We start from the raw sequence: 57,671 nt of genomic DNA on the forward strand, positions 1-57,671 counted from the left end.
CGCCAGCAACGGGCTGCTGTCGCTGTTGCTGCGGTCCAGGGTGGTGGTCCAGTAGTCGAGCTGGCGCTTGAGTTCCGCGCCTTGCAGGTGTTCGCGCTGCCACAGGGCGAAGTCGGCGTATTGCACCGGCAACGCCGGCAGCTCGGCGGCCTTGCCATTGCAGCGGGCTTCGTAGCCCAGGGCCAGTTCGCGCAGGGCGATGGTCGCCGACCAGGCGTCGGACACCAGGTGATGCAGGGCGATGCCCAGCACGTGCTCGTCCGGTGCCAGGCGCAGCAGGCGGGCACGCAGCAGCGGCGGATGGCTCAGGTCGAAGGGTTGCTCGAAGGTCTCTTGCAAGGCGTTGAATTGCGCGCCTTCGCGGGCGGTGGTCGCCAGAGCGGACAGATCGTCGAACGGCAACTCGATGTTCAGTGCCGCGCTGATGTGCTGGCACGGCACGCCATCGGCGCTGCGGATGCCGGTACGGAGGATTTCATGGCGCGCCAGCAGGTCGTTGAGGCTGGCGTGCAGGGCTTCGACGTTCAGCTCGCCCTTGAGTTGCAGGGCGAACGGAATGTTGAACAGCGTGGTGCCCGGCGTCAGTTGTTCGATGAACCACAGGCGCTGCTGCGAGAACGACAGCGGCAGCACGGCCGGGCGTGGCTGGGCTTTCGGGCCCTGGCTGGTGGCCGATTGCGGCGTGGTGGCCTGGGCCTGGCGCGCGGCGATCGCCAGCGCCAGCAGGGCCACGGTCGGCTGTTCGAACAGCACCCGCAGCGGCAGCTCCAGTTTGAAGTGTGCCCGCAGTCGCGCAACGATCTGCGTGGCCAGCAGCGAGTGACCGCCGAGGGTGAAGAAGTTGTCTTCCACGCCCACGCTGTCGCGACCCAGCACTTCGGCCCAGACCTTGGCCACGGCCGCTTCCAGTTCGTTGCGCGGGGCGATGCTTTCTTCGGTCTCGGCCTGCCAGTTCAGCTCCTGGGCGGCCAGAGCCTTGCGGTCGACCTTGCCGTTGGCATTGAGCGGCAGGCGCTCCAGGCAGACGAACGCCGCTGGCACCATGTATGGCGGCAGTTGCCCGCGCAGGTGTTCGCTCAGGCCGTCGCTGCCGAGAGCCTCATCGTGGGCCGACCAGTAGGCAACCAGCCAGGCCTCACCAACGCTGTTCTCGCGCAGCAGCACCGCGGCCTCGCGCACGTTGGAGTGCTGGGCCAGACGGTGTTCGATCTCTGTCAGTTCGATTCGATGACCGCGCAGCTTGACCTGCTGGTCGCGACGGCCCAGGTATTCGATCACGCCATCGGCGCGCCAGCGACCCAGGTCACCGGTGCGGTAGATGCGCCCGTCCAGCGTCGGATGATCGATGAAGGCATTGGCTGTGCGTTGCGGATCGTGCAGGTAGCCACGGCCGACGCCGACACCACCCACGCAGATTTCCCCGGCCACACCCACCGGCACCGGGCGCAGGGCCTCGTCCAGCACGTACAGGCGGTTGTTGGCGGTTGGCTGGCCGATGGGCATGTGGCTGACATCGGCATCCGGCGCTTCGAAGATCGGCTGGAAGGCCACGTCGTCGGCGCATTCGGCCGGGCCGTAGGCGTTCATCAGGGCGATGCCTGGGAAACGCGCAAACCAGTCCCGGGCCACGGTCGGCGGCAGGGCTTCACCGGTGGGCAGCACCCAGCGCAGGTCCGGCAGTTGCAAGTCGCACGGGCACAGCGCAAGCAGGGTGCGCATCAGGCTCGGGACGATTTCCAGCACACTCAGGCGTTCGCTGGCCAGCACTTGCAGCAGGCGTTGCGGATCGTGGGCCACTTCGTCCGGGAGGATCTGCACCGTGGCGCCCAGCACCGGCGCGGCGAGGAACTGCCACACGGAAATGTCGAAGGCCACCGAGGCGGTCTGCGGGATGCGGTCGTCGGCGCTCAGGCCCAGGGCCGGCACCTTGCCGAAGATGTTATTGAGCATGCCCCGTTGTTCGATCATCACGCCCTTGGGCGTCCCGGTCGAACCGGAGGTGAACAGCACGTAGGCCAGGCTGTCCGGGCCGCCGAGCAGCGGCAGCGGAGCATCGTTGCCGGCCTGCCAGCAGGCTTCGGCGAACAACGCGTTCGGTGCCTGATCAAGGCCGCTGAGCAGTTGGTCGAGCAAGCCGCTGCAACCTTCGCTGGCCACCAGCAATGGTGCCTGGGACAGCTTGAGGATTTCCCGCAGGCGCTCCGGCGGATGATTGACTTCCAGCGGCAACATCGCCGCGCCAGCCTTGAACACCGCGATCATCATGGTCAGCAACGGCAGGCCGCGAGGGGCCACCAGCGCCACCAATTGATCCTCGCCGGCACCGGCTTCGCGCAGGGCGTGGGCCAGACGGTTGGCGCGGCGATCTAGTTCGGCGTAGGTCAGGGACTCGCCGTCGCAGATCGCGGCCACCTGATCGCCGCGCTGGGCGACCTGATCGGCGAACAGCTGCGCGTAGCTTTTACCCAGCGGGAATTCGTGGGGGTTGACCGCCCATTCGCCGAGCAACTGCTGGCGCTCGTCGCTGGCCAGCAGTTCAAAGCTACCGAGTGTGGCATTCGGCGCGGCGAGCATGCCGCGCACCAGACTGGCCAGATGCCCGAGCACGCGCTCTACGGTGGCGGCGTCGAAACGCTCGCGGTCGTAGGACACGCGAATGCCCAGCTCGGTTTCCGGCAGGATCACCACGGTCAGGCCGTAGTGGGTGTGCACGCTGTGGTCCATGCCGTCGAGGCTGAACTGGAAACCGCCTTCCAGAATCTGCTCGTCGATCGGCGCGTTCTCGAACACCAGGATGCTGTCGAACAGGGTTTCGCCACGCGGGAAATCACTCCAGCCCTGAATGTCGGTCAGCGGGGTGTGCTCGTAGTCGCGCATGTCGACGTTGAGCCCCTGCAATGCGCTCAGCCATAGGCCGAGGTTCGCGTCCGGGTCCACCGACACCCGCAACGGCAGGGTGTTGATGAACAGGCCGATCATCTCGGCTACGCCGGTCAGCTCCGCCGGACGGCCGGCCACGGTGACGCCGAACAGTACGTCGCGCTGGCCGCTGTAGCGGGACAACAGCAGCGACCAGGCGCCCTGGAAAAAAGTGTTCGGGGTGATGCGGTTGCTCCGGCAGAACGTCGCCAGGGCCTGGGTTTCCTGCTCGCTCAGGCGCACCAGTTGATCGTCCACCAGCACCGCATCGGTGTAGCGGTCGCGGGTCGCGCCGTTGTCCACGGTCAGCGGCGTCGGGGCGTTGAGCCCCTGCAACTGGCCGCGCCAGAACTGCTCGGCCTTGCTCGCGTCCTGGCGTTGCAGCCACTGGATGTAGTCGCGGAACGGACGCGGTGCCTTGAGCTGCGGCTCGCGGTCATTGCACAGCGCTTCGTAGACCTTGAGGAAGTCCACCGTCACCAGAGAGATGCACCAGGCATCCATCAGGATGTGGTGGAAGCTGCGGATGAATTCGTAGGACTCATCGCCCAGGCGCACTAGACGAAAACGAATCAGTGGCGGCTTGGACAGGTTGAAGCCGACCTTCTGCTCGTCCGCAAGCAAGGTGCGGATTCGCGCTTCCTGCTCGTCCGCAGTAAGGCCACGCAGGTCAATGGTGTCCAGCGGCACCTTGACCTCGCGGTGGATCACCTGCACCGGCTGCTTCTGGGTTTTCCATTGGAAGCTGGCGCGCAGGGAAGGGTGCAGCGCCACCACTTGACGCCAGGACTCGAGAAACGCCGCTTCGTCGATGGCCCCGCCGATGCGGTAGCGGTCCTGCATCAGGTATACGCCGGAATCTTCGTGCAGCAGGGAGTGGAACAGCATGCCTTGCTGCAACGGCGACAGCGGGTAAATGTCTTCGATCGGGTTGCTGTTGTTCTTTTCGGTGGTCATCAAAAACGTCCTGCTAAAAGGGGCGACGGCGCGGCAAAGGCAGCGGCGGGTCAGAATTCGTTTTCGTCGAGCTCGGCCATCAACGCCTGCATCTCGTCATCGGACAGGCCCGAGGCGCTGAACGCGGTGCTTGCGTCCTGCGGCTTCGCGTTCTCGGCGGTCACCACTTGGGCAACTTCGGCCATGGCGGCGATGGTCTGGCCTTCGAACACGTGCTTGGCGGACAGGGCGATGCCTTGCTCATGGGCCTGGGCCACCACTTGCAGGCTGAGGATCGAGTCGCCGCCGATGGCGAAGAAGTTCTCGGTGACGCTCACGGTTTCAAGCTTCAGGACCTTGGCAACGATGGCCTGCAGGGTGCTTTCCATGGCGTTGCGCGGGGCTACGAAGGCGCTTTCGTCGAACTGGTCCGGGTCCGGCAGCTGGCGCAGGTCGAGCTTGCCGTTGGGCGTGCGCGGGAAGCTCGGCAGGGTCAGCACGCGGGCCGGGACCATGTACGACGGCAGGCGCTCGCCGAGGAAACCCTTGATCGCGTCCGAGTCCGGCGCATAGCCGTGGGCCGCCAGCACGTAGGCCAGCAGGCGCTTGCCGGCGGCGTGTTCCTGAACGATCACCGCCGCTTCGCGCACATCGCTGTGGCTGCACAGCTGGCGCTCGATTTCACCGAGCTCGATGCGGTAGCCGCGCAGCTTGACCTGATGGTCCTTGCGTCCGAGGAACGCCAGGCGCCCGTCCGCCAGCCAGCAGGCCAGGTCGCCGGTGCGGTAGGCGCGGGTGCCGTCGGCCAGGGTCACGAAGGCCTTGGCGGTTTCTTCCGGTTTGTTGCGATAACCCCGGGCCAGGGTCGGGCCGGCGAGGACGATTTCCCCCGGCTCACCGACGCCGCAGGCCGCTTCGTGTTCGTTCAGCACCCGCAGGTCCATGCCGGCAATCGGTCGCCCGATGCTCAGCGGGCGGCTAGGGTCGAGCACTTCGAAGCTGGCCCAGACCGTGGCTTCAGTGGGACCGTATTCGTTGACCAGCTTCGCGTTGGGCAGGGCCTGGCTGTGTTGGGCGATCAAGGCAGGCGGGCAGGCTTCGCCAGCTACGATCCAGCATTCAAGGCTTGTGCTGTCGGCGTTGCGTTGCAGCTGGTCGAGCAGGGCCTGATACAGCGACGGCAGCGACAGGCCGTGGCTGACCCGGTGCTGCGCGATCAGTTGCGCCAGGCGTGGCATTTCCAGTTCCTCGCCGGTGGCTGGCAGCACCAGACGGCCACCTTGGGCCAGGATCCAGAAAATCCCCGCCACGGAGCTATCGAAGGCGAACGACGACAGCAGCAGGTAGGCGCGCACCGGCGTTTCGTAGGCGGCCATGCGCACCTGGGTCGAATAGCTCAGGGCGCCGTGACTGATTTCCACGGCTTTCGGCGCGCCGGTGGAACCGGAGGTGTAGATCAGATAGGCCAGATCGTCCGCTTGTGGCAAAGGCAGCGGCGACAGGGCGCTGTTATCAGGCACGCTCAGATCGTCGAGCACGAAGCGTCGCAGGCTGGCCGGCACGCTGTCGGCCAGTTCGGCGCTGACCACGATATGGGCGATGGCGCTGTCGGCGAGCATGTAGGCGCGGCGGTCCGCCGGGTAGGTCGGGTCGACCGGCACGTAGGCGCCACCGGCTTTCAGCACCGCGAGCATCGCGACGATGGCGGCGTTGCCACGGGCAAACAGGATGCCCACCGGTACACCGGCATCGATGCCGGCCTCGCGCAATTGATGGGCCAGGCGCGTGGCGCAGGCGTCGAGGGCGGCGTAGCTGAGGTCGCCGTCCTTGTCGCTCAGGGCGATGGCGTTCGGTTGCTGCTGCACTTGGCGGGCAATCAGTTCCACCAGCGTGACCGGTTCAATCGCAGGCGAAGTCGGCGCGTTGTCGATGGTCCGCACTTGCAGCGGGCCGCTCAGCGGCAGTTGCGCCCAGCGCAGTTGCGGCTCGGCCAGCGCGCCTTGCAGCAGTTGCAGCCATTGCTCGCCCAGGCACGCGGCGGCGTTGGCGCTCAGGGCATTACGGTCGTAAATCAGGTGAGCCCGAATGCCGTCCGTGCTCTGCTGCACGTTCAGGCAGGCTTTGACCGGGTTCAGCACGGCGCTGGCGTGGCGCTCGCGGACATCGGCCTGACGCCAGGCGAAGCCATAACTGCCATTGAGGTCGTGGGTGTAGTAGTCCTGCCAGCCGGCGCCGAGTTCGACGCTGGCGGCGATGCTCTTGCTCTGTTCCAGCAGGCTGGTTTGCGGGTCCAGATCGAAGCGCACCGGCAGGCACTGTTCGAACAGGCCCAGGGCGTTCTCCAGTTCCGGGCCGCGGCTTTCGTGGACGACGGTCAGCGCGACCTGCTGTTGCCCGGCGAGTCGGCTGAGCAGGGCGGCCCATGCGGTGAGCATCAGGTTCGAAGTCAGGGCCGGATTGGCGGCGAGGATGGGTGGCAACGTCAGGTCAACGCGCTGCGGCGCAAAACCATCAGCCGACGGGGATTCCAGCGACAGTTGCAGGGCCGGCTGTTCGCTCTCGGCCAGCGGTTTCCAGAAACTCACCCCCGGATGATCCGGCTCGTCTTCGGTCAGGCTCCAGCGCCACTCGGCGTAGTCGGCGTATTGCAGGGCTTCGGTGAGTGCCGGATTGCCGTCTTGCAGCAGCGCGATCGCCAGCAGTTTCAGGCTACCCAGGTCGAAGTGGCTGCTGGCGCCGGCCAGGTCGAGCACCGCTTGCGTGTCCGACAGTTGTACCAAGGTCACCGCCAGCGGCAGCGTCCAGTCCCGCGCTTGAGTGGCCAGTTGGTTGAGGGCTGCGTTTTGCTGGTTCTGATCCAGGCCACGCAAATCCTGCACCGCGACCGGCAGCTCGACGCTGTCGTGAATCACCTGCACCGGAAAGCGCAGGCCCGGCACGGGTGTCAGGCGAGTGCGCAGGATTTCACTGTCGGCGACCAGGGCGCGCAGGCGTTGATTGAGCACGTCGACGGTGACGGGCGAAGCGACCGACCACTGCAAGCGGCAGCTCAATGGGTGTTCGGCGACGCCGTTGGTGTGCTGATAAACCGACGCCTGCTGTGGCGAGATACGAAAACCTTGGAGTCCGCTCATGTTCAACTCGACTGAAAAAGGGGCTTGAACCAGGGTGCGGACAGCGCCACGCCAACCCACTGGCTGACGCCGGCAGAAAGTTGTGTGATCAACTGAAAGGCACCCGTTGAAAAATCAGACCGCCACGTCACTCGACAGCAGGGCTTCCGCCATGCCGGTCATGATCGCGCGCTTGCCGGTGAAGGGTTCGCGGCCATGGACCGCGAGCATGTTGTCGATAAACAGCACATCGCCCTGTTGCCAGCTGAACCGCACCAGTGAATCGAGGTAGGCGGCCCGCAGGGATTCCAGGACGTGTGGCTCGATGGCCTCGCCGTCGCCGTAAAAGGTGTTGGTGGGCAGGTCGATATCGCCGAAGTTGCTTTGCAGTGAATCGCGAATGCTCGGCGGCAGGGTGCTGATGTGGAAGAACGTGGCGTGGTTGAACCAGACTTCTTCGCCGGTCCTCGGGTGACGGACCACGGCGGGCCCACGCTGGCGGGTGCGCAGGCGGTTATTGTCTTTCCACTCCACTTCGATGCCGACGCTGGCGCAGTAGGCCTCCACCTCGGCGCGGTCCTCGGACTGGAACACGCTCTGCCACGGCAAGCCAAAACCGTCACCGTAGTTGCGCACGTACATCACGCCTTTTTCCCGGAAACGCGCTTCGATCTCCGGGCTGATGCCGGCCTTCACCGCGCGGGTCGAGCCGATCGGGGTTTCGCCGCCGGTCTCGGACGGCAGGTGGCAGTAGAAGAACAGACGCAACGGAAAACGCGGGGAATAGGAGTGTTCGTTGTGCGGAAAAATCATCTGGTCGGCCGGGTAATCGGTCGAGGTGTAGATGTTGCCGCCGACCCGGGTGCGCGGCGAGGCGCGGAACATGTATTCCAGGGCGCCGGGGGAGAGCGCGGCGATCACCTGATCGAACTGCTCCACCGACTGCACGGAAAAGCCGCGAAACAGCAGGGCGCCGTATTGCAGCAGTTTCTTCTCCAGGTTTTCCCGTTCGCTGGCCGCCCAGGCAACCAGATCCACGCCCGCCACCGCAGGCTCGATCACCAGCGGCAGGGCGTGATCCGGGTTCAACAGGCGCTCGCTGACCAGTTGCCGTTCCGAGACGTTCATGGCTTTGCGTCGCACGCCGCCGAGGGCGCGAGACGGTGGGGGCACGATAGACATAAAGGCATCCAACTCGGTTAGAGGGGCATTGAGCGACGTTTGGTTTGCAGCATCTGGGCGCGGCCGGCCGAGGCCTGGGACTGCTGGCGTTCACGCTGGAACGCCTGATCCCAGGCTTCGAGGCGTTCGGCCAGTGCCGGCAACGGCAAGTCCAGCAGATCACGGGCTTCGCCCAGCAGCAGCGTCCACAGGTGTTGCAGGCGCAGGGCGCGGTCCTGATCGAAAAACTCGCCGCGGAATTTAAGGTTCGCCTCGATGCCCGCGCTGCCGTGGGTCAGGTCCAGCACCAGATGGAAATCCCCCGGATCCTGGGCCGATACCAGCGAAGACATGTGCGCGCCGGCGATGGCGGTCGGGTTCACCCGTGATGGCTGGTAGTTGAGCTTGACCTGGAACAGCGGCGAGTGACCGGCGCGACGTTGCGGCGCCAGGGCCGAGACCACCAGATCGAACGGCAGGCCCTGGTGGGCATAAGCCAGTCGAGCCTCGTCACGCACTTGAGCGAAGAAACCGGCCAGGGTCGGTTCGCCGCTCAGGTCGCAACGCAGGGTCAGCTGGTTGACGAAGAAACCGATGACGTCGTTGTGCGCCGCCAGTGGCCGGCCGCTGACGTCGGTGCCCAGCAGGAACTGCTGCTGGCCGCCGATGTGCCGGATCACCAGTTGATAGCTGGCCAGCAACAGCATGAACAGGGTCATGCCTTGCTCGCGGGCCAGTGCGGTCAGCGGCTCGCAAGCGGCCTGGGGCAGGGTGAAGTTGAGGTGGTGCTCGCCCGGATTTTTTCCGCTGCCACCCAGGGCCAGGGTTTGCGGCACGTTCGCCAGATGCTCGTGCCAGAACTGTTGTTCGGCGGCGATGCGTTCGGCGCTCCAGTGAGCGGCTTCCCAGCGGGCGAAATCCAGATACTGCTGCGGACGTTCTGCCGTGTTGGCGCCCGCCAGTTCAGCCAGCAACAGTTGCGTCGAACGACCGTCGAAGGCGATGTGGTGCAGGGTCAGCAAAAGGTCGTGTTGCTGGTCGTCGCGGCTGAGCAAGACGGCGCGCAGCAACGGGCCGTTTTGCAGATCGACAGGGGTGGCGTGTTCTTCGGCCAGACGCTCGGCGAGGGCTTTTTGCTGGATGTCGGACGGCTGATCGCGCAAATCGTGCAGGGTTAGCGGCACCGCTGTTGCCGGTAGGATTCGCTGTTGCGGTCCGGCGACGTCGTCCTGATACACGGTGCGCAGCACGCTGTGACGGTCGATCAGGGCGTTGAGTCTTGAGGCCAGTGCTTCGGTGTCCAGCGTGCCTTCCAGACGCAGATGCAGCACCAGGTTATGGCGGGTGTCGGTGGGATCGAGTTGACGCAGGAACCACAGACGGCTCTGGGCGAAGGACTGGCGGCCGTGATCCTTGTCGACGCCGGAGTCTTCGGTCGAGGCCGTGGCTTGCGGCGCGGTTTCGGTGAGGAAATCCAGCAATGCCTGAGCCCAATCGGCCAGCGTCTGTTCACCGAACAGACGCTGAGTGTCGAGGTTCAACCCAAGATCCCGGTGCAGACGGGCAGCAAAGTCGGCCACGGCAATCGAGTCCAGGCCGAGGCTGATCAGGCTGTGGTCGAAGTCCACCGCCAGGTATGGATTGACCTCGCGCAGGGTCTGCTTGAGCCACTGGCGGCAGGCGGGCAGGGCGCTTTCATCGCCCAGGGCAACACGTTCCAGCAGTTGTACGCGCTCGATCTGTTCGGCGTCGTCGACCGTCGCGCCACCGTACTGGGCAATGATGCTCAAGGTGCCCGCGGCCAATTGCTTGCGCGAACCCTGGCGGGCGATCTTGCCGCTGGTGGTCATCGGGATGGTCCCGGCTTCCACCAGCACGATCTGGTCGATGCCGCAGTCGGCGGCTTCACGCACGGCGCTCTGCATCGATGCGAACAGTGCCGGATGCTGCGCCGGCTTGACGTATTTGCGATGCGGCTCGGCGACGATCACCAGCTTCTCGCGGCCCAGCACCGGGTCCATTTCCGAGAACGCGGCGATGCGCCCGGTGCGGATGCCCGGCTCGGCGTCGGTGATGGCGAATTCGATGTCGTGGGGATACAGGTTGCGGCCGTTGAGGATCAGCAGATCCTTGACCCGCCCGCAGATCACCACCTGGCCTTCGTGCATGAAACCCAGGTCGCCGGAGCGCAGGTAGTGGCCCTCTTCGCCGACGATGCAGGCCTCGAAGGCCTCGCGGCTGGCTTCGGGATTCTTCCAGTAGGACTCGGCGTTGCTCGGGCCTTGCAGCCAGACTTCGCCGACCTGATCGGCGGCGCAGCGTTCGTGATTGTGCGGATTGACGATGGCGATGCTGTGCAGGGCTTGCGGATAACCGCAGGCAACGAACTCCACGGCCGGGGCATCGTCCGCCGCCAGGGCCACGCGGCCGCTTTCCAGCACGGCTTTGTCCAGGCGCAACACCACCGGCAGGGCATCGGCCGGGGTGGCGCTGACGCACAGGGTCGCTTCGGCCTGGCCGTAACCGGGGCTGATCGCCAGCGGGTTGAGGCCGCAGGCGGCAAAGCGCTGGGCGAAGGTGTCGAGGGTGCCGGGGTGAATCGGCTCGGCGCCATTGATTGCGTGCTGCCAGGCGCTCAGGTCGAGCTGGGCGATCAGGCTGTCGCTGACCACGCGGTTGCACAGGGCGTAGGCGAAATTAGGCGCGAAGCTGGCGGTGGCGCGATAACGGCTCAGGGCCTGGAGCCAGGTGGACGGCGCGTTGACGAACGTCTGCGAGGCGATCAGGTAGCACGGCATGCCGCTATAGAGCGGCGCGAGCATGCCGCCGATCAGGCCCATGTCATGGTACAGCGGCAACCAGTTGATCATGGCGCCGTGTTCATCGAAGCCGTAGGCCTGACGCATCAGCTCGACGTTGGCGATCAGGTTGCGCTGGCGCACTTCGACGCCCTTGGGCGTGCCGGTGGAGCCGGAGGTGTATTGCAGAAAGGATACGGTCGCGCCGTCGATATCCGGGCGTTTCCACTGGCTGGCAGGCGGCACGCCGAGGTCCTCGACCGTCGACACATCGACCCGGCCTTCGACCAGTTCGCGCAGGTTGTCGCAATGATCGGCCGGGGCCAGGATCAGCGCCGGCTCTGCGTCCACCACCACATTGCGCACGCGATCCAGATGACGCGGTTTGCGCGACGGTGGCGGAAACAGCGGCACGGCAATCATCCCGGCGTACTGGCAGGCGCAGAAGGCGCGGGCGTAGTCGAGGCTGCTGGGCAGCATCAGCAGGACCCGGTCACCCGGCGCATAACGCGCCTGCAAGGCCGCCGCGAGCGACTGGCTCTGTTCGTGCAGTTGGGCGAAGGTCAGGGTTTCGCCGATCTCGACGCCATCGGGCAAAAAGTGCAGGGCCGCGCGCTGTGGAAAATGCCGGGCGTTGGTTTCCAGCACTTCGATCCAGTGTTCAAAAGAAAACATGTGCAATTCACGCCATGGCAACGATGACTTTGCGGTCACCGGTGTAAGGATTGCGGCCGTGTGCGACCAGTCGGTTGTCGAGCATCAGGACGTCGCCGGGTTGCCAAGGGAAGCTGATGGCGGTCTGGCGATAGACCTCGCGCACGGTGTCGAGCACCGCATCGGGAATGGCCGAGCCGTCGCCGAAATACACGTGACGCGGCAGGTTTTCTTCGCCCACCGCAGCCAGGAGGCTTTCGCGCACGGACGGTTCGATGGCCGAGACATGGAACAGGTGCGCCTGGTTGAACCACACCCACTCGCCGGTATCGGGATGCTGCAGCACCGCCGCACAACGCTGGCGGGTGCGCAGTTCGCCGTCGGCTTTCCATTCCCACTCGATATCGTTGTCCTGGCAGTAGCGCTCGACCTGGGCGCGGTCTTCGGTGTTGAAGACTTTCTGCCATGGCAGGTCCAGCGCGCCGCTGTAGTTGCGCACATACAGCAGCTCGCGGCTTTCGAACATCTCGCGGATTTCAGCAGGCATGCGTTGGTAGATCAGGCGGCTGTCGGCAATCGGTGTTTCGCCGCCGGTCTCGCTGGCCTTGATGCAATGGAACCAGATGCGCGAAGGCCAGGGCCGGGTGTAGGCCTGTTCGTTGTGCAGGGGGATGAACTGGTGGGCCGGATATTCGGTGGAGCTGTAGACCCCGGCGAACACTTTGCTGCGTGGTGTGGAGCCGAATTCGTAGCTGGCCAGCGGCGCGCCGAAGCTGGCGGCGAAACGCTTGAAATCGATGGGAGTGGGCACGTTGAAGCCGCGAAAAAGGACGCCGCCAACGGTGGTCAGCGCCTGATCCAGAGTGGCGCGAATCGAGGCGTCCAGATCATGGATCGATTGTCCCGGTCTGCCCTCGATCAGCACCGGCAGCGTCGACGAATGGTCGACGACTGGAGCAGGGGACAAGGCTTCGGAACGCACGCTGAGGGGTTCGATTGATGTCATCCGGGTGCATCCTTTTTTATCTTTTTCAGTCCAGCAAAAGGGCGTTCACCACCTGGAAAACCGGGCAAAGGTGGCTACGCTGGTTGCGCTGAGGGGCGCCGCTGAAATGTATTGTCACCGATACAATGAGGCATATTTATTACAAATGAGAGCCGTTATCAATCTTATTTCTTTAAATTTTTTTTTGGATTAGACTCCCGCCGGCTGGGGAAAAACAGCGTTCTGGACATTGAGAAAAACACCAAATTTTGTCGCAGGGGAGCGGGGCGTGAATTACAAAAAAACTACAATTGCACTGGCTGTGGGGTCGGCGTTCTGCCTGACGAACAGTGCATGGGCAGCCGAACAATCGACCTCCATGGAGATCGCTCCGATCACGGTCACGGGTGAAAAAATCAACCGTACCCTGGAGCAAACCCAGACGAGTGTAGCCGTCGTTACGGATAAGCAACTCCGCGAGAAGGAAGACCACAGCCTGGTCGATGTGTTCGCCCGCACACCGGGTATCTACAACACCTCCGGCAACGAAAACTGGGGTATCCGTGGCGTGCCGGTTTCCGGTTTCGATGACCAGGGCCCCGCCGCACTCAATGGTGCCGTGTCGGTATTCGTCGACGGCGCCGTGCAACCGAACCGCGCGCTGACCCTGAGCCCGATGCCGCTGTGGGACGTCGAGCAGGTCGAAGTGTTCCTCGGCCCGCAATCCACCACCCAGGGCCGCAACTCGCTGGCCGGTGCGGTGGTCATCCAGACCAAGAACCCGACCTTCGTACCGAGCCTTTCGGCGCAGGCCAACGGCGGCACCTATGGTGAACGCGGTGGTGCGATCGCCGGTGGCGGTTCGATCGTCGACGACAAGATTGCCGGCCGTATCGCCCTGGATTACCAGGAAGGCGACGGTTACATCGACAACCTGTTCAACGGTGATGACGCCAACCCGACCCGCACCGCCAACGGTCGCGGCAAGTTGCTGATCTTGCCGAACGACGACACCGACGTGCTGCTGACCTATGCCCACGGTGAAAGCCGCAAGGGCGACAACTCGGTGGTTCGCCAGGGCGACCGGATCCGTTACTACAAGATCGACTCCAACACCGAAGCCTACGACAAGCTCAAGCAGGACACGGTCAGCGCCAAGGTCGATTATCGCCTCAATGACGACTGGTCCATCACCAGCCTCACCGCCAACACCGACTCCGACTACGACGCGCGCCTGGACTTCGATCAGTCGTCCACCGCCAACCAGGTGGTACTGCGCAAGCAGGATGGCTACCTGTTCAGTCAGGAACTGCGCCTGAACTACAACTCGGACGACGTGAAGAGCTTCGCCGGTCTCTACTACGGCCACAACACCAACAATTTCCACGACCGCCTGTTCAACGGCTCGCGTCTGCTGGGTACGGTCAAGGGCGATACCTCGATCGAGAACAGCGCCGTGTTCGGTGAGGTCAACTGGACCTTCGCCCCGCGCTGGACCTTGATCACCGGCCTGCGCTACGACCACGAGAGCAACCACACCGACGTGGAAGCCGATGACTTCTCCGAGCCTGGCAAAGACACTCAGAAGTCCGATGCCGTGCTGCCGAAGCTGGGTATCGACTACGAGCTGGCGGACAATCAGTTCGTGGGCTTCATGGTGCAACGTGGCTATCGCGGCGGCGGCGTCAACGTCCGTGCCGGCAGCGGTCACACCTCCTACGATCCGGAATACACCACCAACTACGAGCTGTCGTACCGTGGTTCGTTCATGGATCAGACCCTGCGTACCCGCGCCAACCTTTACTACACCGACTGGAAGGATCAGCAGGTCAGCGTCGTGAACCCGCAAACCGAGTTCTTCGACGTGTTCAACGCCGGCCGCAGCGACATCAAGGGTCTGGAAGTTTCCGTTGAAAAAGACTTTGGTCAACAGCTGACCCTGAACGCCGGTGCCTCGGTAACCGATGGCAAGTACAAGGACTTCGAAACCAGCGACGGTCGCGACATGAGCGGCGAAGATTTCCTCTTCTCGCCGAAGTACAAGATGACCATGGGCGCCACCTATCGCTGGAACGAGCGTGTGACCCTCAACACTGACGTCGTCTGGCAGAGCACCGCCCCGTCCGAGTACGAGTTCAACGATGCCGGTCAGGTCATCAATGAGCGCAAGGCCGACAACTACTGGCTGGCCAACTTCAACGCCGAGTACAAGGTCACCAAGAACGTCTCGGTATCCGGTTACGTGAAAAACGCCTTCGACAAGGAATACGTCACCAACAACCGCAGCGGCGACATCATCGATGTTGGCGCACCGCGTACTGCCGGCCTGATCCTGCGCTACGACATGTAACGCAACCCCGGTAAATCATGGACAAGGGGAAAGGATTCCCCGCATCCGGTCTCAAGGCTTTCGTTACCTGAAAGCTTTCGCTTTCAGGCCGTTCTGGTCCTGTCCAAACCCAGCCTCCGTGGAGGAAATCATGAGTGCTTTTTCGAATGCCACATCCGGTGGCGCGCCACAGCTACGCCTGTTGCACACCGGTCTGTCGAACCCGTACTGCCTTGATCCGACCCCGCTGCTGGAACGTCAGCAACAGCAGGAATCCAATGCCCGCAGCTACCCGCGGCGCATTCCACTGGTGCTGGAACGGGCTCATGGCATCTACGTGCAGGACAGTCGCGGACAGGTGTTCGTCGATTGCCTCGCCGGTGCCGGCACCCTGGCGCTGGGGCACAACCATCCGGTAATCGTCGAGGCCATCACCCAGGTCCTGGCTTCGGGTCTGCCGATGCACACCCTGGACCTCATGACCCCGGTCAAGGACGCTTTCGTCCAGGAAATCTTCGGCTGCCTGCCAGCCGACTTTGCGCGAAATGCGCGCATCCAGTTTTGTGGCCCCAGTGGCGCCGATGCGGTGGAAGCCGCACTGAAGCTGACCCGCACCGCCACTGGCCGGCATTCGGTAGTGGCCTTTGAAGGGGCCTACCACGGCATGACGTTGGGCACGCTGGCGATCAGCGGCAACCTCTCGCCAAAAAATGCATTGGGCGGCTTGATGGCCGGCGTGCAACGCCTGCCATTCCCCCACGAATACCGCTGCCCGTTTGGTGTGGGCGGCGAACAGGGCGTGACCCTGAATGTGCGTTACCTCGAACACTTGCTCAGCGATCCGGAAAGCGGCGTGACCGCGCCAGCGGCAATGATCCTTGAGCCGATCCAGGGCGAAGGCGGGGTGATCACCGCGCCGGATCGCTGGATGCAGGAACTGCGACGCCTGACCCAGGCCCACGGCATTCCGCTGATCGTCGACGAAATCCAGTGCGGCATCGCCCGCAGCGGCCGCATGTTCGGTTTCGAGCACTCGGGCATCACCCCGGACGTGATCACTCTGTCCAAGGCCATTGGTGGCGGCCTGCCGTTGTCGGTGATGGTCTACAACGATTCCCTCGATGTGTGGCAACCGGGCGCCCACGCCGGCACCTTCCGTGGCAACCAACTGGCGATGGCCGCCGGCACCGCGACCTTGCGCTTCATCCGCGATGAAGGCCTGGTGGCCCACGCCGAAAGCGTTGGCGCGCACCTGCGCAAACAATTGCTGGCGTTGCAGAGCGAGTTCACCTGGATCGGCGATGTGCGTGGCCGTGGCCTGATGCTCGGCATGGAGATCGTCGATCCGCAGGGCGAGCGAGATGCCCAAGGCCATCCACCGGTGGACAGCGCCCGGGCCAAGGCCTTCCAGCAGGCGTGCCTGCAACACGGGCTGATCGTCGAGTTGGGCGGTCGTCACGGCGCCACCGTGCGCTTTCTGCCGCCGTTGATCATCACCGAACAGGAGATCGATTTCGTCGCGCAGATTCTGTTCCGCGCGGCCAGCACGATCAACGAGCGTCCGCTACGCTGATGCACTGCGACAGAGGGGCCTGCCGACCGCAATCGGCAGGCCTTTTTTCATTGGACAGGGAGTGACAATGCACAAGGTTTTCGCCTCCATGAAGCCCGCCTTGCTGTTGATGGCGGTGCTTGGATTAAGCGCTTGTGGTGAACAAAAACCGCCCGCCGCCAGTGCGGCGGTGCCGCAAGTGAAGACCCTGACGGTGCAGCCACGGGCCTTTGCCATGACCATCGATCTGCCGGGGCGGATCGAGCCGGTGCGCATTGCCGAGGTGCGCGCGCGGGTGGCCGGGGTGGTGCTGACCCGGCACTTTCAGGAGGGCAGCGACGTCAAGGCCGGCCAATTGCTCTTCAGCATCGACCCGGCGCCGTTCAAAGCTGCGCTGATGCGCGCCGAAGGCGCACTGGCCAAGGTCGAGGCCGATGCCTATCGCGCCAATGCCCAGGTCCAACGCTTCAAGCAACTGGTGGAGATCAACGCGGTCAGCCAGCAGGCCTTCGACGATGCCATGTCCGACCTCAAGAGCGCCCAGGCCAATCGCCTGACGGCCCAGGCCGATGTGACCACGGCAAAACTCAACCTCGGTTACTGCCAGGTGCGCGCGCCAATCAGCGGCCGGATCGGCCGCGCGCTGGCCAGCGAAGGTTCGCTGGTGGGGCAGGACGAGGCGACACAGATGGCGCGCATTCAGCAACTGGACCCGATCTACGCCGACTTCACCCAGTCCGCCGATCAGGTGGTGGCTTTGCAACAGGCTCTGGCCAGTGGGCGCCTCAACGGTCAAGGCGCCGCCGAGGTCACGCTGCAGGTGGGCAATCCGCCGAAGGTTCGTCGCGGCAGCTTGATGTTCTCCGATATTTCCGTCGATCGCGGCACCGGTCAGGTGACCCTGCGCGGCGAATTCCCCAACCCCGACAATCTGCTGCTGCCAGGCCTGTACGTGCGCGTGGTGGCGCCGGCCGGGGTCGATCCGCAAGCCTTGTTCGTCCCGCAACAGGCGGTGCAGCGCGGTACCGATGGTCAGGCGCGGTTGATGCTGGTGGACGCCGGTGGCGTGGTGCGCGAGCGGATCGTGAGCACCGGCGCGATGCAGGGCTCGGACTGGCAGATCACCCAGGGGCTGTCCGCCGGGGATCAGGTGGTGGTCGAGCGCGTCGACAAAGTCAGCGCCGGCATGCAGGTCAACGTCATCACCTTGGCTGGGCAACAGGCCCGCAACTGACGGAAGTTTTCGATGCCGGAATTTTTCATCAATCGTCCGAACTTCGCCTGGGTCATCGCGTTGTTCATCTCGCTCGCCGGGTTGCTGACCCTCGGGACGCTGGCGGTCAATCAATACCCGGACGTGGCACCGACGCAAATCACCGTCAGCGCCAACTACCCCGGCGCCTCGGCACAGATCGTCAGCCAGAACGTCACCAGTCTGATCGAAGAAGAGCTCAACGGCCTCAAGGGCCTGATCTATCACGAGTCCAACAGCGCCAACGGCGGGGCTGGCATCACCATCACCTTCAAGCCGGGCACCGATGCCGACCTGGCACAGGTCGACGTGCAGAATAGCCTGCAACGGGTGATCGGGCGCATGCCCCGGGCAGTGATCGAGCAAGGCCTGAAGGTCGATCAGGCGCGCTCCAATTTCCTGCTGGTCTACGCCTTGTCCTACACCGACGATCGGCAGGACTCCATCGGCCTGGCCGATTACGCGGCCCGCGCCGTCAACAATGAAATCCGCCGCGTCAACGGGGTTGGGCGGGTGCAGATGTACACCTCCGAACGGGCCATGCGCATCTGGGTCGATCCGGCGAAGCTGGTGGGTTACAACCTGTCGATGGCCGATGTCGGAAAGGCCATCGCCGCGCAGAACGCCCAGGTGCCCGCCGGCAGCATGGGCGAACGACCGGGGCCGGCCGACCAGCAGATCACCGCGACGGTGATGGTGCAGGGGCAGCTGGAATCGGTGGACGCGTTCGGCAACATCGTACTGCGCGCCAACGACGACGGCTCCAGCGTGCGCATCCGCGATGTGGCTCGGGTCGAGCTGGGGCGCAGGGATTACCGCTTCGACGCGCGGCTCAACGGCAAGCCGGCGGCGGCCATGTCCGTGCAGCTGGCGCCGGGGGCCAATGCGCTGGAAACCGCCGAGGCGATCAAGTTGCGGCTCGAGCAACTGTCCAGCACCTTGCCGGCGAACATGACCGTCAGCGTGCCTTACGACACCTCGTACTTCGTCGACGTGGCGATCCATCAGGTGATCTACACCCTGATCGAAGCCATGGTCCTGGTGTTTCTGGTGATGCTGCTGTTCCTGCAGAACCTGCGCTACACGCTGATTCCGGCGGTGGTAGTGCCGGTGTGTCTGCTGGGGACCATCGCGGTGATGGCGCCGCTGGGCTTCTCGATCAACATGATGACCCTGTTCGGCATGGTGCTGGCCATCGGCATTCTGGTGGACGACGCCATTGTGGTGGTGGAGAACGTCGAGCGCCTGATCCGCCAGGAGCATCTGTCGCCCAAGGCCGCGACCCGCAAGGCGATGAAGCAGATCAGCGGGGCGATTGTCGGCATCACCCTGGTGTTGTCGGCGGTGTTCCTGCCGCTGGCGTTCATGGGTGGTTCGGTGGGGATCATCTATCAGCAGTTCGCCATGGCGTTGTCGGTGTCGATCCTGTTTTCCGGGTTCCTTGCGCTGACCCTGACGCCGGCGCTGTGCGCGACGGTAATCAAGCCTTTCGACCCGGCGCATCAACCCCATGGCAACCGCTGGATGCGCGGGTTCAATCGACGCTTCGAGGCACTGGCTCAACGTTATGAGCGGTTGGGCGCGACCTGGGTCAGGCGCAGCGCCCGCAGCATGGGTTTGTACCTGCTGTTGTTGCTGGTATTGGCGTTTGCCTATGCGCGGCTGCCGACTTCATTTTTGCCGTCCGAGGATCAGGGTTACATCGTCACCGATATCCAGCTGCCGCCGGCCGCTTCAGCGTCGCGCACCGACGTAACGCTGCAGGCCTGGGAGCGATATGCCCTGGCACAACCGACGACGGATCATGTGCTGGCGATCCTGGGTTTCAGTTTTTCAGGGGAAGGCGCGAACGCTGCGATGTCCTATCTCACCCTCAAGGATTGGTCGCAGCGCGGTAGCGGCGAGTCGAGCAAGGCGGTGGCGCGCAAGGCGAACGATGCCTTTGAAGACGTGCCCGACGGCACGCTGTACAGCGTAGTGCCGCCACCGGTGGACGGCCTCGGCACCGCGAGCGGTTTCGACCTGCGCCTGCAGGATCTGGCGGGGCAGGGACACGAGGCGCTGCAGAAGGCGCGCGTTCAGTTGCTGGCGGCGGCCAAGGCTTCGCCGGTGATCGGGCATCTGAGCGAGGATGCACTGGCCGATGCACCGCAGATCAATGTCACCATCGACCGGGAAAAGGCCGAGACCCTGGGCGTGAGTTTCGATGTGATCAGCGCCGCGCTGGCCTCGGCGCTGGGCTCTGAGGAAATCAACGAGTTCGCCAATCAGGGGCGCATGCAGCGGGTGATCGTCCAGGCCGATGGCAGCAGTCGGCAAACGCCTGAAGCGCTGCTGCGCCTGCAAGTGCCCAACCGGCAAAACCAACTGGTGCCGCTGGAAGCCTTCAGCCGTTTCGAGTGGCAGGTGGGGCCACTGCAGATCGGCCGCTACAACGGCTCGGCGTCGCTGCGTTTCTCCGGCGAAGCGGCGTCGGGGTACAGCAGCGGGCAAGCCATGGCGGAATTGAAGAGAATCGCCCGGGAGTTGCCGGCCGGTTTCAGCCTGGAATGGTCGGGGCTGTCGTTGCAGGAGCAGCAGGCCAGCGACCAGGTGCCGATGCTGGTGGGCCTGTCGCTGACCATGGTCCTGCTGGTGCTGGTGGCGCTGTACGAGAGCTGGGCGATTCCCTTTGCCGTGCTGCTGATCGTGCCCATCGGCATGCTCGGCTCGGTCGCGGCGGTGACGGTGCTGGGCATGCCCAATGACGTGTATTTCAAGGTCGGGCTGATCACCATCATCGGCCTGGCGGCGAAGAACGCCATCCTGATCGTCGAGTTCGCCAAGGCGTTGCACGCGCAGGGTGCGAGCCTAGCGCAGGCGGCGTCTCAGGCGGCGCGCTTGCGCTTTCGGCCGATTGTCATGACGTCGCTGGCGTTCATTCTTGGCGTGGTGCCGCTGGCGCTGGCCACGGGTGCGGGCGCTGCCAGTCAGCGGGCGATCGGCACCGGGGTGATCGGCGGGATGCTGGCGGCGACGGTGCTGGGGGTGTTGTTCGTGCCGGTGTTCTTTGTTTCGGTGCTGACCCTGGCCGAACGGCTGCGCAAGCGTCGCTCGGTAAAGGTCGAGGAAGGTGTGTTGTGAGCAGGTTACATCTTGCGCACACCGTGGTGACGGGAGGGCGGATCGGTCAGCAGCTTTTTCGCGGTGCGCGGGTCGTTCGGCAGCTCGTCGCTCAGATCCCAGATCTCCAGCATCTTCGCGTACTCGAACGCGTGCCGCGGATCGGCCTGGACCCATTGCTGAAACGCCGCCCGCTCCTCGGCGGTGCAGGTTTCATCATTCAGACGCAGGCACCAGTTCGCTGCCTGAGTGAGGATTTCGTCTTCTGAATCTTGAGGGTTAGAGGGTTTCATCAACCGTTACCTGTGTGACCGATGCAGGCACTCTAACGGAGCAATTGGTAAAAAAACGTCAAAAACAACATCACCAATTCAAATGCCAAACGTTTTCGAAAAGGACTGTTCGCATGTACCACCTTCAGGCCCCGATCGCTCCACGCACCAACAAACCGATCCGCGAACTGCTGGAGTTCTACGGCCTGCGCACCAGCCTGATCCGCCTCAAAGTCATCGACGCCCTGCTGGTCGCCGCCCGGGAAGGCCGCAGCATCGGTGTGAACGGCACCCACGCCTGGCTTGAGGCCTCGGCGGTGGAATGTTCGTTCATCAGCGTGCGTGAGGTGTTGAAGCGCTTGTGCGAAGAGCGGGTCATCGATTACCAGGCGGACAAGAGTTACAGCTTTACGGCCGAGGCCTGGGCGATTCTGATGCGTCCCTCGGCCTGACGCATAACCCCGTAGGAGCAAGGCTTGCCCGCGAAGACGGCCTTGTAGCCAACCAAATTCCCCAGATGTACAGAAAGTCCCATTGTGGGAGCGGGCTTGCTCGCGAAAGCGGTGTGTCAGCCAGCATCTACGGCACTGACACTCCCTCTTCGCGGGCAAGCCCGCTCCCACAGGTTTTTGTGTCGGTTGCAAAATTTGTGGTCGGCACAAACCCTTGTGGGAGCGGGCTTGCCCGCGATGGCGGCCTGATAGCCGACTAGGTTTACCCGGCTGTACTCAGGTCCCACAGGTTTTTGTGTGATTGCAGGATGCTAAGTCGAGACGAATAATCAGGGCATGTTTTTGAATCGGTCATGGAGTTCTGCATGAAAGTGGGCGTGATCTCCGACACCCATGGTTTGCTCCGCGCCGAGGCCCTTGAGGCATTGCAGGGCTGTGAGCGGATCATTCATGCCGGTGACATTGGCAAGCCGGAGATTCTTGAGCAACTGGAGGCCATTGCGCCGCTGTATGTAGTCCGTGGGAACAATGACCTGAAGCTGCCTTGGGCGGGGCGGATTGCCGATCATCTGCGGTTCGAGCTTGAGGGGTGGCAGGTGCTGCTGGTGCATGACATGGCGGATGTGCCGGCGTTGCTGGAGGAGGGGACGAGGCTGGTGATTACCGGTCATTCGCACAAGCCGGTGATTGAATGGCGGGGGGAGCGGTTGTTTCTTAATCCGGGGAGTGCGGGGCCGAGGCGGTTCAGGTTGCCGGTGACGGTGGCGGTGCTCGAGGTGAAACCTGATGCGCTTGAGCCGCGTCTGATTTCGTTGCTCGACATTCCGGCCTGACATTTAACCCTGTGGTGAGGGGATTTATCCCCGTTCGGCGGCGCAGCCGTCGTAAAACCTGAATGCACGGTTTGTCTGAATGAGTGCAGGGGGCCGCTTCGCAGCCCAACCCAGCGCTGTGTAGTCACAACATCAGCAAAGCGGGCTCAAGCTAGAGGTTTACGCGTAAGAATATCGATCGCGAACACCCCCAGTACCGTACCCGATACCCAGCGTTGCGCCCGCATGGCCTTCGGTCGAGTGGTAAGGAAGCGACTAACTCGCGCGGCAGCCAGGACGATCAGGCCGTTCACGGTAATTGCAATGGTTATCTGCACCAGCCCCAACTGCATGTATTGCTGAAGGGTCGAGCCTGTCGAAGGATCAATGAACTGGGGGATCAGTGCTGAATACATCAGTGCGATTTTCGGGTTCAGCAAGTTGGTTACCAGCCCCATGGTAAAAAGCTTGCGAGGTGAATGAGGGGATAGTTCGCGCGCCTCGAACGGCGAAGCACCTGTCACCATATTCCAGGCCAGATAGCCGAGGTAGAACGCGCCCCCAATGCGAACCACGTCATAGGCCATCGGGACGGCCTTGAACAGTGCCGCCAGACCAAGGCCTGAAGCAACCAGGTAACAGACGAAGCCCAGCGCGACCCCTGCCAGCGAAATCATGCCGGCCATGCGTCCTTGCGAAATCGCTCTGGACGTCAGGTAGATCATGTTCGGTCCCGGCGTCAGGACCATGCCCAACGCGATGATTGCCACGCCAATCAGATTCTCCAATGGCATTTCAACGTTCTCCTTTTCCCATACTCAACTCTTATATCGGCGCCGGCTCGCGCCGGTCCAGGTCACTACGGTACAGCGCTAGCCGGCCGGGATGGGCGACGGGTCGGTCCAATATTTCGTCAAAGGAAATTTCGCAGCGGGGAATTCTAAAAGTCCTACAGGCTGTTTGTGCTGCGTTAATGAAATGGTACATCAGGGGCGCTGATAGAGACTGCGGGACGGGGCCGACAAAAGCGATGCTGCGGCGCAGCCCGACTTGGCGGTGCGACGTTTTCGTAAATTTCCTGGCCACAAGTAATCTCCATTGCCTCAGGGGTAGCGATGTATTGGGTAATCGTGTTTACCCGAACGTCCCAGTCTGCACCTCCCCACTACGCACATACCGCGCCACCAGCACACCACCGGGCGTGGTAATGGAATGCTCCAAAACAAACGCCGAAGCCTGCGCATCATCCCCGAACAACCGCTTGCCACTCCCCAGCAGAACGGGATGAATCATCAGCCTTAACTCATCCACCAACCCCGCCGCCAACAACTGACGCACCAGATCGCCGCTGCCCTGGGTCAGCAGCTGTGAACCGTTCTGTTGTTTGAGCGCGCGCACGGCTCCGACGACATCCGGGTCCAGCACCCGACTGTTATGCCAATCCAGCGAATCCGGCCGATGGGTGGCCACGTGCTTGGGCACGGCGTTGAACAGGTCGGCGATGGGGTTTTCGGCTTCGGGTTTTATCTGCGGCCAGTAGCCCGCGAAGATGTCGTAGGTACGCCGGCCCAACAGTAATTCGAAAGGCTCGGCGAACAGATCCATCACGGCCTCGCCGGACACTTCGTCGGCGTAGGGCACGATCCAGCCGCCGAAGCGGAAGCCGTCACTGCGGTCTTCTTCGAGGCCGCCGGGGGCTTGCATGACGCCGTCGATGGACATGAAGGCGGCGACGATGAGTTTGCGCATGGTGATCTCCTGGTTGGATCTGGGTCCGCTTCCTGTGAGAGCGAGCCTGCTCGCGATGGTGGTAGAGACACCGCGGGGTGTCAGATAGCCAACGTCATCGTTGACGACCATCGCGAGCGTGCTCGCTCCTACAGGGTTTGGGGCGTGGCCACTAGCAGTAAAGACTGCGGGACGGGGCTTTGCGGGTGCTGGGGCTCCTGCAGTTCGGCCAGGCGCAGCCCGGCCATGTCCAGCGCCCTGATCCAGCTGGAAAGGGTGCGCATGTACCACGGCATGGGCTGCCATTGGCCCTTGAACCCGGCGAAGGTTTCTTCGCGCCAGCCATCCTGATAATCGCCCGCCGCTGCGGTCCACGGATGCAGCGTCTGGATCACAATCGAGCCACCGGGGGTGAGCAGGACTTTCATCGCGGCAAGCAGGGGAATGATGTCCTGGTGCAGCAGGGCGAAATTGGCGCAGATTACGTCGTAATCCCTGCCGATATCCACCTGTGCTTCGGCCAGCGCTTCATAGCTCGCCAGATGCACCTGCGAAGCGCCCGCAGCCCGCGCCGACGCCACCAGCGTCGAATCGCCATCCACCCCGACTGCCTCGATCCCGCGTTGCGCCAGCGCCCGCAACAGCCAGCCTTCGCCGCAGCCGAGATCCAACACACGCTCAGGCTGGCGACTCTGAATCGCCAGCAAAATCGCCCGATCAGTCACCTGCTGACGACTTTCGATAGCGCCGCTGCGCACGGCTTCGATCCAGGCTTGGGCGTTGTGCTGCCAGCTCTGCAGCAGGCTGGATTCCGGGGAGGACATGGGAGCGACCGGCTTGATGGGTTGAATCATCAGGATAGGCCACCCGAAGGTGGCCCGTCCTCGTCAAATCCCTTTGGTCGACGGCAGGAGAATGGTCATGATGCCAAGCAGCGGCAGGAAGGAGCACAGCGTGTACACGTATTCGATGCCATGGATGTCCGCCAGATGCCCCAGCAGCGCGGCGCCGATGCCGCCGAAACCGAACATCAGACCGAAAAACACACCTGCGATCATGCCGACGTTGCCCGGCACCAGTTCCTGGGCGAACACCACGATGGCGGAGAACGCGGAGGCGAGGATGAAGCCGATGAACACACTCAGCACGCTGGTCCAAAACAGATCAACATAGGGCAGAGCGAGGGTAAAGGGCGCGGCACCCAGGATGGAGAACCAGATCACTTTCTTGCGGCCGATCTTGTCACCGATCGGCCCACCGAAGAAAGTGCCCGCTGCCACCGAACCGAGGAACAGGAACAGGTACAGCTGGGAGCTGGCCACCGACAGATCGAACTTCTCGATCAGGTAGAAGGTGTAGTAGCTGGTGAAGCTGGACATGTAGAAGTACTTGGAGAACACCAGCAGCGCGAGCACCACCAGGGCAAAGGTCACGCGGCGCTTGGAAAGGCCGTGGGTCGCCTTGCCCCCCTGCTTGAGTTTGAACAGGTTCAGGTGCGCGCGGTACCAGCGGCTCAGGCCGAACAGAACCAGGATCGCGAATACCGCAAACAGGCCGAACCAGGCCACGTTGCCCTGGCCGTAAGGAATGATGATCGCCGCGGCCAGCAACGGACCGAAAGCGGTGCCGGCGTTGCCGCCCACCTGGAAGGTCGACTGCGCCAGACCATAACGACCACCCGACGCCAGACGCGCCACTCGCGAGGTTTCCGGGTGGAAGGTCGAAGAGCCGATCCCCACCAACGCCGAAGCCACCAGAATCGCCGGAAAGCTACCAACAAACGCCAGCATCAAAATGCCGATCAGCGTGCAGACCATCCCGGCCGGCAGCAGCCAGGGCTTGGGATGACGGTCGGTGTGATAACCGACCCACGGCTGCAACAGCGATGCGGTCAGCTGGAAGGTCAGGGTGATCAGACCCACCTGGGTAAAGGTCAGGCCGTAGCTGGCCTTGAGCAGCGGGTAGATCGAAGGCAGCACGGCCTGGATCAGGTCGTTGATCAGGTGCGCCAGGGCGCAGGCACCGATCACTCGCATGACCAGTGGGCTGGTCTGGCTGGCCGCCGAAGCGGTCGCAGAAGGGGTCGTCATTGAGGACATTGCACGTCATCCAGGCTGAGTAAGAGCATTGCGTAGATCAGCCGCTATGCTAGATTTCGCGAAATTGCCTGTCTCGCGCGATTCGGGCGCTGACTTTCGTAAAAAGGGCATCATGGACAAATCACTCGAAGAATTTGTGCTCGCAATGGACGAAGTGGACTGGCCGGTGTGCACCAGCGCGACCGATTACCCGGAAAACTGGTTCATCAAGCCCCACAGCCACATCAAGCATCAGCTGATCTACGCCATCGAGGGCGTGATGGTGGTGCATTCAGGCTTGAACCAATGGACAGTTCCGCCGAGTCGCGGCATCTGGATGCCCAGCGGCCATGTGCATTCGATCCGCTGCGTGGGTGCGTTGAAAATGCGCAGCGTCTTCGTGCGACAGGAATGTTTTCCGCAACTGCCGGATGAGACCCGGGCGGTGAGTATCTCAGCGCTGTTGAGCGAGCTGATCAAAACCTCGGTGAGCATCGCCGGCCCTGTCGACGAGGACTCCCGGGAAGCGCGAATCATGCGTCTGATCGTCGATGAACTGACGCTGCTGCCGACCTTGCCGTTGCATTTGCCGCAACCGGTCGATCAGCGTATCCAGGCCATCTGCGACGCCTTGCGCCAGGACCTCGGAGACAGTTCGACCCTGTCGGACTGGAGCGCGCGACTGGGGCTGGATGCCAAGACCATCCAGCGCCTGTTCCACAAGGAAACCGGCATGACTTTCGGCCAGTGGCGTCAGCAGGCAAGGTTGCTCTCGGCGTTGGAGCGTATTGCGCAGGGCGAGAAAATCATCGATGTGGCCGGAGTGCTGGGCTACGACAGCCCGAGTGCGTTCAGCACCATGTTCAAAAGACAGTTCGGCACCACGCCCAGTCATTTTTTCAAATGACCCCTGACCCTGTAGGAGCGAGCACGCTCGCGATGGTCGTTAACGATAACGTTGGCTGTCTGACACCCCGCGGTGACTGTCCCTCCATCGCGAGCATGCTCGCTCCTACAGGAGGGCATGTTTAGTTATTACGTAATAACTAACAACTTATGTCTTTTTATTAAATCACATCGCTCATTTGTTATATGGCCTAACTTCTATCTTTAGAATAATTTGTGATTAGTCATCACTGCTTTTATGTCTTTATGATCTGTCCCACAACAACTCGTGAGACAGGAGGTAGCTCGATGACTATTCAAATCAAACCGGTTGCAGGTCGAATTGGGGCACAACTCGAAGGCGTAAAGTTGGGCGGCGATATCAGCGCCGAGGACTTCGAATTCATTAACCAGGCACTTCTAAAATATAAAGTGCTGTTCTTCCGCGAACAGCATCTCAACGATGCCGAGCATGAAGCCTTCTCCCGCCGTTTCGGCGATCAGGTCCCACATCCCACCGTAAGATCCGCGGAGCAGAGCGCCGCGATCCTGCACCTGGACGCCAAGGAAACCCGCGCCAACTCCTGGCACACCGACGTCACCTTTGTCGCGAACTACCCGAAAGTGTCCATCTTGCGTGGTGTGGTTATCCCCCCGTACGGTGGTGACACCGTATGGGCCAATACCGCAACGGCCTACGCCGACTTGCCCGAGCCATTAAAACAACTCGCCGATAATCTTCGGGTTCTTCATACAAACTTATATGACTACGCCGCACCGCGTAATACCGACGAATCCGGGCTCAAGCGTTATCGCGAACAGTTCACTGCCGAGATCTACGAAACCGAACATCCATTAGTACGAGTCCATCCGGAGTCCGGTGAAAGAAGTTTGTTATTGGGGCACTTCGTCAAACAGATCCAGGGGGTGAACACTAACGACTCCAAACAACTGATTCGCCTGTTCCATGACCGCATCACCCATGTCGACAACACCGTGCGCTGGCGCTGGCAGGAAGGCGATGTGGTGATCTGGGACAACCGCGCCACGCAGCACATCGCGATCAACGATTACGGCGATGCCCAGCGCATCGTGCGTCGCACCACCATCGACGGCGATGTCCCGGTGGGCGTGGACGGGCGCCTGAGCGAAGCGCTGAAACCGAGCCCGGACGCGCGCTCGCCAAAAACCGAAGCCGACAAAAAACACCTCGCCGCCTGACAGGCCAGTCTCATCGATACAAGGAAGGCTCACATGAAGCTCAACGGCATTCGTCTGTTCAAAAAAGGCAGCATCGCTGCGGCACTGGCTGCGGTACTTGCGATCCCCGTGGCTGAGGCCGATGTGTTGCGCATCGGTGTCGCGACAGCCGGTGGCGGTGATCCGGTGACCTTTAGCGGTTCGCCTCTGGGCATCGTGCGCAATCAGCAACTGCTGGAAAAAGCCTTCGCCGGAACCGGCACCGAAGTGCAGTGGTTCTTCTTCAAGGGCGCGGGGCCTGCGGTCAACGAGGCACTGTCCAATCAGCAGCTGGACTTCGCCTATCAGGGCGATCTGCCGGCCGTGGTCGGGCGTTCCAATGGACTGGACACCAAGTTGCTGGCCGCCCTAGGCGTGCGCGCCAACCTCTATCTGGCGGTACCCAAAGGCTCGCCGCTCAAAACCATCGAGGATCTGAAGGGCAAGAAAGTCGCGATCTTCCGCGGTACCAACGGCCATCTGGTGATGATCAATCTGCTGGCGGAACACGGTCTCACCGAGCGTGATATCAAGGTCATCAACCTCGATACCGGCAGCTCCCAGGCGGCCCTGATTTCCAATGGCGTGGATGCCGCCTTCGGTGGTCGCGAGTTGTTCAAGCTGCGGGACAAAGGCCTGATCGACATCGTCTACGACAACCCTGAGCAGAACGTGCGCTACACCCGGCAGACGGCGCTGGTGGTGCGCGGTGCCTATGAAAAGGAACACCCGGCCAACGTGCAAAAGGTCGTCGATACGCTGGTGGACGCGGCGAAATGGACGTCGGACGAGAGCAATCGTGACGCGGTCTTCACCGAGTGGGCCAAGAGCAACGACCCCGCGGATTCACTGCGTGCCGACTTCACCGGCGTCACCCTCAGGGACAGGGCATCGCCTCTGGTCGACAACTTCCTGATCAGCCGCTATCAGGCGGTGGCGGAGCAGGCCAAGGAAGAAAAACTCATCCGCCGGCCGATCAGCATCGATGGCTGGTTCGAGACCAGTTACCTGCAGAAATCCCTCAAGGCCAAAGGACTGGAAAGCTACTGGACGCCTTACGGCCCGGACGGCAAACAGCCAGCGGGTGATGCAGTAGCGGCCACGACGACCGCCAAATAAAGGAGCTAAGCAGATGGCCAGGGCACAGACCGCAAGACTTGAGAAGTATGGGGCGCCGGCATTGCCGAGCGACAACGTCAAACGTCTTCCACCGTCACCCGTGCGCCCGGTGCGCAAGGTCGAGGCGCCGCGCACTTCGGCCTGGTCCCTGAACCTGGGTGACAAGGCCTTGCCCTGGCTGTTGCCGCTGCTGTTGCTGGGCCTGTGGTATCTGGGGGTGGAGCGCGGCTGGCTGTCGGAGCAGGTACTGCCACCACCGGCCTACGTTTACCAGGCGCTGTCGGACCTGGTCAGCAGCGGCGATCTATGGCTCAACGCATCGGCCAGCCTGCAGCGGGTGGTGGTCGGATTCGGTCTTGGCGCCTTGCTCGGTGTAGCGCTGGGCCTGGCCATGGGACTGTCGCGGACGCTGGAGGATTATCTGCTGCCGACCTTCAACGCGCTGGTGCAAATTCCGGTGCTGGGCTGGCTGCCGTTCGCCTTGCTGCTGTTCGGCATCGGCGAGACGCTCAAGTACGTACTGATCGCCAAGGCGGCCCTGGTGCCGATCACCCTGTGCACTTTGCAGGCGTTCCGGCAGGCGCCGAAAAACCTGCTGGAAGTCGGTCGGACCTACGGTTTCAGCCGTCGGCAAAGCGTCACCTCCATCGTTTTGCCGGCGGCGATCCCGACCCTGTTCACCGGCTTTCGCCTGGGCTTCACCAAGGCCTGGCTGTCGCTGGTGGTGGTCGAGTTGGTGGCCTCCAGTGAAGGGCTGGGTTACCTGATCGTTTATGGGCGTCAGCTGTTTCAACTCGATTTGGTCATGGCCGCTGTAGTGGTGGTGGGGACCCTCGGGCTGCTGATCGATCGCGGTTTCGATTACGCCGAGAAGCGCCTCAATCGTGGTCGGCCAATCCTCGGAGGGCAGCGGTGATGAGCGCGACTCTGTCTATTTCCAATGGCAGCCACCGCTATCGCGGATGGGTCTTGCCGATCTCCGTGGTCGCCCTGTGGTGGCTGGCGTCGAACCTGGGCTGGAGCGAATCGGGGCTTTTGGTTTCACCTGAAAAAGTCGCGGTAACGGCCTGGGATCAGATCACCTCGGAAAAATTCTGGCGGGCGATTTCCGCGAGTCTGGCGCGCAACCTCAGCGGCTTTTTCATCGGCACCGCGTTGGGCCTGGTGCTGGGTTGCCTGTTGGGTCTTTCGCGGCACTTCGAGCGCTTGGTTGGCCCGAGTTTCAACACCTTCAAGCAAATCTCGCTGTTCGCCTGGATTCCGTTGATCTCGGTGTGGTTCGGTCTGGGCGACGTGGCCAAGGTGGTGTTCCTGTCGCTGGCCGCGCTGGTGCCGGTGGTGGTCAACACCTGCGACGGCTTGCGCAACGTCCCGCCGAATTTGCTGGAAGTGGCGCGGGTCTACGGTTTCAGCCGCTGGCAAACCATCGTCGGCGTGATGCTACCCGCCGCCTTGCCGTCGATCTTCACCGGGCTGTATCTGGCGCTGGTCTACAGCTGGCTGGCGACCATCGGCGCCGAATATCTGCTGGTCTCGGGGGAGGGCATCGGCAACACGCTGATCGATGGCAGCGAGCATTTCATGATGGATCTGGTGCTGTTTGGAATGGTGATTATCGGCCTGGTGGGATGGGGACTGAACGCGTTGGCCCGGAGTCTTGAGCGGCGGATGCAGCGTTTGTATGGCATCTCTCCTCGCTGATTGAAACATTGAAAAGGATCACAGCATGAACAACAGCCTCACCCTGGAAAACATCAGCAAGCGCTTCACCTCGCGACCGGGCAGTTCGACGCAGTTGCAGGTGCTGGATAACATCGATCTCGACATCGCCCCCGGCGAATTCATCAGCATCGTCGGCGCCAGCGGTTGCGGCAAATCCACGCTGCTGCGGCTGATCCTCGGCCTGGACGAGGAGTTCGACGGGCGCATCCTGCTCGACGGCAAACCGATCAAGGGCACGGGCCTTGAGCGCGGCATCGTGTTTCAGGACCACCGGTTGTTCCCATGGCTCAACGTCGAGCAGAACGTTGCCGTGGGCCTGAAGAACTCGCCCCTGAGCGCCGCGCAGAAACGCGACACCGTGCGCGAGCATATCGAACTGGTGGGCCTGCAGGACTTCATCGAGGCCTACCCGCATCAGATTTCCGGCGGCATGGCGCAACGGGTGGCCATCGCCCGCGGGCTGGTCAATCGGCCGAGCGTGTTGCTGCTGGATGAGCCCCTTGGCGCCCTCGACGCCCTGACCCGCGCGCGCCTGCAGGGCGAGCTGCAGAACATCTGGGCCAAGGAAAAAATCACCATGATCCTGGTCACCCACGACGTGGACGAGGCGGTGTTCCTCGGCGATCGGGCGGTGGTCATGCAGCCCAATCCCGGGCGCATTCGCCGCATCCTCGACATCGATCTGCCGCGTCCGCGCAATCGCAGTGACAGCCGCTTTATCAACCTGCGCGATGACGTGCTGAGCGACTTTGCCGAGTTGCACTGAGGCGCACCGCCTTATCTTTTTAATCGTCATTTTTAAGGAACGGAAATGTCCGAACGCCAGCTCAGCCTCAACCTGTTCATCTACCCCAACGGTCACCACGAAGCCGCCTGGCGCCACCCGCAGTCGGTGCCGGAAGCGTCCATGGACATCGGCTACTACCAGCAACTGGCGCAACGCGCCGAACGGGAAAAGCTGGACGCGATCTTCTTCGCCGACTCGCCGTCCCTGGCCGAAAGCGACCGTGAAGGCCTGCGCATTCGATTCGAGCCCATCACCTGGCTGGCGGCGATTGCCGCGGTGACCGAACGCATCGGCCTGATCGCCACCGCCAGTACCACCTACAGCGAACCTTACAACCTGGCCCGTTCGTTCAGCGCGCTGGACCACCTGAGCAAGGGCCGCGCCGGCTGGAACATTGTCACCACCTCCCTGGCCGCCGCAGCCGCCAACTTCGGCCTGGACCAGCATCCACCGGCCCATGACCGCTACGCCAAGGCCGAGGAATTCGTGCAGGTGGTCGGCGACCTGTGGGACAGCTGGGAGGACGATGCGCTGGTGCTGGACAAGACCGCAGGCGTATTTGCCAACGGCGCCAAGGTGCATTCGATCAACCACGTTGGCACGCATTATCGGGTCAAGGGTCCGTTCAACTCGCCTCGTTCGCCGCAAGGTAGGCCGGTGCAAGTGCAGGCAGGATCTTCCGAGGACGGCCGGGATTTCGCCTCCCGCCATGCCGAAGCCATCTTCACCGCACACCAGACCCTGCAAAGCGCCATCGAATTCGCCAACGACATCCGCAACCGCGCGAGGGCAGTGGGGCGCGATCCCCGCCAGCTGAAAATCCTCCCCGGCATCAGCCCCTACATCGGCAGCACCGAAGCCGAGGCCCAGCGCAAGTTCGACGAACTCAACGAGCTTGTATTGCCTCACGTCGCCCTGGGGCAACTGCGCCGCTTGCTGGGCGTTGACTTGTCGGATCAGGACCTGGATGCGCCATTCCCGCGGCACCTGGTCAACTTCGACGGCGGCGAAAGCCAGGCCAGCCGCTTCAAACTGATCATCGACATCGTCGACCGCGAAAAACCCACCCTGCGCCAACTGATCAACCGACTGGCCGGCGCCCGCGGGCATTGGGTGCCGGTGGGGACGCCGGTGCAGATCGCCGACCTGATAGAACAGTGGTTCCGCAGTGGGGCTGCCGATGGCTTCAACGTCATGCCACCGGCGTTTCCTGAAGGGTTTGAGGTTTTTCTGGATGAAGTGCTGCCGATCCTGCGCAAGCGGGGACTGTTTCGGGAGGAATATGCGGGGACGACGCTGCGTGAACATTACGGACTGAGTCGGCCGGTTTCGCGGTTTGCGTTGAAATCGGCGTGAGCCTTCAGAGGATCCTTTCAGGATCATCGCGAGCAGGCTCCACAGTGGTCGGTGGTGGCGCGATATTTGTTACCACCCCAGAACCCCTGTGGGAGCGGGCTTGCTCGCGAAAGCGGTGTATCAGTCGCCATCAATGTTGAATGTGCCGACCTCTTCGCGAGCAAGCCCGCTCCCACAGGTTTATTTGTCGAGCACAGAAATTGCGAACGACACCAGACACTGTGGGAGCGGGCTTGCCCGCGAAGGCGGTGGGTCAGTCAACATTGAGGATCTGGCGTGCCGACTTCATTTTCCTTCGTTTTTTTCTGCCAACCGCTTACTCGGGAATGCCTGTTACGGTGTGCACGACACGCATCGCACAAGGCGCTCGCGCCCCTTCCGGATCGATCTGTTCACATTTTTTCAGTAGCGGATAGACGTCGGCAAACTTCACTGCCGACACCTGTTCGGCGTGCTGCTGCGAAACGAAGCAATGCTCGAACCGGTAGGCCGCATATACCTCGGGGCGCAACGCCGGATAGTCGTAAACCTCGTCGACGATATTCTTGAGCATCCGAGACATTTGTCCGTCGGCAGAGGGGGTAATCCTGGCAAGCAAAACATCCTTGGCGACCCCGGCCTGCCTGGCCGCGATAGCTTCTTTCGACGCACCAATGGACGCCTGCATTCCCTGCGGAAACGGACAATCAGACGCCGCCAATGCCGAGGCCGACGTGATGCAACCAAGCAGGGTTAAAACAGCAACCATCCTTGTCATGAGATTTCCTTGTTGAAAGCGAGTGTTGTTGGAAAGTGGGTGGCGATTCTATTCCTGAATCGGATGGGGAAAAACTTCTTCATAAGATTGTTTGCCCTTTTACTCCAACGACCGAGTAGTTCATTGCTAACTGTTCGGCGTTGCCTACTAGGTGCCTCCATTGTTCGCTTCGAAAGTATCGGGGAGGGCTTCCTACCCTAGGCAAAAAACCGCAAAATCGCCGGCCTTTTTCTGACAGGAAGTCACCATGCAGCGCATCGTAATTCTGGGCAATGCCGGTAGCGGCAAATCCACAATGGCTCGCATTCTCGGCGAGCGCCTTGGCCTGCCCGTCGTACACCTCGACACGTTGTTCTGGGAACCCGGTTGGGTCGAGCCGGATGCCGAACAATTCCGTAATCGTGTAGGCGAGGCTGTCGCAGGGGGCTCCTGGATCTGCGAAGGCAACTATGCCCGCCGAACATTCGACCTGCGCTTGCCGCGCGCCGATCTGATCATCTGGATTGATACGCCGCGGCTCATTTGTTTGAGCCGGGTGATCAGGCGCAACTTCATGAACCGACCGCGTGCTGACCTTCCGGCAGGTTGCTCAGAAAAAATTAACCGGGTGTTCATGACCTTTCTGAAGTTCGTGTGGAGTTTTGATCACGGCTACCGGCCCGGTATCGAAGCGGTGCGCAAACGCACGGGTCCTCATGTACCTACTGTGCATTTACGAGGTCGCCGGCAGATTGCTGCTTTTCTCGAAAGCTTGCCGGCAACCCCGGAAAGCTGTCTTTAATAGCCGAGGGTGCAGGGCAACTAACTCAGGTGCTGATCATCAGCCAGCAGGAAGTCGCCCTTCGATATCACTGAGGTCAAATACCGCAGCGCCCGCTGAAAGACTGGATGACACTCTGCAAATGGCAGGTCATCAAAAGAAGCCCAGAAGAAACTAAAGATGTGACCATGGTCGTCGAGTGTTTGATGCGTCCATTGCTCCGGCAAGGACGTATGCGATGCACACAGTTGAAACGACCAGATCTGATTCAGGTGGCCGGCATTCCAACAGCCGAGATCGCGGACAAGGAAAGCTGTGTGGATACCGGACTCTTCTCTCAACTCCCTTAGTGCGCCCTGCGCAGGTGTTTCGCCGGACTCAATGGTGCCTTTGACCAATTGCACACCTGCCAGTGGATGGCGAAACAGCAGGATGCGCGGCTCAGGTGTACTCGAAAGCATCACGGGACACGTTTTGTTGGGTGACATCGCGACTTCCTTATCGGCGCAGAAGTAGAGAAGAGAAGGTGGGGCTGCCACGGTTTCAAATCGATGCCCCGTAAATTGTGGGAGCGAGCCTGCTCGCGATGGACTCCGGATCACCGCGCTCATCCAGTTATGGAGGCGTTATCGTTCAAAGTCATCGCGAGCAGGCTCGCTCCCACAGGTTTTGCAGTCTCCGGCATCGGATTACTGGATCAGTCGATAAGTCGACTGCACCAACCCCGAAGCAAAGCAACGGCTGGAGACCAGCTTCAAATCAACGTCGTGGGGCAGGGTGCCGAACAGGGGCCTTCCCGAGCCGATCAGCACGGGGACTGTGGTGATCACCATCTCGGCGATCAGTCCCTCGCGCAGGAATGACTGCACCAGTTGCCCGCCATCGACATACGCCCGGTGCATTCCCTGTTTCGTCAATTCGTCCATCACGTCCCGAGGCGAGAGGCTGGAGAATCGCACCTTGCCTTTGAGGGTCTCGGGCACCGGTGTGTCGGTCAGTTGTGCAGAGAGCACCACGACGGGCCGGTCATAGAACCAGGTGTCGAAGGTCAGCACTTTTTCGTAGGTCCCGCGGCCCATGACGATGACGTCCTTGTCGGCGATGAAGTCGTTGTAGCCGTGGTCTTCGGTTTGATCATCGCGCTGCAGGAGCCAGTCGATGTCGCCGTCGAGTCTGGCGATGAAGCCGTCCAGGCTGGTGGCGATGAAAACGTGAGCGGTGGCCATGGGATTTCCTTATTCGTGGGGCAGTTGTTGAGGCGGGATCATACTTGCCGAGGCTTTTTGGGACGAAACAAGGGGGCCGAACTGTTTCTCTAGAACAAATCCAACCCCATTTTTGCTCTTCTCTTCGCGTGGCTAAACACGAAACGGCCTGAAGAACGCCCGGATTTCCTCAGCCAGAATCTGCGGCTGCTCCAGCGCCGCGAAATGACCTCCGCGAGCCATGTGCTCCCAGCGATGCACATCGAAAACGCGTGCCACCCAGCTACGGGGCGGCATGGGGATTTCCCTTGGAAAGAGGGAGACGCCCAACGGCGTATCGACTCGCTCGCCTGGCTCGAACGCCAGCGGGTTTTGTCGGTTTTCCTTATACAAACGCAAGCTTGCATGGACGTTCCCGCTAAACCAGTACAGCGCGATATTAGTCAGAAGAGTATCGAGCGATATGACTTGTTCCAGATCGTCGGGATGATCGACCCAGGCCTGAAACTTTTCGAGCATCCAGGCTGCGAGACCTATCGGTGAATCCGTCAGTGCGAAAGCCAGGGTTTGTGGTTTCGTGCTCTGCAGCGCAACATACGCACCTTCGGTGGCAGCAAACTGGCTGCTGCGATTCAGGAAATCCTGTTCCGCCTCGTTCAAGGCATCTTGTCCGTCACCCAGAGGTGGCCGATAGCTGCCGGGAATGTAATTGAGATGAGCACCTGTGATGTGCGGGCCATGATCTCGGGCGAGCCACATTGAAACGCCTGCGCCGATGTCTCCTCCCTGGGCGCCGAAACGTTCGTATCCGAGCTGCCCCATGAGCGCTTTCCACATGCCGGCAATTTGTCTTGAGCTGATGCCGGCCTGTGTCGGCGCGGGTGAGCAGCCATAACCTGGCAAAGATGGAATTACCACATTGAAGGCATCAGCGGCGTCGCCACCGTGGGCGGCCGGGTCAGTGAGCAAGGGGAGCAAGCGTTGCATTTCCAGGAAGGAACCGGGCCAGCCATGGGTGATAACCAATGGCATGGGTTTGTCCCCGTTCCCGCGCTGGTGCAGGAAATGAATGGTTTGGCCGTCGACCTCGGTCATGAACTGCGGCAACTGATTGATGCGCCGTTCCTGGCTTCGCCAGTCAAAGCGGTCACACCAGTATTCAAGAACACGCTGAAGAAAAGCCGGGCTGGTTCCATCTTCCCAGCTGTCGGTTTTCAAGGATTCAGCCAACTTTGCATTGCATAGCCGCTGACGAAGGTCGTTGAGCTGCGCATCTGTGACGGCCAGTTTGAAAGGGCGGATGGGCATGGCAATTCTCAATGAATGCAGGCAATTACCTTACGGCGCTGTGACGCGTTCAGGCAACCATCGATCCGGCCTTGAGGAGCACCGGCATGATTGAGATGCAGGTGATACAAGCCCAGCGCAGCCAGCTCGACATGTAGACGCATCAATTGGCTGCGAGCTTCGGCCTTATCCAAGGGCACTTCCTGACAAAAAACCATTCAGACAGCATCACTTTTTAGCCGGTACATCCCAGCATTCCGGCTTAATCGAGCACACCTTGTATTGACGATCCATCAAGGCCATGCGGTTGAGATGAACATCTCTGGCGGCGTTCAGCGATTGCTCGCTGGTGATCATATAGCGCACGGCTCTATCGCTCATGCGTGCATTCCATTGGCGTCGGCTCCTTTCCTCAAAGGTCTTGGGTGACGCGACCAGGGTTTGAAGCACTCCGTTACCCACTCGGCTCAATTCGTCGCGAGGCTGGAGCAGGGGCCTTACGAGCCATTGCATGCCCGGGAAATGAGGCAGAGAATAATGTTCCCGAAAACACGGAAACATTTTCTCATGACCAATTCTGAGATCGCATGGTCCCCCAGCTCCGAGGTGGCCTTTGTAACCCAGACATCGGAATCCGAGGTCGACCGCCTTGTCGACGACGGGATGCTGCCATCACGCTTTTGCAAGCGGAGCCAGCGTCGAGAGTTCGATCTGGTCGGCACCTCGGTCTCAGTGACCATAAACCACGATCTCAAGCACCTGCTGACTCGTAATGCACGAAAGGTAGCCATTGAAACGTGGATGGAGAGTCATTACAGCGTGCTGCTCGCTGAGTATCAGCTGCCAGGAAAAACAATATCTGACGATGTGGTAACGGCAGTCAGCTCATTTGACATGGGCACGCTAAGCGTCAACCTTGAGGATTCAATGGGGCGTATGGCCAATCGCCTCAAGAAAATCCTTCAAGTGCACGAAACCGTGATCTGCGATCCAGAAATTCTCGGCGGCCTGCCGGTCATCCGGGGTTCACGCCTGCCGATTGAGAGTTTGCTGGCTACGGTCGACGAAGGCGTGCCGTTCGACATTATTCAGGACGACTATCCATTCCTCACTCCGGAAATGATCGAACACGCCCGTCTCTATCAGCAGACCCACCCGCGTCGAGGCCGCCCGCGCAGGTCTGAGCAGCCTGAATGAGTTTCCGCTTTCTGATCGATGAGTGCCTGTCACCTTCGCTCGCGACGATTGCCCACATGGCAGGCCATGTCGCCACGTCGGTCCGCGATATGGGGTGGAACGGGCTGACGGACCAGCAATTGATGGTGCGGGTCATTGAGGGTGATTACACGTTGGTAACAATCAATTCCCGCGACTTTCGTGGTCCTGCTGGCGGTCCTGTGGCCGGGCTGCACGCACGCGAAACACTGCATGCCGGTTTGGTTTGCCTGAATGGTCATGGCCGTGGTCTGGGCATGCTTCGCCAACAAGCGCTTTTCAAGCATGCACTCGATGTGATGCCTGGCGATATGGTCAATAGGGCGCTCGAGGTGTGGGACAGTGAGGATGGTTCGCTCACGGTGCAAACCTACCCCATACCTTGTGGTTCACAGGCTGTAGGAGCCGAGCTTGCTCGCGAAGAGGCCGGCACGTTCAATGATGATGCTGGCTGACCTGACGCATTCGCGGGCAAGCCGCGCTCCCACAGGGCTTTGGGTGTTTACTGGTTTTGTGATCGACCACTTGAACGTATGTCGCTCATAGCCGCCCGATCCTCATGTTGATGGGCCAGGTGATCGCGTGCCGGGTCTCGGGGGCGCCCCAGAGATTGGCGATGTCGGTGGCGAAGGTGTGAAGCAGATCCTCTCGGCCCGATTCCCTGGCGCTGCGGATCGCCGACCAGGTGGAGACGTAGCCGAGAAATTCGTCGAGGTTCCACTCAAGGTGGATGGCGATCTCGGGGGGCTCAAGCTCGGTGAAGGGGAAGTCGATGGTCGAGTATCCGGTGTCCACCAGCTTGCGTTCGGCGGGCCAGAAGGGGCCGATTTCGTTCCAGTAGAACTGCTCGAAGCGGGCACCGAGTCCGCCGTCCATGCGCAGCACGCCATAGCTGATCAGCGCGAGAATCGCGTCGCGCTCGGCCACGCGGCGGACCTCGTCGTAGAACTTTGGCAGGTCGAACCAGTGAGCCGCCTGTGCGGCGGTGATGAGGCTGGCGCTGCGGCTCAGGAGGGGGAGGTCTTCGGCCTGGGCGCAGGCGTAGCTGACATTGGTTTGTGGCTGGGCGTGATTAACCTGTTCGGCGCTTGGGTCAAAGCCGATCACCTCGCGGAAATGCCCGCCAAGCTGTTTGGTCAGTTGGCCGTTGCCACAGCCGACATCGACTGCGAGGAACGTGTTGGGCGCGAGTGACGCCAGATACGCCGACAGTTGTGGCGGGTATTCCGGGCGAAAGCGGGCGTAGGCCTGGCCGCCCTGGTCGAACCAGTTCCTCGATTCACGGTTGAGATTATTCATGGTGGGCAACGTCCGCTGTGAGTTGCTGTTTGGCTTGATTCAGGCGCTCGGAGAATCCGCGGTTTTCAAGGGCTTTCGCCGCTTCTTCCAGGACCCGGCGCAACGGATAGCCGATTTCCTCCTCCAGATGCTCGATGGCTTCGAAGGTGGCGAACCAGTGGGATTTCAATTGCTTCACCACGGCACTGCCGGCGGGGGTCAGCTGGATGACAGTCTTGCGGCCATCGACGCCGCGCTGGCGGGAAATCAGGCCGTCGGCGTCCATCTGGCTCACGGTCTGACTGATCGCACCCTGGGTCAGGTGGGTGCGGGTGGTGATCTCGGTGACGGTCTGGGCTCCGGAGCGGATCGCACGCAATACCGGGGTGTAGCGCGCCCGGTAGGTCAGGCCCATTTGCTGGTAATGCTCCTCGGCGCCGACCTCCACCAGTTCCGAAACATAACGCAGAAGCTCGCCGAGGCCGGGCTCGTTCAATCTGTTCATGGCGTTACTCCACAAGGCGTGGAGGGGAAGTTACATTAGCGCTAATGTAATTTGCAAGCCGGCCTGATGCATGGAGCTGACATGATCAAAAAGGCACGCCAATATTCGGCACAACCCCACCCAACACCATCCGCGTAATCGTCCCCGCCGCGCGCTCATAATCCGCATCATCCGGCTTGTCCGCCCCCCGGATCAGCGACATCTGCCACCCCAGGTTGGTATAGGTCCGGGTCGCCGACCAGATGAACAGCATCAGGTGTTCAGGATCGGCCGGCGCGATCAGGCCGCGTTCGATCCAGCCTCGCAGGTGATCGATGTTGCGCTGGGCCTCTTCGTGCAGCAGGTGCTTGTACTTGTCGGGCAGGTGCTTGCCGCCGAACAACAGTTCGTGGCTGAAGACCTTCGAGCTGAGCGGATTCTCCTGAATGATCCGGATCCGCGCCTTGATATACGCCTGCAGGCCCACCGCCGGATCATCGCTTTCCCTGAGCGCCGCCGAGGCCTTGAGCAGCGGGCCGACGAAACTCAGCAGTACGTGGGCGTAGAGGTTTTCCTTGGTTTGGAAGTAGTAATAGAGGTTGGCCTTGGGAATACCGGCGCGCGCCGCGATATCGCGGGTCTGGGTGGCGTCGAAGCCGGACACTGAAAACTCTTCGCTGGCAGCCTTGAGGATCAGCAGATGGTTTTTCTGGCGGATGCTGGGCTTCTTCAGGAACTGGTCCAGCGCGCTGGAGGGATCGCCGATCTGGGTGCTGGAAATGTTCATCATGTCGGGTTCGAGCCTGGATCGCGGCTTTATCTTTGTTATTGAGTGTCGCAATATACAAAAATATATAGCGCTTGGCCTGCGCTTTCTTACCAAGGGAAGGAATGATGAATACGGTCCTGAAAAACAAAGAAGCAGTCGGTGAGCATTACCAGCTGGAAACCATGCGTTACGCCCAGCAGATGACCTGGAACGCCATCGAGCGCATTGCCGCGGTCATCGCGCCCGGCATGCGCGAATCCGAGGCGCAGCTGCGCGGGAAGGAAATCCTGGCGGAACTGGGCATGGACCGTATCTGGCACCCTCTGCTGGTGCGTTTCGGCGCCAATACTCTCAAGACCTTCAAGCAGCGCTCCGAGGGCGATCCCGAGCTGGGCGAACACGACATTTTTTTCATCGACATGGGCGTGGTCTGGCAGGGGCATGAAGGGGATGCCGGCGCGACCTTCACCACTGGCTCCGATCCGCAAATGGCCGCCTGCGCCGCGGCGGCCAAGGAGTTGTTCGATCGCGTCGAGCGCTTCTGGCGCAGCGAGCGGGTCTCCGGCGTGGCGCTATACGATTTCGCCGCCGCCCAGGCAAACGCCATGGGCTGGAAGCTCAACCTCGACATCAAGGGCCATCGGGTCAGCGACTTTCCCCATGCGATTTATCGCGGCGGTGATCTCGGCGACCTGGATCAGTACCCGAACAACGGCCTGTGGATTCTGGAAATCCAGCTCGCCCATCCCGAGCGGGCGTTTGGTGCGTTTTACGAGGATTTGCTCATCTGATCGGAATGTCGGATGGCTTGTATTGGACGGTCTCAAGGTTGTTCCAACCAACCCGAACACAAGCCAGGAGCTCCTCATGAAAGTCAGTGCACGCAACGTCCTCAAAGGCCAGGTCATCCAGGTCCAGGAAGGGGCGGTCAATGCAGAAGTCAGCTTGAAGTTGTCCGGCGGCGAGCAACTCGTCGCCGTGGTGACCCTGGAAAGCGTCCGCAACCTGCCGATTGCCGTGGGCAAGGAAGCCATCGCCCTGATCAAGGCGCCCTGGGTCATGCTGATGACCGAGTCCGACGACATCCGCCTCTCCGCGCGTAACTGCCTGAAGGGCAAAGTGCTGAGCGTCAATGACGGGGCGGTCAATTCCGAGGTGGTCATCGAGTTGGCCGGTGGGTCAAATGTCTATTCGATCGTGACCCGTGATGCCGTGTCGGAATTGGGGTTGAAGCCGGGGGTGAGCGCTACGGCGGTGATCAAGGCGTCTCACATTATTCTGGCTGTGCCGGCCTGATTCGAAGGCTTTAAAAGATCGCAGCCTTCGGCAACTCCAGGTTTTGTGCAGGACGCAATTCCTGTGGGAGCGAGCCTGCTCGCGATGGACGCCAACGATGACGCGGGCTGCCTGGTAGGACGCGTCGCCTGGGCATTCATCGCGAGCAGGCTCGCTCCCACAGTGGGCGAATGCCATCCACAAATCCTCTGTGGGAGCGTGGCTTGCCCGCGAATGGTGGTCAACGATGACGCTGGCTGTCTGATGCCCCGCGGCTGTATGAACCTCCATCTCACTCCTTCAATTGCACCAGTACCGAATCGACCATGCTGTTGAACGTCCCCGGTGAATCAATCGCCCGTGCAGCCACCTTCGCTTCACCTTCAGCGCTGGTGGCGCGCCTGGCTTGATCGGCCGTGGAAGACAATTTCACGATGACCACTTCGCGCTTGGGGTTGATGTAGATTTTTTGCCCGAAACGACCACTGGCTTCCACCGAACCCTGCCCGTCATTTCGCTGAAACCAATAGTTGCGGTAGGCATAACCGGGGCGGCCCGGCGCAAGGTTGCCCTGTGCGAAAACCGTCGCATCGCCCGCTTGAAAGGTGCTGTGTACGGCGCGATTGAAGCTGTCGGCGCTGAGCTCGCGAGCCAGTTCACGGCGTACCATTTCAGCGAAACGCGCGGTGTCGCGAAGGTTGGCGCTGATGCCGCCGCTGGCCATCTCTGTACCCAGCTCATCGATTTGAACATAGGCGTCTTCCTGGGCGAAGCGCGACCAGATGCGTTGCTGCACGAGCTGTGCCCAGTTCAATCCGGAGATCCGCCGCAATGCCCATGCGAGCGCCTCGGGTGAACCGTTCTGATAAAAGAAACGGCTTTCACCGGGGGCTCTCTGCGCGACCTGCAGGAATGAGTAGATATCGGCCGGCATCGCTGCGTTGCGCGGGATCAATCCGGTGGCGGCAAACAGGCCCAGATCAGGCGGCACCGCTTCGGGATAGGCCACAGCCACTTGCATATCAAGATTGGCCTGCACCGTGGCTTCGCCGAACGGTGTACCACTCAGCTCAGGGACGTAACTGGCCAGCCTGGCCAGGGGGTCGAGCGTGCCTTCGGCGATAAACTGCGCCGCCAGCAGACCTGTCACCGACTTGGTCATCGATGCCCATATGTGTGGCTGGTTAGCCTCGAATCCGTCCAGATATCGCTCGAACACCACTTTGCCGCGGTGCAGCACGATGAATCCGTCGGTCGTGGTGTCCTGCAGGTATTGGGCAAGTGTCAGGTTCGCCTCGCCGGCTTTGAACTCGACAGAGTCAAGCTGTCGAGGCTCTTCCCCTGTCAATGGCAACGGCTGGGCGGCGCGAGCGATGTTGCGCGTCGCAGACACTTCCCGCGCATGGCGTATCGACCAGCGCAGAAAGGGCGGTTGAAAGGCGTTGGCTTTGTTCACACGAAACTCCTGGGCAGGTGGAAATCCTTGCATGACGCCGTCACCGGCCGCCACGGCAGAAGCGGTAGCCGTGCTGAGCAGCAACGCCGTCCCAAGCACCAGCCGGGATGTGGTTTTGGCAAAATCGCAATGAATGCGCATGGATCGGTATTCCTTTGATAAGAGTCAGAAAGAGGCGCCGACGCTGATCGCCGCGAAGTCGCGATCACCGCGAGTCCCATAGCTGCCATCGATGTAGTCGGTGTAAGAGAGGCTCAGCGAATACTTGCTCATGAATGTCGCATCCAGGCCCAGGCTCACCGAGCGCGAACCTTCGTTGAACGCCGAACCGTCGCCTGGCGAGTAACCCTTGACGTCATGGGACCAGGACAGGTTCGGGCGCAGGTCCAGTCCCTGCATCACGCTCGAGTAACTCCAGGTCGCTCGCAGTCGATAACCCCAGGAAAACGGCGTGACGAAGCCCTCGTTATTGCAGTACTCGGGGCTGTTGGAAATGCTCAGGCAAACGCTGTTGTCGGCCAGTTCGCCACTGTTGTAGGCACCGGATCGGCCATAGCGTGGCCCGTTTTTTCCTTCCAGGCCGCCGACGTAAGTCGCGCCGATTTCGCCCACCAGCAATAGCTGGTTCGCCCCCATCACCTGGCCAAGGGAATGCATCGCCGAGACTTGCGCCTGGGTGACTTCCTTGCGCCGATACCCGTTGAACAGCGTGGAGTCGGTGGTCGGGCGCAGGCCGGGTTCGGACAGCGGACTGCGACCGTCGACGTTGAGCAGCGACTGAAGCACATCGGTGCCGTTGAGCTGCACGGGCATGTTCGGTCGATAGCTGAGCTCGCCCTGAAGCGCCGTGCCCGTGCGCAGGTTCGTGGAAAACGTCAGGCCGTACAAGCGGATGTCCTCAGGGTACTGCGCGAGATACTGCGAAGTTCCCATGCGCAATGCGCCGGCCAGGGACTGGCCTGAGCTGGACGCCAGAAACGCGCCGCAACCTGCCGAAGGCACACCGAGATTGCTACACAGCGGCGGGGCGAAAGCGTTGTTGCTGAAGTACGGGCTGCTGACGGTGCCCAGATAAGGCGAACGGCTGTGGTAGTTGGCGGCATACACACCAAATTCGGCATCCAGCGGCGCCACATACCAGCGCAGCGACAGACCCCACTGGCCGCTGTTGCGAGCATCCTCGTCGCCCGCTCGAGGGATACGCACACCTTCCTCGGTCATGACCACGCCAAACGGTCCCAGCCCTCGGTTGGCCGCCGCGAGGTTGACCTGCCGGCCACCGACGTCAAGGCTTTCGCAGCCCTCGGGAATGAAGTCGTTGCCCGAAAAGAAGGTTGCGCAGTTGTCCAGCTGCGTCTGTTCCCAATCCAGCTGATAGAACGCATCAAAGGACAGCGCATCGTTGATGTTCTGGGTCACGTACAGCAGGTTGACCGGCACCAGTGCGTCCTTGACCTCCGAGCCCGGTCGACGCAGCGCCGCCTGGTTGAAAGGGTTCACGACGTTCAAGCCGCCCTGGATGAAAATGCTCTCGCCCCAGTTCACCACTTGTTTGCCCAAGCGCGTCGAGCCCGGCTCACCATTGATGTCGTAGAAGCGATAGACGAACGCGTCGAGCCACTGGAAACCGGCTGTCTTCGCCGAGGTTTTGCGGTTGTTGTCGTCGATCTCCTTGAAGCGTTGGCTGTGATCGCGCTGCGCGGTGTCGTACCAATAGGTACCGCGCACGAACATGCCCAGGTTGTCGTGTTTGAGTTCCAGGTCGTGTGTGCCTTTGAAGACCGTCGAGAACACGTCACCGGATCGATAATTGCGCCTGCCGTCATTACCGTTGGGGGCTGCCACCTGCAGTTTGTCCGGATTGGCGGTGCTGACGCCGATGCCCAATGCCAGGGCCGAATCGAACTGGCCTTCAATCTCGCCCAGTTCGAATTGCATGGCGCCGACAGGGGCGGCGAGCAGGCTGCACGACAGTAAAACCAGCGATGACCGGAACCGGTCGGGAACGATAGCGTTCACTCTTAACCTCTTATTGTGTTTATTAGAGAGTGAGGGGGATGAAGCACAGAGGCCGAGCGAACAGGTTCGTCGTCGGTTGCGAGGGGATGATAGGGAGGCGTTGGATCGGCTCACAAATAGCGTCTCTGGATCGTTGCCATAACACTTCGGCATGGCGCTCGCGGGTGCCCGGCACACCCTATTCACCCAGCTAAAAAAGCTATACCCGGCATCAGGAACTGGTATTACGTTCGCCGTTGCGACGCTGTTTAGGATCGGCCCAGTCCTAACTGTCGACGAGAACAACAACGTGAACCTTGGAAACATAATCAGTCGAAGTGCCAAGTACTGGCCGGAGCGAACGGCCGTCATCGATCGTCACACCCGAGTGACCTTCGCCCAGCTTGAACAGCGCACCAATCAGCTGGCCTCTGCGTTGCTGGCACAGGGCATCGGCTCTGGCGAACACGTCGCCATCCTTGCCGAGAACCGGGTCGAGCTGGTCGAGGCCGAAGTGGCTTTCTACAAGGCCGGCCTGGTCAAGGTGCCGGTCAATGCGCGCCTTTCGCTGGATGAAGTCATCCAGATTCTCAACGATTCCTGCAGCGTCGCGCTGATCACTACGCCGCTGTTCGCCCAGGCTTTGGCCGCGCAACGGGCACAGGTGCCTGCGCTGCGTCTGGTGGTGGCACTGGCAGAGGAGGGTGGTGACGTCGCCTACCCGACGCTGCTTGACCTGGGTGACACCAACCCGGTCAGCTGCGACCCGCCTGACGATGCACTGGCCGTGTTGCACTACACCTCCGGCAGCTCTGGTGTGTTGAAGGCGGCGATGCTCAGCGTCGGCAATCGCAAGGCGCTGATCCGCAAGAGCATCGCCAGCCCCACCCGGCGCGCGGCGCCTGGCGATGTCATGGCGCATGTCGGGCCTATCACCCACGCCAGCGGCATGCAGTTGATGCCGTTGCTGGCGGTCGGTGCCTGCAACCTGCTGCTGGAACGCTACGACGATCAATTGCTGCTTGAGTCCATCCAGCGCGAAGGTGTCACCCGGTTGTTCCTGGTGCCCGCGATGATCAACCGACTGGTGAACTTCCCAGGTGTTGAACGCTATGACCTGAGCAGCCTGCGCCTGGTCATGTACGGCGCCGCACCGATGGCGCCGTCGCTGGTCAAGCGCGCCATCGAAGTGTTCGGGCCGATCCTGGCGCAAGGGTATGGCGCCGGTGAAACCTGTTCGCTGGTCACCGTGCTCACCGAGCAGGACCATCTGTGCGAGAACGGCGACTATCGGCGCCTGGCGTCCTGCGGTCGCTGTTATTTCGAGACCGACCTGCGGGTGGTCAACGACGAATTCCAGGATGTGAAGCCGGGCGAGATCGGCGAGATCGTGGTCAAAGGGCCGGACATCATGCAGGGCTATTGGCGGGCACCCGAGCTGACCGCCGAGGTGATGCGCGACGGTTACTACCTCAGCGGTGATCTGGCGACGGTCGACGATGAGGGTTACGTGTTCATCGTCGATCGCAAGAAGGAAATGATCATCTCCGGCGGCTTCAACATCTACCCGACCGAAGTCGAACAGGTGCTCTACAACCTGCCGCAAGTTTACGAGGCCGCCGTCGTCGGTGTACCGGATGAACAGTGGGGCGAAGCGGTGCGAGCCGTCATCGTGCTCAAGCCGGGTACCGAGCTCAGCGAAGATGAGGTCATCGAGCATTGCGCGCAGACCCTGGCCGGATTCAAAAAACCCCGCGCCGTGGACTTCGTCACCGAGCTGCCCAAAAACCCCAACGGCAAAGTCGTTCGCCGGCTTATCCGCGATGCCTACTGGCAACACAGCGACCGTCGCATCTGAACAGGAGATCACCATGTACCAGCCAAGTGAAAAGGCCAGCCAGATCATCGAGGCCATCGGTGGATTCGTTCGCGACGAAATCCTGCCCCTTGAACAGCGTGCAGGCCTGAGTTGGGCCGAGCCCCATCCGCGCGAGGTGCTGCAGGAAGTCTGGAAGCGTTCCTGTGAGCAGGGCTTCTACAACATCATGCTGCCCGAGGCGATTGGCGGCGCCGGGCTCAATGCTTCGGATCTGTGCGCGGTGAAGGAAGCCACCGTGCTGACCGGCTCCATGCTGGCGCCGCATATTCTGGGTGAGTTGTCCGGTCCACCGCGCGTGGGCCATCTGTTCAAGGTGGCCAGTCCGTTCCAGGTGGAGGCTTTTCTGCAACCGGTATGCCGCGCGGAGAAGGCCGTATGTTTCGCGCTGACCGAGACTGAGGCGGGTTCCGACGCCACGGCGATCAAGACCAGTGCCCGTCGCGACGGCGACGAATACATCCTAAACGGCAGCAAACGTTTCATCTCGGGTGCTCCCTATGCCGATATCGCGGTGCTGCTGGCTGTCACCGGGCCGGGTAGCGGCGCCCAGGGCATCTCGGCATTCTTCGTCGACCTCAAGGCGCCAGGCGTGCGGATCGAAAGCGACTACTCGGTGATGTCCGGTGGTGGCGCGCACGGCGATATTTTCCTGGACGACGTCCGCGTGCCGGTGGCCAACCGCATCGGCGAGGAAGGGCTGGGGTTCAAGCTGGCGATGGGGCGCATCACGCTCAATCGTCTGCTGCATTGCCCGACGATGCTGGGCCTGGCGGGGTTGGCGCTGAACCTGTCGATCGATTACGCGCGCACGCGCAAGCAGTTCGGCCAGCCGATCGCAATGTTCCAGTCGATCAATCACATGATTGCCGACATGGCGACCGAGCTGCATGCTGCACGCAGCATGGTTTATGCGACCGCAGCGGTGAACGACGCGGGCGGCGATATCCGTACGCAGGCACCGATGTGCAAGCTGTTCGTCTCCGAGACCGCTTTCCGTATCGCCGACCGTGCGGTGCAGATCCACGGTGGCGCGGGGTTGCTGCGCGGCAATGCGGTGGAGTGGATCTTCCGCGCGACCCGTATGATGCGCATCCTGACCGGTACCAGTGAAATCCAGCGCAACACCATTGCCAAAGGCGTTCTGATGCCTGGCTAGCAGTGCCGCCGCACGTCCGGCCGCACCTGGCCGGACGCTCAGACAAGAACAATAACGAGAGACAACCATGACTCACTCTGACACCCCCGCACGTTTGGGCACGGCCTGGATGGTTGCGGTTCTGCTGGCACTGCTGATGCTGGTCAACTTCCTCGACAAGGTGGTCATCGGCCTGGTCGCGGTGCCGATGTCCAAAGAGCTTGGCCTGACACCGACCGAATTCGGCCTGGTGGGCGGCGCCTTGCACTGGTTCTTCGCGATTTCCGCCGTGGTCGGTGGCTTCATGGCCAATCGCCGACCGACCCGCACGCTGCTCTTGGGCATGGGCGCGTTCTGGGCGCTGATCCAGTTGCCGATGCTGTTTGTCACCTCTTTGTGGGCCATCGTCGCCTGTCGCGTGCTGCTGGGCATCGGCGAGGGGCCGGCGTCGCCGGTGGCCACCCACGCCTTGTACAAGTGGTTTCCCAACGACCGACGCAACCTGCCGGTGGCGCTGCTGCATACCGGCAGTGCCTTCGGCCTGCTGGTCGCCGGCGCGATGATCCCCTGGATCAGCGTGCATTACGGCTGGCGCATGAACTTCATCGTGCTGGCCGCCATTGGCGCGGTGTGGTGCGTGCTGTGGTGGCTGCTGGGACGTGAAGGCACGCTCGATCGCATCCGCCCGGGTCAGTTGAAGCAGGACGACGAGCGTGTGCCATATCGACAGTTGCTCACCGACAGCACAGTACTGAGCAACTATCTGTGCCATTTCGCGGCCAACTGGTCGTTGGCGCTGACCCTGACCTGGGTGCCGAGCTATCTGGAAAACGGCTTGGGCATCGATCCGATCATGACTGGTCGGGTGTTCGTGCTGTTCGTCGTGGTCACCACGCCGCTGAGCCTGTTCATGGCCTGGCTTTCGCAGCGCCTGATGCGCGGCGGTATGGCGACGCGCTGGTCGCGAGGGGCGTTCGTTTCGTTCTGCCTGATCGCCAGCGGTCTGCTCAGCGCCGCGCTGTTCCTGCCGGGGCTGTCGAGCATTGAACGAATCGTCTGCCTGACCTTCAGCGGCGGCCTGGCGCTGGTGATGTATTCGGTGGGGCCGGCGATGCTCGCCGAGTTCACGCCGGGCAGCCAGCGCGCGGGCATTCTGGCGATCGGCAATGGCATTGCCTCTCTGGCCGGTCTGTCGGCGCCGGTGGTCACCGGGATCCTGGTGCAGGGCGCGGGTGCCGAGCATCCGGCCGGTTATGGCGAGGGCTTTTTGGTTTGCGGCGCGGTGCTGGTGGTGGCGGGGCTGATCGGGTTGTGGCGCATGGACCCACAGAAAACCCGCGAGCGGCTCAATCAGGTCGTTGTAGTCGCGCAGCCGCGGGTCAATTGAAAACGCCGGGCGCTGCGCGATGCAGCGCCCTTACTCATCACTGGTGCTCAACTCATCCTCGAGCGTGCGTTCGATCAGGCTGCCTTTCCAGCGCTCATCGCGCACCGCCTCGATCAATAGCCCGCGCACCAGGTCGCGCATGCAGGTGGCCGCGAACGACAGCGGCTTGTGCTGCGAATGGGCCAGGGAAATGGTGCGGGTGATCCGTGGTTCCACAATCAGGCGTGCCGAGATCGGTTGCAGCAGTTCGGTCAGCGGCGGCCAGTTGCTGATGGTTGCCGCAAGACCGGCACGCACCAGGCTGCTGATACCCCGGCCTCCATCGCCGCCTGCTCGATCCGCCGCCGCAGGTGCAGGGCACGCGGTGGCATCACCAGCCGTGTGGCCGCCGCTTCGGCAAGGGTGATCGGCGAGGCGTCCGCCTCAAGGGCAGGGGTGCCGACCCAGTACAGGTCTTCGGTGAAGACCGGTTCGGCAATGACATGATCGAGTTCTTCTGCGTTGGGCACGACGCCGAAATCCACTTTGCCCAGTTCGATCGCCTGGCCGCCTTCGCGACTCAAACCATCCCATACCGTGAGTTTGATCCCCGGAAACTTGTCCTGCGCCTGGGTGATGATCGGCGGCAGCAGCAGCGCGGACGCGGTGGCCGGAATGGAAATGGAGACGTGACCCATCGGGTTGCCGCGACTGGACTTGAGCTCGTCCTTCACCGAATCGATCTGTTGAATCACCGACCGCGCCACCTCGTACAGCTGTCGTCCGGCATCGGTCAGCTCAATGCCGTCGTGCTGACGGGCCAGCAGTTGCATGTCCAGTTCGCTTTCCAATAAACCGATCTGGCGGCTCAGGGCAGGCTGGGCGATGAACGCCCGGCGTGCGGCATTGGAGAAGCTTCCAGCTTCGGCAATGGCGATCAGGTAACGCAGCTGTTTCAAAGTCATGGGCAAATCTCTGGCTATGCCGAAGTGCTATGGCAACTATCTGAAGACGCTATTTGTCGGGCCCCAGGGGCCTACTTAGTATCCATTGATACACATCCTGAGGCTATCCGAACACCCGGGAAGATTGATTTGCCACCTTGTCCCGACAGCCTTTCAAAGGTATCCGCCGGGACCACCAGCTGTTCACTCTCTGATAAACACAATAAGAGGTTAAGAGTGATGACAACCCGTACTCGAGGTTTATTCCGGCCGTCCCTGAGGCCCGTCTCCTGCTGTCTGCTGTTCGCGATGACGTGGGCCACCGGCGCGCTGGCCACGGGCCAATTGCCGCCGGACCTGACGCCCATAGGCGCCGAACGCGGTGCTTCACCCGATGGGCGAATTCCGGCTTGGCAGGGCGGGCTCACGGCCGCTCAGCAACGCCTGGAAAGCAACGGCACGCCGGTCGACCCGTTTGCCGGGGAGCGCCCGCTGTACGAGATCACCGCGCAGAATTACACCCGGTACGAGGACCAGCTGACGGCCGGGCAAATCGCTTTGCTCAAGCGTTACCCCAAGACGATGAAACTGCCGGTCTACCCCACCCATCGCAGCGTCCCGATCCCGGCGCCACTTGCCGCGTCGGCCGCGCGCAATGCTGACCACGCGCAGCTGGCGGACCAGGGCAACGGCCTGCGCGGATTTGCCGGGGCCGTCGCCTTCCCTGTGCCGCACAACGGCCTGGAAGTGATCTGGAATCATCTGACGCGCAACCGCAACGCCAGTTACAGCCTGGTCTCCGACAGTGTCACGCCAGTGGGCAACGGCCGTTTCACCCTGATGAGCGCGCGCCAGGAATTTGCCCGCCCGGACGGACTGCCGGAGGCGGGGGCCGACAACATTCTTTATTACTTCACCTACCGCATGACGGCGCCATCGCGGCTCGCCGCCGATGCGATGGTGGTGCATGAAACCCTCGACCAGGTCGCCGAGCCGCGCCTGTCGTGGGTCTACAGTTCCAGCCAGCGCCGGGTCAGACGTGCGCCCGGTATTGCCTACGACACCACCGGACCGGGAACGGGGGGACTGCGCACCGCCGACAGTCGCGACATGTTCAACGGCGCGCCGGATCGTTATGACTGGCAGCTGGTGGGCAAGAAGTTGCTGCACGTGCCCTATAACAGCTATCGCCTGGCATCACCGGATCTGCGTTACAACGAGTTGATCCGCCCGGGTCACGTCGATCCCGTGCCCACCCGCTACGAGCTGCATCGAGTTTGGGAAGTAGTCGCGACGCTCAAGCCAGGCGCCCAGCACATCTACTCAAAGCGCCGTTACTACATCGACGAAGACACTTGGGCCATTCTCGAGGCCGACCTTTACGATCAACAGGGAACGCTGTGGCGGACCACGGGGGCGCACAGTTTTTATCACCCCGGCGGCGAGGCGGCGGTCAATGCCATGGAGGCGACCTATGACTTGAAGAGCGGGCGTTATCACGTCTCGGGCCTGATCAATGAACAACGCATGCCCTACGTCTTCAACCTGCGCACCAGCCTCTCGTATTTCTCGCCGGGCGCCTTGCGCAGTTTTGGTGTGCGCTGATGGGGATGCCGCCCAAGCGCCGTGGTTTGGCTGACGTTCTGCTGGGCCCTGGAGAGTCGCCCGACCCGCGATTCACATTGGCCAACGAGCGCACCTTTCTCGCCTGGATTCGCACATCGCTGGCGTTGCTCGGTGGCGGGATCGCCATCGAGGCACTGACGGCCCAGGTGTTCGAGGCGCGGCCGCGAATGGTCATGGCGGTGAGCCTGCTGGTGCTGAGCCTGATGGTCAGCGCGGGCGCCTGCGTGCGCTGGCTGCGGGTCGAGCGTGCGCTGCGCCAGCGTCGGGCGCTGCCTTTGCCGGCGCTGGCACCGTCGCTGGCATTGGGCTGTGTGGTCGCCACGGTGTTGGTCGGTGGCGTGCTCTGGCGGCACTGGCATGGGTGATCCCGGGTTACAGGCCGAGCGCACGGAACTGGCCTGGCGAAGAACTTTGCTGGCGCTGATTGCCGTGGTGGTGCTTGCCGGGCGGTTGGGTGATCCGCTGCCCACGGCGATGGGGGCCGTCGCGGCGTTAATGCTGTTGGCCAGGCAGGGGCGTCGGTATCGACAGGGGTTGGTCATGTTGCAGGTCGAACGCGCGGCTCCGGCACCCCGCGCGATCTTCGCACTGGGTGCGGTGGTTGGCCTGCTGAGTGTCAGCGCGATGCTTGCGCTGTTGAGCGGCGCCTGACGCGCCGCCCGCAGCAGTCAAGGCGTCACGATATTGAATCGTGCGTCAGCCTCTTCAAGACCACCCATGAAGCGCAGGAATTTCACCCGTTCACCCTTGATGGTGATATCGCCCACGGTCGCTTCTTTCAGGAAACCCGTCTGCTTCAGCGCGATCCGGTCCAGCGTCGCCTTGCTCATGCTGATCTCGACATCGGCCTGCCCATGCCGGGTCAGATCCCGATGGGTGAGCACGCCATTGCGCAGGGTCAGGGCGTAGTCCTGGTCCAGGTCGGTGAATCGCCAGTTGATCGTCAGGTCATGTTCGCTGGCCTTGAGCGCATCCACGCGCACACCCAGATAGTCGAAGAACAGCGTGGGCGTCAGCGCGCGCACCATGTCATCGACATTGCCGCCGCTGCCGGTCGCCGCGGCCACGCCGTCGCGCAGTTCCTGAGCACCACTGAGGTAGGCGTTGCGCCAGGTGGCGTTCTCGCTCTGGTAACCCATCTGCTCCAGCGCATCGGCCTGCAAGTGACGAGCTTCGCTGTTGTCCGGTTCGGCGAACACCAGGTGATTGGTCAACTGCGCCACCCAGCGATAATCACCCTCGCCGAAGGCCTTGCGCGCCTGGCTCAGCACCTTTTCGGCGCCGCCCATGGCTGCGACGTAACGCTTGCCGGCTGCCTGGGGTGTCAGTGGATCGAGGTTCGCCGGGTTACCGTCGTAAAAGCCCATGTAGCGCTGATACACCGCTCGCACGTTGTGGCTCAGCGAACCGTAGTAGTCGCGGCTGTACCATTTGCTGGCCAGTCGCGGTGGCAGGGAGGTCAGGGTATCGGCGATTTCCATGGGCGTGAGGCCCTGGTTGATCAGGCGCAGGGTCTGGCTGTCGATGAAGGCGTACATGTCGCGCTGGTCGGCGAGGTAATCGCGGATCTGCGCACCGCCCCAGGTGGGCCAGTGATGCTGGGCGAAAACCACGTCGGCCTGATGGCCGTAGCGCACCAGTGACTGGTCCAGATAATGTGCCCAGATTTTCGGGTCCCGCACCAGCGCGCCGCGCAAGGTGAGCACGTTGTGCTGCACATGGGTGGCGTTCTCCGCCATGCACAACGCCTTGAAGCGAGGGAAATAGATGTTCATCTCCGCCGGCGCCTCGGTCCCTGGGGTCAGCTGGAATTCGACGTCGATACCGTCCAGTGTCAGGCGCTCCAGCGGCTGAGTGATTTCCCGGGTGGGGGCAATCAGGCTGACGGTCGCGTTCGCCGGCACACCCTTGCCCAGCCCGGCATCCACCTGGCCGCGTGCACTGCGTGGCAGGGGCGCACCGTACATGTATTGCGCACGACGTTTCATCGCCGGCCCTGCCAGCACATTCTCGCCGATGGCGTGTTCGAAGAAGCCTTGTGGCGCGATGACCTGGACCTTGCCTGCCTTCACATCCGCCTCGTCGATCACCCCTCGTACACCGCCAAAATGATCGACGTGGGGATGGGTGTAGATCACCGTTGTGACCGGCTTGCGCGGTCGATGTTTGAAGTACAGCTCAATTCCGGCCCTGGCGGTTTCGACCGAAAACAAAGGGTCGAGAATGATCAAACCGCTGTCACCTTCGACGATGGTCATGTTCGCCAGATCCAGGCCACGAACCTGATAGATGCCCTCCGTGACCTGGAATAAACCGGCAATGGTGTTGAGCTGAGCCATGCGCCACAGGCTGGGATTGACCGTGGCAGGGGAATTCTGCTGGTTGAGGAACGCATATTGGCTCAAATCCCAGACCGTCTTGCCGCCTGCGTTGGCGATGACGCCCTCGTAGCGTTCGATCAGCCCGCGCCGTGCCGCGTCGAAGTCGGCCGTGTCGGCAAAGGGCAGGCGCTGCAGCCACGCCTGATTGTTGTGACGGGTGATCTCGGTGGCGTCTTTGGCGGGCGTCGCGGCGTACCCGCCGAGCGGCGCCAGCAGGGCAAGTGCCAGCAAAGGCTGTGTGAAGCGCATGGAAGGGTCCTTGTTATTGTTGAGGCGATCCACTCTAAGGAGCACGCCGGACGGCATCCAATACCAGAGCGGCATGGTACCTATCGCGTTGCGCGATGGCTCAGGGGGCTGCAACCGTCATGATCTGCTCCACCAGCCAAGCCAGCGCAGGGTCGTGCTGACGATGGGTCAGGTGCACCAGCTCCAGCTCGAAGGGCTCCAGCGCAAAAGGCAATTCGAAAACGTCGAGGGGCAACAGCGTGGCGAAGTGTTGCGCCAGTGTCGTGGGCAACACGGCGCACAGATCCGTGGCCGCCACCAGATGAGCGGCCTGCAGGTAGTTGGGGGTGGTGTAGACGATCTGCCGTGCGAGATTCTGCTCGGCCAGCCATTGATCGACCATGCCGCGGGTCTGACCGCCATGCACCCACAGATGGCGCATCCGCAGGAACGCGTCCAGGGTCAGGCCGTTGCCCATTTCCGGGTGACCCCGGCGCACCGCGATCCGCAACGTCTCGCGGCGCCACAGATGCCGGCTGAAGCGTGCCGGCACGTCATCGAAGCGACCCAGCACCAGGTCGAGTTCACCGCGATCCAGCGCCTCGACCGGCAGGTCCGGTGTCAGGTGCGCGACATCGATTCGCAGCGATGGCGCTTGTCCCTGTAGGCGTGCCAGCAGGGGCGGCATGCACATCTGCTCGACGAAATCGGTGACGGCGATGCGTAGCTGGCGCTGGCTGTGTTGCGGTTCGAAGGCATCGCCGATGACCAGGGTCTGCTCGATCTGCTGCAAGGCGGCCCGGATCGGCCCTTCCAACGCCAGCGCCCGGGGAGTAGGGCGCATGCGCCGTCCGACGCGCACCAGCAACGGGTCGCCCAGTTGATCACGCAAGCGTGCCAGGGCGTTGCTGACGGTCGGTTGAGTCAGAGACAGACGCTCGGCCGCGCGGGAGACGTTCTGCTCGCGAAGGAGCATGTCGAAGACCCGCAGCAGGTTCAGATCGAAATTCAATGTATTCATGTCGGGAATATATGGCATATGAAAATGAAATTTCAAAAATACTTGATGCCTGCTTAGGGTGACGGCTGTTCTTTTTTCACAAAAGCAGGAGCGCCGCGCGTGAGTAACTCTTTTGAAATCCAGCAGGTCGCCGTGATTGGCGCCGGCACCATGGGGCGCGGCATTGTCGTCAGCCTCGCCAGTGCCGGGTTGTCGGTGTTGTGGCTGGAAAACAATGCCGCCACCCTCGACGCGGGCCTGACAATGATCGAGCAGACCTGGGCGCAGCAAGTCGATAAACAACGCATCACCCAGGCCCAGGCTGACGACAATCTGCGCCGGGTCCGGCCGGTAGCCGACTACGCCAGCCTGGCCGACGCCGACCTTGTGATTGAAGCGGTCTACGAGAATCTGGAAATCAAGCAGGCGATCTTCCGCGAACTGGATGCTCATCTGAAGCCGCGGGCGATTCTGGCCAGCAACACCTCGGCACTGGACATCGACAGCATCGCCGCCGTGACAGGTCGTGCAGAGCAGGTCCTGGGCCTGCACTTTTTCAGCCCGGCGCACATCATGAAACTGCTGGAAATCGTGCGCGGCAAGCACACCGACAGCGCGGTGCTGCACGCGGCGCAGGCCCTGGGCCAGCGCATCGGCAAGGTGGCGGTGATCGCCGGCAATTGCCCGGGCTTCATTGGCAACCGCATGCTGCGCAGCTATGTCGCCGAAGCGCGCAAATTACTGCTCGAAGGCGCGCTGCCGTACGAGGTGGACGAGGCGCTGCAGCAATTCGGTTTCGCCATGGGGCCATTTCGCATGTACGACGTGGTCGGCATCGATCTGGAATGGCGCGCCCGTCAACTGGCCGGCCAGGGCATGGAGGCTCCCTTGGTGCAAATCGACAATGCCCTGTGTGAACTCGGTCGCCTGGGACAGAAGACCGGCCAGGGTTACTACCGTTACGCTCCCGGCAGTCGCAAGGCCGAGCACGATCCGCAGGTCGATGCGTTGGTGCTCAAGGTTTCCCATGGCCTTGGCTATCGCCGCCGCGCCATCGACGCGCAGGAAATTCTCGAGCGCTGCCTGCTCGCGCTGATCAACGAAGGCGCGAAAATCCTTGAAGAGGGCATCGCTGCCAACAGTCATGACATCGATCAGGTCTGGATCAATGGCTACGGTTTCCCCGCCGAGATCGGCGGGCCGATGGCCTGGGCGGATTCGCAAGGGCTGAACGCGATTGGCGCTCGCCTCGAACGTTTGCAGCAGGTGCTGGGTGAGCACTGGCGCCCTGCGGCGCTGATCGGCCAATTGAGCGCCCGCAACAAACATTTCGGTGAAGTGGCGGGGGAACTGGCATGAACTATCAGGCTCCGTTGC

48 protein-coding genes and 2 pseudogenes (2 of these 50 cut by a window edge) are annotated in these 57,671 nt (G+C 62.0%); 26 read left to right on the forward strand and 24 right to left on the reverse strand.

The genetic code is table 11. The features are described from left to right. The 5 genes from K9857_RS00140 to K9857_RS00160 form a co-directional block, all read right to left on the reverse strand. Positions 1-3,876, reverse strand: partial view of a non-ribosomal peptide synthase/polyketide synthase gene (locus tag K9857_RS00140; RefSeq protein WP_224532879.1) — the 5' end (the start) only. 10,071 nt of this gene lie to the left of the window's left edge; 3,876 of the gene's 13,947 nt are visible here — the first part of the coding sequence; its start codon is at positions 3,874-3,876; the stop codon falls past the left edge of the window. A 50-nt stretch (positions 3,877-3,926) separates the two neighbouring features. Then, complete coding sequence (locus tag K9857_RS00145; RefSeq protein ID WP_224532880.1) at positions 3,927-6,989, reverse strand: non-ribosomal peptide synthetase; 3,063 nt, start codon at positions 6,987-6,989, stop codon at positions 3,927-3,929. Between the two features lie 114 nt (positions 6,990-7,103). After that, positions 7,104-8,150, reverse strand: a complete 1,047-nt coding sequence (locus tag K9857_RS00150) for a TauD/TfdA family dioxygenase (RefSeq protein WP_224532881.1) — start codon at positions 8,148-8,150, stop codon at positions 7,104-7,106. Positions 8,151-8,167: 17 nt separating this feature from the next. Continuing rightward, a complete protein-coding gene (locus K9857_RS00155; RefSeq protein ID WP_224532882.1) occupies positions 8,168-11,602 on the reverse strand; it encodes a condensation domain-containing protein in 3,435 nt (1,144 codons plus the stop codon). Positions 11,603-11,609: 7 nt separating this feature from the next. After that, a complete protein-coding gene (locus K9857_RS00160; protein WP_224532883.1) occupies positions 11,610-12,587 on the reverse strand; it encodes a TauD/TfdA family dioxygenase in 978 nt (325 codons plus the stop codon). Positions 12,588-12,855: 268 nt separating this feature from the next. Here K9857_RS00160 and K9857_RS00165 point away from each other — a divergent pair, with 268 nt between their 5' ends. From K9857_RS00165 to K9857_RS00180, 4 genes are all read left to right on the forward strand, one after another. Beyond that, complete coding sequence (locus K9857_RS00165) at positions 12,856-14,916, forward strand: TonB-dependent receptor (RefSeq protein WP_224532884.1); 2,061 nt, start codon at positions 12,856-12,858, stop codon at positions 14,914-14,916. A gap of 130 nt (positions 14,917-15,046) precedes the next feature. Next, positions 15,047-16,468: a diaminobutyrate--2-oxoglutarate transaminase gene (locus K9857_RS00170; protein ID WP_224532885.1), complete on the forward strand. Its 1,422-nt coding sequence runs from the start codon at positions 15,047-15,049 to the stop codon at positions 16,466-16,468. A 67-nt stretch (positions 16,469-16,535) separates the two neighbouring features. Further along, positions 16,536-17,681: an efflux RND transporter periplasmic adaptor subunit gene (locus K9857_RS00175; RefSeq protein WP_224532886.1), complete on the forward strand. Its 1,146-nt coding sequence runs from the start codon at positions 16,536-16,538 to the stop codon at positions 17,679-17,681. A 12-nt stretch (positions 17,682-17,693) separates the two neighbouring features. After that, positions 17,694-20,822, forward strand: a complete 3,129-nt coding sequence (locus K9857_RS00180; RefSeq protein ID WP_224532887.1) for a multidrug efflux RND transporter permease subunit — start codon at positions 17,694-17,696, stop codon at positions 20,820-20,822. A 5-nt stretch (positions 20,823-20,827) separates the two neighbouring features. Here the strand turns inward: K9857_RS00180 and K9857_RS00185 are convergent, their stop codons facing one another. Then, positions 20,828-21,094: a FecR/PupR family sigma factor regulator gene (locus K9857_RS00185; protein ID WP_224532888.1), complete on the reverse strand. Its 267-nt coding sequence runs from the start codon at positions 21,092-21,094 to the stop codon at positions 20,828-20,830. A gap of 113 nt (positions 21,095-21,207) precedes the next feature. Between K9857_RS00185 and K9857_RS00190 the strand changes: the two genes are divergently transcribed. Next, entirely contained in the window at positions 21,208-21,525 is a 318-nt protein-coding gene (locus K9857_RS00190) for a fe2+ zn2+ uptake regulation protein (protein WP_224532889.1), read from the forward strand. Positions 21,526-21,890: 365 nt separating this feature from the next. Further along, complete coding sequence (locus K9857_RS00195) at positions 21,891-22,358, forward strand: metallophosphoesterase family protein (protein ID WP_224532890.1); 468 nt, start codon at positions 21,891-21,893, stop codon at positions 22,356-22,358. Between the two features lie 146 nt (positions 22,359-22,504). Here the strand turns inward: K9857_RS00195 and K9857_RS00200 are convergent, their stop codons facing one another. From K9857_RS00200 to K9857_RS00215, 4 genes are all read right to left on the reverse strand, one after another. Then, a complete protein-coding gene (locus K9857_RS00200) occupies positions 22,505-23,131 on the reverse strand; it encodes a LysE family translocator (RefSeq protein ID WP_224532891.1) in 627 nt (208 codons plus the stop codon). Between the two features lie 340 nt (positions 23,132-23,471). Then, the gene (locus K9857_RS00205; RefSeq protein ID WP_224532892.1) at positions 23,472-24,086 is read right to left on the reverse strand and encodes a dihydrofolate reductase family protein; all 615 of its coding nucleotides are present in this window, start codon (positions 24,084-24,086) and stop codon (positions 23,472-23,474) included. 128 nt (positions 24,087-24,214) lie between these two features. Next, the gene (locus tag K9857_RS00210; RefSeq protein WP_224532893.1) at positions 24,215-24,889 is read right to left on the reverse strand and encodes a class I SAM-dependent methyltransferase; all 675 of its coding nucleotides are present in this window, start codon (positions 24,887-24,889) and stop codon (positions 24,215-24,217) included. Positions 24,890-24,952: 63 nt separating this feature from the next. After that, positions 24,953-26,164: an MFS transporter gene (locus K9857_RS00215; RefSeq protein WP_318011735.1), complete on the reverse strand. Its 1,212-nt coding sequence runs from the start codon at positions 26,162-26,164 to the stop codon at positions 24,953-24,955. A 112-nt stretch (positions 26,165-26,276) separates the two neighbouring features. On the opposite strand from K9857_RS00215, the gene K9857_RS00220 reads away from it, so the two are divergent. From K9857_RS00220 to K9857_RS00250, 7 genes are all read left to right on the forward strand, one after another. Continuing rightward, entirely contained in the window at positions 26,277-27,050 is a 774-nt protein-coding gene (locus tag K9857_RS00220) for an AraC family transcriptional regulator (RefSeq protein WP_224532894.1), read from the forward strand. A 287-nt stretch (positions 27,051-27,337) separates the two neighbouring features. Continuing rightward, positions 27,338-28,249, forward strand: a complete 912-nt coding sequence (locus K9857_RS00225) for a TauD/TfdA dioxygenase family protein (RefSeq protein ID WP_224532895.1) — start codon at positions 27,338-27,340, stop codon at positions 28,247-28,249. Positions 28,250-28,282: 33 nt separating this feature from the next. Continuing rightward, positions 28,283-29,386, forward strand: coding sequence for an ABC transporter substrate-binding protein (locus K9857_RS00230; protein ID WP_224532896.1), 1,104 nt, complete (start codon positions 28,283-28,285; stop codon positions 29,384-29,386). 13 nt (positions 29,387-29,399) lie between these two features. Then, on the forward strand, positions 29,400-30,302 hold the full coding sequence (locus K9857_RS00235) for an ABC transporter permease (protein ID WP_224532897.1): 903 nt from the start codon (positions 29,400-29,402) through the stop codon (positions 30,300-30,302). Next, a complete protein-coding gene (locus tag K9857_RS00240) occupies positions 30,302-31,087 on the forward strand; it encodes an ABC transporter permease (RefSeq protein ID WP_224532898.1) in 786 nt (261 codons plus the stop codon). Before K9857_RS00235 ends, K9857_RS00240 begins: the two co-directional genes overlap by 1 nt. Positions 31,088-31,112: 25 nt before the next feature. Beyond that, positions 31,113-31,874: an ABC transporter ATP-binding protein gene (locus K9857_RS00245; protein WP_224532899.1), complete on the forward strand. Its 762-nt coding sequence runs from the start codon at positions 31,113-31,115 to the stop codon at positions 31,872-31,874. 45 nt (positions 31,875-31,919) lie between these two features. Beyond that, positions 31,920-33,251, forward strand: coding sequence for an LLM class flavin-dependent oxidoreductase (locus K9857_RS00250; protein WP_224532900.1), 1,332 nt, complete (start codon positions 31,920-31,922; stop codon positions 33,249-33,251). A gap of 316 nt (positions 33,252-33,567) precedes the next feature. Here K9857_RS00250 and K9857_RS00255 read toward each other — a convergent pair whose 3' ends face one another. Further along, positions 33,568-34,008 (reverse strand): hypothetical protein, encoded by a 441-nt coding sequence (locus tag K9857_RS00255; protein WP_224532901.1) that lies wholly within the window; start codon positions 34,006-34,008, stop codon positions 33,568-33,570. Positions 34,009-34,255: 247 nt separating this feature from the next. Here K9857_RS00255 and K9857_RS00260 point away from each other — a divergent pair, with 247 nt between their 5' ends. Further along, positions 34,256-34,789 (forward strand): AAA family ATPase, encoded by a 534-nt coding sequence (locus K9857_RS00260; RefSeq protein ID WP_224532902.1) that lies wholly within the window; start codon positions 34,256-34,258, stop codon positions 34,787-34,789. A gap of 20 nt (positions 34,790-34,809) precedes the next feature. Here the strand turns inward: K9857_RS00260 and K9857_RS00265 are convergent, their stop codons facing one another. From K9857_RS00265 to K9857_RS00285, 5 genes are all read right to left on the reverse strand, one after another. Beyond that, on the reverse strand, positions 34,810-35,256 hold the full coding sequence (locus K9857_RS00265) for an NUDIX hydrolase (protein WP_224532903.1): 447 nt from the start codon (positions 35,254-35,256) through the stop codon (positions 34,810-34,812). Positions 35,257-35,457: 201 nt separating this feature from the next. Beyond that, the gene (locus tag K9857_RS00270) at positions 35,458-35,994 is read right to left on the reverse strand and encodes a dihydrofolate reductase family protein (protein WP_224532904.1); all 537 of its coding nucleotides are present in this window, start codon (positions 35,992-35,994) and stop codon (positions 35,458-35,460) included. A 132-nt stretch (positions 35,995-36,126) separates the two neighbouring features. Further along, positions 36,127-37,281 carry an epoxide hydrolase family protein gene (locus tag K9857_RS00275; RefSeq protein ID WP_224532905.1) on the reverse strand — a complete coding sequence of 385 codons (1,155 nt, stop codon included), beginning with the start codon at positions 37,279-37,281 and terminating at the stop codon, positions 36,127-36,129. Positions 37,282-37,289: 8 nt separating this feature from the next. After that, positions 37,290-37,454, reverse strand: a complete 165-nt coding sequence (locus tag K9857_RS00280; protein WP_224532906.1) for a hypothetical protein — start codon at positions 37,452-37,454, stop codon at positions 37,290-37,292. Between the two features lie 34 nt (positions 37,455-37,488). Beyond that, positions 37,489-37,641, reverse strand: a complete 153-nt coding sequence (locus K9857_RS00285; RefSeq protein WP_224532907.1) for a hypothetical protein — start codon at positions 37,639-37,641, stop codon at positions 37,489-37,491. A 186-nt stretch (positions 37,642-37,827) separates the two neighbouring features. Between K9857_RS00285 and K9857_RS00290 the strand changes: the two genes are divergently transcribed. Together K9857_RS00290 and K9857_RS00295 are read left to right on the forward strand one after the other, a co-directional pair. Beyond that, positions 37,828-38,457: a DUF433 domain-containing protein gene (locus K9857_RS00290; RefSeq protein WP_224532908.1), complete on the forward strand. Its 630-nt coding sequence runs from the start codon at positions 37,828-37,830 to the stop codon at positions 38,455-38,457. After that, positions 38,454-38,930 (forward strand): DUF5615 family PIN-like protein, encoded by a 477-nt coding sequence (locus tag K9857_RS00295; RefSeq protein WP_224532909.1) that lies wholly within the window; start codon positions 38,454-38,456, stop codon positions 38,928-38,930. Before K9857_RS00290 ends, K9857_RS00295 begins: the two co-directional genes overlap by 4 nt. A gap of 85 nt (positions 38,931-39,015) precedes the next feature. On the opposite strand, the gene K9857_RS00300 is transcribed toward K9857_RS00295, so the two are convergent. The 3 genes from K9857_RS00300 to K9857_RS00310 all read right to left on the reverse strand — a co-directional run bounded on the left by K9857_RS00300 (position 39,016) and on the right by K9857_RS00310 (position 41,027). Then, on the reverse strand, positions 39,016-39,774 hold the full coding sequence (locus tag K9857_RS00300; RefSeq protein WP_224532910.1) for a class I SAM-dependent methyltransferase: 759 nt from the start codon (positions 39,772-39,774) through the stop codon (positions 39,016-39,018). Beyond that, on the reverse strand, positions 39,767-40,258 hold the full coding sequence (locus K9857_RS00305; protein ID WP_224532911.1) for a MarR family winged helix-turn-helix transcriptional regulator: 492 nt from the start codon (positions 40,256-40,258) through the stop codon (positions 39,767-39,769). The genes K9857_RS00300 and K9857_RS00305 overlap by 8 nt, the downstream gene beginning before the upstream one ends. Before the next feature lie 85 nt (positions 40,259-40,343). Then, the gene (locus tag K9857_RS00310) at positions 40,344-41,027 is read right to left on the reverse strand and encodes a TetR/AcrR family transcriptional regulator (protein ID WP_224532912.1); all 684 of its coding nucleotides are present in this window, start codon (positions 41,025-41,027) and stop codon (positions 40,344-40,346) included. A gap of 104 nt (positions 41,028-41,131) precedes the next feature. Here K9857_RS00310 and K9857_RS00315 point away from each other — a divergent pair, with 104 nt between their 5' ends. Both K9857_RS00315 and K9857_RS00320 read left to right on the forward strand, forming a co-directional pair. Next, complete coding sequence (locus K9857_RS00315) at positions 41,132-41,797, forward strand: M24 family metallopeptidase (protein WP_224532913.1); 666 nt, start codon at positions 41,132-41,134, stop codon at positions 41,795-41,797. A 76-nt stretch (positions 41,798-41,873) separates the two neighbouring features. Then, on the forward strand, positions 41,874-42,302 hold the full coding sequence (locus K9857_RS00320; RefSeq protein WP_224532914.1) for a molybdopterin-binding protein: 429 nt from the start codon (positions 41,874-41,876) through the stop codon (positions 42,300-42,302). A 271-nt stretch (positions 42,303-42,573) separates the two neighbouring features. Here the strand turns inward: K9857_RS00320 and K9857_RS00325 are convergent, their stop codons facing one another. Next, on the reverse strand, positions 42,574-43,878 hold the full coding sequence (locus K9857_RS00325) for a serine hydrolase domain-containing protein (RefSeq protein WP_224532915.1): 1,305 nt from the start codon (positions 43,876-43,878) through the stop codon (positions 42,574-42,576). Positions 43,879-43,902: 24 nt separating this feature from the next. After that, on the reverse strand, positions 43,903-45,756 hold the full coding sequence (locus tag K9857_RS00330) for a DUF1302 domain-containing protein (protein WP_411961530.1): 1,854 nt from the start codon (positions 45,754-45,756) through the stop codon (positions 43,903-43,905). A gap of 289 nt (positions 45,757-46,045) precedes the next feature. Here K9857_RS00330 and K9857_RS00335 point away from each other — a divergent pair, with 289 nt between their 5' ends. From K9857_RS00335 to K9857_RS00345, 3 genes are all read left to right on the forward strand, one after another. Then, positions 46,046-47,593, forward strand: a complete 1,548-nt coding sequence (locus K9857_RS00335) for an AMP-binding protein (RefSeq protein ID WP_224532916.1) — start codon at positions 46,046-46,048, stop codon at positions 47,591-47,593. 13 nt (positions 47,594-47,606) lie between these two features. Next, positions 47,607-48,770 carry an acyl-CoA dehydrogenase family protein gene (locus tag K9857_RS00340; protein ID WP_224532917.1) on the forward strand — a complete coding sequence of 388 codons (1,164 nt, stop codon included), beginning with the start codon at positions 47,607-47,609 and terminating at the stop codon, positions 48,768-48,770. Between the two features lie 109 nt (positions 48,771-48,879). Further along, a complete protein-coding gene (locus tag K9857_RS00345; RefSeq protein ID WP_224532983.1) occupies positions 48,880-50,136 on the forward strand; it encodes an MFS transporter in 1,257 nt (418 codons plus the stop codon). 30 nt (positions 50,137-50,166) lie between these two features. On the opposite strand, the pseudogene K9857_RS00350 reads toward K9857_RS00345, so the two are convergent. After that, a pseudogene (locus K9857_RS00350) lies at positions 50,167-51,080 on the reverse strand (LysR family transcriptional regulator). A gap of 288 nt (positions 51,081-51,368) precedes the next feature. Here K9857_RS00350 and K9857_RS00355 point away from each other — a divergent pair. From K9857_RS00355 to K9857_RS00365, 3 genes are read left to right on the forward strand one after another with little or no spacing between them, the layout of a single operon-like run. Continuing rightward, positions 51,369-52,664: a DUF1329 domain-containing protein gene (locus tag K9857_RS00355; protein WP_224532918.1), complete on the forward strand. Its 1,296-nt coding sequence runs from the start codon at positions 51,369-51,371 to the stop codon at positions 52,662-52,664. Further along, the gene (locus K9857_RS00360; protein WP_224532919.1) at positions 52,664-53,050 is read left to right on the forward strand and encodes a YidH family protein; all 387 of its coding nucleotides are present in this window, start codon (positions 52,664-52,666) and stop codon (positions 53,048-53,050) included. The genes K9857_RS00355 and K9857_RS00360 overlap by 1 nt, the downstream gene beginning before the upstream one ends. Continuing rightward, positions 53,043-53,336, forward strand: a complete 294-nt coding sequence (locus tag K9857_RS00365) for a DUF202 domain-containing protein (protein ID WP_224532920.1) — start codon at positions 53,043-53,045, stop codon at positions 53,334-53,336. Before K9857_RS00360 ends, K9857_RS00365 begins: the two co-directional genes overlap by 8 nt. A gap of 17 nt (positions 53,337-53,353) precedes the next feature. On the opposite strand, the gene K9857_RS00370 is transcribed toward K9857_RS00365, so the two are convergent. After that, the gene (locus K9857_RS00370; protein WP_224532921.1) at positions 53,354-55,315 is read right to left on the reverse strand and encodes an alkyl/aryl-sulfatase; all 1,962 of its coding nucleotides are present in this window, start codon (positions 55,313-55,315) and stop codon (positions 53,354-53,356) included. 100 nt (positions 55,316-55,415) lie between these two features. Then, on the reverse strand, positions 55,416-56,333 hold the full coding sequence (locus K9857_RS00375) for a LysR family transcriptional regulator (RefSeq protein WP_224532922.1): 918 nt from the start codon (positions 56,331-56,333) through the stop codon (positions 55,416-55,418). Positions 56,334-56,414: 81 nt separating this feature from the next. Here K9857_RS00375 and K9857_RS00380 point away from each other — a divergent pair, with 81 nt between their 5' ends. Further along, positions 56,415-57,653: a 3-hydroxyacyl-CoA dehydrogenase gene (locus tag K9857_RS00380; RefSeq protein ID WP_224532923.1), complete on the forward strand. Its 1,239-nt coding sequence runs from the start codon at positions 56,415-56,417 to the stop codon at positions 57,651-57,653. Next, a pseudogene (locus tag K9857_RS00385) lies at positions 57,650-57,671 on the forward strand (acyl-CoA dehydrogenase C-terminal domain-containing protein); it runs 1,754 nt beyond the window's last position. Before K9857_RS00380 ends, K9857_RS00385 begins: the two are co-directional and overlap by 4 nt.

It is taken from the genome of Pseudomonas sp. REP124 (genome assembly GCF_020164475.1).
Classification (GTDB): Bacteria; Pseudomonadota; Gammaproteobacteria; order Pseudomonadales; family Pseudomonadaceae; genus Aquipseudomonas.

Excerpts from the sequence above, each read along its gene's own strand:
- K9857_RS00305 (WP_224532911.1), bottom strand. The coding sequence starts at position 40,258 with ATGAACAGATTGAACGAGCCCGGCCTCGGCGAGCTTCTGCGTTATGTT.
- K9857_RS00290 (WP_224532908.1), top strand. The coding sequence starts at position 37,828 with ATGACCAATTCTGAGATCGCATGGTCCCCCAGCTCCGAGGTGGCCTTT.
- K9857_RS00275 (WP_224532905.1), bottom strand. The coding sequence starts at position 37,281 with ATGCCCATCCGCCCTTTCAAACTGGCCGTCACAGATGCGCAGCTCAAC.
- K9857_RS00310 (WP_224532912.1), bottom strand. The coding sequence starts at position 41,027 with ATGATGAACATTTCCAGCACCCAGATCGGCGATCCCTCCAGCGCGCTG.
- K9857_RS00145 (WP_224532880.1), bottom strand. The coding sequence starts at position 6,989 with ATGAGCGGACTCCAAGGTTTTCGTATCTCGCCACAGCAGGCGTCGGTT.
- K9857_RS00240 (WP_224532898.1), top strand. The coding sequence starts at position 30,302 with ATGAGCGCGACTCTGTCTATTTCCAATGGCAGCCACCGCTATCGCGGA.
- K9857_RS00320 (WP_224532914.1), top strand. The coding sequence starts at position 41,874 with ATGAAAGTCAGTGCACGCAACGTCCTCAAAGGCCAGGTCATCCAGGTC.
- K9857_RS00245 (WP_224532899.1), top strand. The coding sequence starts at position 31,113 with ATGAACAACAGCCTCACCCTGGAAAACATCAGCAAGCGCTTCACCTCG.
- K9857_RS00270 (WP_224532904.1), bottom strand. The coding sequence starts at position 35,994 with ATGGCCACCGCTCACGTTTTCATCGCCACCAGCCTGGACGGCTTCATC.
- K9857_RS00325 (WP_224532915.1), bottom strand. The coding sequence starts at position 43,878 with ATGCGCATTCATTGCGATTTTGCCAAAACCACATCCCGGCTGGTGCTT.
- K9857_RS00205 (WP_224532892.1), bottom strand. The coding sequence starts at position 24,086 with ATGCGCAAACTCATCGTCGCCGCCTTCATGTCCATCGACGGCGTCATG.
- K9857_RS00190 (WP_224532889.1), top strand. The coding sequence starts at position 21,208 with ATGTACCACCTTCAGGCCCCGATCGCTCCACGCACCAACAAACCGATC.
- K9857_RS00355 (WP_224532918.1), top strand. The coding sequence starts at position 51,369 with ATGACGTGGGCCACCGGCGCGCTGGCCACGGGCCAATTGCCGCCGGAC.
- K9857_RS00365 (WP_224532920.1), top strand. The coding sequence starts at position 53,043 with ATGGGTGATCCCGGGTTACAGGCCGAGCGCACGGAACTGGCCTGGCGA.
- K9857_RS00195 (WP_224532890.1), top strand. The coding sequence starts at position 21,891 with ATGAAAGTGGGCGTGATCTCCGACACCCATGGTTTGCTCCGCGCCGAG.
- K9857_RS00200 (WP_224532891.1), bottom strand. The coding sequence starts at position 23,131 with ATGCCATTGGAGAATCTGATTGGCGTGGCAATCATCGCGTTGGGCATG.
- K9857_RS00255 (WP_224532901.1), bottom strand. The coding sequence starts at position 34,008 with ATGACAAGGATGGTTGCTGTTTTAACCCTGCTTGGTTGCATCACGTCG.
- K9857_RS00160 (WP_224532883.1), bottom strand. The coding sequence starts at position 12,587 with ATGACATCAATCGAACCCCTCAGCGTGCGTTCCGAAGCCTTGTCCCCT.
- K9857_RS00315 (WP_224532913.1), top strand. The coding sequence starts at position 41,132 with ATGAATACGGTCCTGAAAAACAAAGAAGCAGTCGGTGAGCATTACCAG.
- K9857_RS00375 (WP_224532922.1), bottom strand. The coding sequence starts at position 56,333 with ATGCCATATATTCCCGACATGAATACATTGAATTTCGATCTGAACCTG.
- K9857_RS00180 (WP_224532887.1), top strand. The coding sequence starts at position 17,694 with ATGCCGGAATTTTTCATCAATCGTCCGAACTTCGCCTGGGTCATCGCG.
- K9857_RS00265 (WP_224532903.1), bottom strand. The coding sequence starts at position 35,256 with ATGTCACCCAACAAAACGTGTCCCGTGATGCTTTCGAGTACACCTGAG.
- K9857_RS00295 (WP_224532909.1), top strand. The coding sequence starts at position 38,454 with ATGAGTTTCCGCTTTCTGATCGATGAGTGCCTGTCACCTTCGCTCGCG.
- K9857_RS00170 (WP_224532885.1), top strand. The coding sequence starts at position 15,047 with ATGAGTGCTTTTTCGAATGCCACATCCGGTGGCGCGCCACAGCTACGC.
- K9857_RS00260 (WP_224532902.1), top strand. The coding sequence starts at position 34,256 with ATGCAGCGCATCGTAATTCTGGGCAATGCCGGTAGCGGCAAATCCACA.
- K9857_RS00340 (WP_224532917.1), top strand. The coding sequence starts at position 47,607 with ATGTACCAGCCAAGTGAAAAGGCCAGCCAGATCATCGAGGCCATCGGT.
- K9857_RS00360 (WP_224532919.1), top strand. The coding sequence starts at position 52,664 with ATGGGGATGCCGCCCAAGCGCCGTGGTTTGGCTGACGTTCTGCTGGGC.
- K9857_RS00220 (WP_224532894.1), top strand. The coding sequence starts at position 26,277 with ATGGACAAATCACTCGAAGAATTTGTGCTCGCAATGGACGAAGTGGAC.
- K9857_RS00210 (WP_224532893.1), bottom strand. The coding sequence starts at position 24,889 with ATGTCCTCCCCGGAATCCAGCCTGCTGCAGAGCTGGCAGCACAACGCC.
- K9857_RS00235 (WP_224532897.1), top strand. The coding sequence starts at position 29,400 with ATGGCCAGGGCACAGACCGCAAGACTTGAGAAGTATGGGGCGCCGGCA.
- K9857_RS00155 (WP_224532882.1), bottom strand. The coding sequence starts at position 11,602 with ATGTTTTCTTTTGAACACTGGATCGAAGTGCTGGAAACCAACGCCCGG.
- K9857_RS00215 (WP_318011735.1), bottom strand. The coding sequence starts at position 26,164 with ATGTCCTCAATGACGACCCCTTCTGCGACCGCTTCGGCGGCCAGCCAG.
- K9857_RS00300 (WP_224532910.1), bottom strand. The coding sequence starts at position 39,774 with ATGAATAATCTCAACCGTGAATCGAGGAACTGGTTCGACCAGGGCGGC.
- K9857_RS00345 (WP_224532983.1), top strand. The coding sequence starts at position 48,880 with ATGGTTGCGGTTCTGCTGGCACTGCTGATGCTGGTCAACTTCCTCGAC.
- K9857_RS00285 (WP_224532907.1), bottom strand. The coding sequence starts at position 37,641 with ATGAGCGATAGAGCCGTGCGCTATATGATCACCAGCGAGCAATCGCTG.
- K9857_RS00370 (WP_224532921.1), bottom strand. The coding sequence starts at position 55,315 with ATGCGCTTCACACAGCCTTTGCTGGCACTTGCCCTGCTGGCGCCGCTC.
- K9857_RS00175 (WP_224532886.1), top strand. The coding sequence starts at position 16,536 with ATGCACAAGGTTTTCGCCTCCATGAAGCCCGCCTTGCTGTTGATGGCG.
- K9857_RS00230 (WP_224532896.1), top strand. The coding sequence starts at position 28,283 with ATGAAGCTCAACGGCATTCGTCTGTTCAAAAAAGGCAGCATCGCTGCG.
- K9857_RS00225 (WP_224532895.1), top strand. The coding sequence starts at position 27,338 with ATGACTATTCAAATCAAACCGGTTGCAGGTCGAATTGGGGCACAACTC.
- K9857_RS00150 (WP_224532881.1), bottom strand. The coding sequence starts at position 8,150 with ATGTCTATCGTGCCCCCACCGTCTCGCGCCCTCGGCGGCGTGCGACGC.
- K9857_RS00185 (WP_224532888.1), bottom strand. The coding sequence starts at position 21,094 with ATGAAACCCTCTAACCCTCAAGATTCAGAAGACGAAATCCTCACTCAG.
- K9857_RS00250 (WP_224532900.1), top strand. The coding sequence starts at position 31,920 with ATGTCCGAACGCCAGCTCAGCCTCAACCTGTTCATCTACCCCAACGGT.